Genomic DNA, 56,322 nt, shown 5'->3' with positions numbered 1-56,322 from the left:
ACGTGGCGCAGGCCTGCGTGCTGAGCCTGCTGGCCTTCACCGGTGCATCGCAGTTCGCCCTGATCGGCGCCGTCGCGGGCGGCGGCGACCTGCTGGCGGCCAGCGCCGGCGCCCTGCTGCTCGGCGGACGCAACACCCTGTACGGCCTGCGCATGGCCGACATGCTGAAGGTGTCGGGCCCCAAGCGGCTGGTGGTCGCCCAGGGCGTGATCGACGAGACCACCGCCGTGGCCATGGCCCAGCCCGACCCTGAGAGCGCCCGGCAGGGCTTCACCACGACCTTCGTGACCCTCTACTTCATGTGGAACCTGACGACGCTGGCCGGGGCGGTGGGCACCGAGTTCCTGGGTGACCCTGCCGCCTTCGGCCTGGACGCCGTGGGCCCCGCGGCCTTCCTGGCGATCCTGTGGCCGCGCCTGGCCGAGAGTCCTGAGCTGCGCTGGCTGGCGCTGGGGGCGGTGGCGATCGCCCTGGCGACCACCCCGCTGCTGCCCGCCGGTGTTCCCGTCCTGTTGTCCGCCGTGGCCGTTCTGGTGGTGATGATGCGATGACTTTGTGGTGGGCGATCATTGTGGTCTGCGTGGGGTGCTACGCGCTGAAGGTGGCGGGCCTGGCGGCGCCGCGCCGGGTGCTCGACCATCCCCGCGTGCGGCGTTTCGCCGAGTTGGTTCCGGTGGCGTTGCTGGCGGCGCTGATCGCGGTGCAGACCTTCACCCAGGACGGCGGGCTGCACTTCGACGTGGCGCGCACCTCGGGGCTGGGCGCCGCGGTGGTGGCGCTGCTGCTGCGCGCACCCTTCCTCGTGATCCTGGCCTCGGCCGCCGTGGTCACCGCGCTTGTGAGGCTGCTTCTCGGGTAGCGCGTCCGGCATGTCCGACAGTGCGGGGATAGTCGGTGGACGATATCGCTTGCTTCGGCCCATCGGGCGTGGCGGCATGGGCAAGGTCTGGCACGCTCACGACGAGGTGCTGGACCGCGACGTGGCGGTCAAGGAGGTGCTGCCTCCCGCCGACCTGACCGAGCAGGATCGCGAGGCCTTCACGCGGCGCACCTTCCGCGAGGCGCGCGCCGCGGGCCGGGTCTCGCATCCCGGCGTCGCCGCCGTCTACGACGTGCTGGAGGAGGGCGACCATCCGTGGATCGTCATGCAGCTGGTGCCCTCCGACACGCTCGGCTCGCTGGCGCCGCTGCCACCGCGCCGGGTGGCCGAGATCGGGTTGCAGGTGCTGGCGGCGCTGCGGGCGGCGCACGCCGCCGGGGTGCTGCACCGTGACGTGAAACCCGACAACGTGCTGCTCACCGAGGGCGGCCGGGCGGTGCTGACCGACTTCGGCATCGCCACCACGCCCGACGACGTCACCGTGACCCGCACGGGGGTCCTGGTGGGCACGCCCGCCTTCATCGCCCCCGAGCGGGCCATGGGCTCCGACGCGACGCCCGCCTCCGACCTGTGGTCGCTGGGCGTCACGCTCTACCAGGCGGTCGAGGGCTGCTCGCCCTTCCAGCGTGACAACCCCCTGGCCACGCTGGGCGCGGTGATACACGCAGAGCCCTCCCCGATGGCCAGGGCGGGGGCGCTGGCGCCGGTCATCACCGGGCTGCTGCGCAAGCACCCGGACGAGCGCATGACCATGGAGGAGACCGAGCAGCGGCTGGCGGCCATCGTCACCGGCGCGCCCGCGGGCCCCACCGGGCCCGTGCCCCCGCCGCCCGACCCGAGACCCGGTCCGAAGCGAAGGGTGATGGCGGTGGCGGCCGCCGCGCTCGCGGTCGCCCTGGTCGCGGGCGGCGCCGCCTGGTTCACCAACCGCGGCACCGCGGGCGAGCGGCCCACCGCCCCGCCCGCCGCCTCCAGCAGCGTCTCGCGGAGCGACGACGAGGTACGGCAGGGCACCCCGAGCCAGCCGTCGGACACCCCCTCGGGTGCCACGCCCGAGCGGATGGGCTCGTCGAACCCCTCGGGCACCCCGACCCGCGACTCGAAGCCCTCGAAGGCCCCAAGCAAGTCGCCCTCGAGCAAACCTTCCGGCAAGCCGTCGTCCTCGGACGAGCCCGAGGAGACCGGCGACGAGCCCGGCCGGGTCGAACCCAGCTCGGCCGAGGGCGACGACGAGGGCTAGGAACCGGGGCTAGGACTCCGCGCTGACGATGTCGAGCGCCCGCTGCAGGTCGTCGGGGTAGGTGGTGGAGAACTCCATCCACTCGCCCGTCGAGGGGTGCTCGAAGCCCAGCTGGACGGCGTGCAGCCATTGCCTGGTCAGGCCGAGCCTGGCGGACAACGTGGGGTCGGCGCCGTAGAGCAGGTCGCCCACGCAGGGGTGACGCAGCGCCGACATGTGCACCCGGATCTGGTGGGTGCGGCCGGTCTCCAGCTTGATGTCGAGCAGGGAGGCGGCGCGGAAGGCCTCGATGGTGTCGTAGTGGGTGACGCTCGGCTTGCCGCCCGCGACCACGGCGAAGCGGCCGTCGCCCGACGGGTGACGGTCGATCGGGGCGTCGACGGTGCCGCGGAACGGGTCGGGGTGCCCCTGGACCAGCGCGTGGTAGCGCTTGTCGACCGTGCGCTCCTTGAAGGCGCGCTTGAGCATGGAGTAGGCGTATTCGCTCTTGGCCACGACCATCGCGCCCGTGGTGTTGGCGTCGAGGCGGTGCACGATGCCCTGGCGCTCGGCGGCGCCGCTGGTGGCGATGGTGTGGCCGGCCCCGAGCAGGCCGCCGATGACGGTCGGTCCCGTCCAGCCGACGGTGGGGTGGGCGGCCACGCCGATCGGCTTGTTGACGACCAGGAGGTCGTCGTCCTCGTAGACGATCGTCATGCCCGGCACCGGCTCGGCGATCGGCATCGGCGTCGTGACGGGCGGCGGGAGGGTGACCTCCAGCCAGGAGCCGCCGTGGACGCGGTCGGACTTGGCCGGTTCCCTGCCGTCGACGGTGACGTCACCCGAGGCGATGAGCTCGGCGGCCTTGGTGCGGGAGAAGCCGAACAGCCGCGACAGGGCGGCGTCGAGGCGCTCGCCTTCGAGGCCGTCGGGGACGGGAAGACTGCGGGTCTCGCTCACTTGCCCGTCTCCCTGGTGCCGTCGATCTGGTAGCCGCGCCAGGCGAGGATCACCGCCAGGATGCCGCCGCACACGATGGAGGCGTCGGCGATGTTCCAGATGGGGAAGTTCTCGATGATGGGCCAGTGGCCGGGGAAGATCTCGATGAAGTCGACCACGTGACCCTGCAGCCCGCCGGGGTGGCGGAACAGGCGGTCGGTGAGGTTGCCCAGCGCCCCGCCCAGCAGCATGCCCAGGCAGATCGCCCAGGGGAGGCTGCGCAGCTTGCGCGCGGTGCGGATGATCGCCACGACCACGGAGGCGGCGATGATCGTGAAGATGATCGTCATCCCGGTGCCGATGCTGAACGCGGCGCCGGAGTTGAAGATCAGCCGGAACTGCAGCACCTCGGGGATGATCACCGTCGGCGGGCCGTACTCCGGCAGGGTCCGCAGGACGATGGTCTTGGTGATCAGGTCGGCGGCGTAGATGCCGAGGGCCAGGCATGCCAGCAGGACGACGAGCTTGCGGCGGGCCCCCGCGACGGGCGCGGGGGCCTCGGCCTCGGAGGCCGGTTCTACCGGCGCTCCTCCCTCTGCTTGCAGGTCACGCACAGCGTCGCCCTCGGGAACGCCTGAAGGCGTTCCTTGCCGATCGGCTTGTGGCACGATTCGCACACTCCATAGGTCCCTGCGTCGATCCTGGCGATCGCACGTTCGTTCTGCGCGACCAGGTCGCGTGCATTCAGGGTAAGGGCGATCTCGCGTTCCCGCTCATAGGTCTTGGCGCCCGCGTCCGCCTGGTCGTCGCCGGCGCCCTTGGTGACGTCGCCGGAGGCGATCTCCGACTCGTGGCGGTGGATGTCGGCGTTGAGCTCGGCCACTTCCTGCGCGAGCGCGGCGCGGACCTCGGCCAGTTCGGCCTCCGACCACATCGACGGTGTGGCGGTCTGCGTGACTGCCGTCATGGCTGCCTCCATGCTGATCAAGGTCCTTAATGGTGCGGGAAGCTTAGGCCGCCGATAACAGATCGGCAAACGACCCGCCGCTGGGATTACCAGGTCCGTACTATCCCGCCCGCGCCGTTCAACTCCTCCCCTGAACCTTCCATTCCCCGCTCTTTGTGATGACTTGCGACTCGGCTCTCACAGCAGCCCCAAAACCGGGAAGCTCCGGGTTCCACTCTGCGTTATGGTGGTGCTCTGCAAGGCGCTGAAGGAGCCCTGTGAGCCATCTCACAGGGGCATCGCTCCCGAGCCGCCGGAAGAACGGCCCCCGGCCCAGTAGAACCGGCAGCAGACAAACGAAGAGGGCTCCCGTCAGGGGGTCAAGAAGGGTGGTACCGCGGGGCTCCGGCCTCGTCCCTTCGGCTGTGCTCACACCGGCTGAAGGAGGCCCCGCCAGAGATGTCCCACTATTTCCGCTCCCTTCCTGCGCAGGTCGACCTGCCCGCGCTCGAGCGTGAGGTCCTGGACCGCTGGCGCGACGGCAAGATCTTCGAACGCTCCATCGAGCAGAACGAAGGCGGCCCCACCTGGGTCTTCTACGACGGCCCTCCCACCGCCAACGGCATCCCCGGCGTCCACCACACCGAGGCCCGCGTCTTCAAGGACCTGTTCCCCCGCTACAAGACGATGCAGGGCTTCAACGTGCCCCGCAAGCCCGGCTGGGACTGCCACGGCCTGCCCGTCGAGGTCGCGGTCGAGAAGGAACTGGGCCTGTCGGGCAAGAAGGACATCGAGACGTACGGCATCGCCGCGTTCAACGAGCGCTGCCGCGAGTCCGTCCTGCGCCACGTCGACGAGTTCGAGACGCTCACCCACCGGCTCGGCCAGTGGATCGACCTGTCCCAGGCCTACAAGACCATGGACCCCTCCTACGTGGAGGCCGTCTGGTGGTCGCTGAAGGTCATCTGGGACAAGGGGCTGCTGTTCCGCGACTTCCGCATCACGCCCTACTGCCCCCGCTGCGGCACCGGCCTGTCCGACCACGAGCTGGGCCAGCCCGGCGGCTACGAGGACGTCACCAGCCCCTCGGTGTTCGTGCGCATGCCCGTCACGGCGGGTCCGCTCGAAGGCGCCTCGCTGCTCATCTGGACCACCACGCCCTGGACCCTCGTCTCCAACACCGCGGTCGCCGTGCACCCCGACGTCACCTACGTGGCGGCGCGGGTGAACGGCGAGACCCTGGTCGTGGCCGAGCCGCTGCTGGCCAAGGTCCTGGGCGAGGAGGGCGTCGAGGTCGTCGGCCGCTACACCGGCCGCGACCTGGAGCGCACGCCGTACAAACGGCCCTTCGACCTGGTCGACATCCCCGACGCCCACTACGTGGTGCTCGGCGACTACGTCACCGTCGAGGACGGCACCGGCCTGGTCCACCAGGCGCCGGCCTTCGGCGCCGACGACATGACCGTCTGCAAGGCGTACGGCATGCCGATCGTCAACCCGGTCGGGCCCGACGGCAAGTTCGTCGACGACGTCCCCATGGTGGGCGGCGTCTTCTTCAAGGACGCCGACGAGGCGCTCACCGCCGACCTGCGGGCGCGCGGCCTGCTGTTCCGCGGCGGCCACTTCGAGCACGCCTACCCCCACTGCTGGCGATGCCACACCCCGCTGCTCTACTACGCGCTCCCCTCCTGGTACATCCGCACCACCGCGGTCAAGGACCAGCTGCTCGCGCAGAACGAGAAGACGGCGTGGTACCCCGACAACGTCAAGTGGGGCCGCTTCGGCGAATGGCTGCGCAACAACGTCGACTGGTCGCTGTCGCGCACCCGCTACTGGGGCACGCCGCTGCCGCTGTGGGTCTGCTCGGCCGACGACTCCCACGTCACGTGCGTGGGGTCGCTGGAGGAGCTCGGGCAATACGCGGGTCAGGATTTGTCCACTTTGGATCCACATCGTCCCTTTGTGGATGACGTGACCTTCCCTTGCCCGTCCTGCGAGGGCACCGCGACGCGCGTGCCCGACGTCATCGACGCCTGGTACGACTCCGGATCCATGCCGTTCGCCCAGTGGGGATCGCGCGGCAAGCCCGAGGGCATGTACCCCGCGCAGTTCATCTGCGAGGGCCTCGACCAGACCCGCGGCTGGTTCTACTCCCTCATGGCCGTCGGCACCCTGGTGTTCGGCGAGTCCTCCTACGAGAACGTGCTCTGCCAGGGCCTGCTCGTCGGCGAGGACGGCCGCAAGATGAGCAAGCACCTGGGCAACGTGCTGGCCCCCATCCCCGTGATGGAGCAGCACGGCGCCGACGCGCTGCGCTGGTTCATGGCGTGCTCCGGCTCGCCCTGGGCGCAGCGGCGCATCGGCCACTCGGTGCTGGAGGAGATCGTCCGCAAGGTCCTGCTGACCTACTGGAACACCGTCTCCTTCTTCACGCTCTACGCCAACGCCGAGTCGTGGTCGCCGTCCATGGCGCTCGAGGCGCCCGCTCCCGCGGACCGCCCGCTGCTCGACCGCTGGGCGCTGGCCGAGCTGCACAAGACCGTGCGCGACGTGACCGAGGCGCTCGACGGCTTCGACACCACCCGCGTGGGACGGCTGCTCAGCGACTTCCTCGACGACCTGTCGAACTGGTACGTCCGGCGTTCGCGCCGCCGCTTCTGGTCGGGCGACGTGTCGGGCTTCGCCACGCTCCACGAGTGCCTGGAGACCGTCACGCGGCTCATGGCGCCCATCACGCCGTTCCTCACCGACTACGTGTGGGACGTGCTGCGCGGCGTCGACGCCGCCCCGTCGGTGCACCTGACCGACTGGCCCGCGGTGAACCAGGCGCTGCTCGACCCGGCGCTGTCGGAGCAGATGGCGCTGGTGCGCCGCCTGGTGGAGCTCGGCCGCTCGGCCCGCGCCTCCTCCGGCGTCAAGACCCGCCAGCCGCTCGGCCGCGCCCTGGTGTCGGCTCCCGGCTGGTCGGCGATGCCGCAGTCGCTGCGCGAGCTCATCTCCGACGAGCTCAACGTCCAGGAGCTGCACGACCTGTCCGGCTACGACGCCGACCTGGTCTCCTTCACCGTGAAGCCGAACTTCCGCGCCCTGGGCAAGCGGTTCGGCTCGCAGACCAAGCTCGTCGCCTCGGCCGTCACCGCGGCCGATCCCGCCGCGCTGGCGGGCGCCCTGCGCTCGGGCTCGCCGGTCACGATCGAGGTCGAGGAGCTCGGCACCGTCACGCTGGAGGCCGACGACGTCATCGTCACCGAGCAGCCGAAGGCGGGCTGGGCGGTCGAGACGGGCGCCATCGGCACGGGCACCGGCGAGACCGTCGCGCTCGACCTGGCCATCACCGACGAGCTGCGCCGGGCCGGGCTGCTGCGCGAGGTCATCCGGCTGGTGCAGGACGCCCGCAAGTCGACCGGGCTGTCCATCACCGACCGGATCGAGCTGTGGTGGAGCTCCTCGTCCGAGGATCTGGCGGCCGCGCTGCGGTCGTCGGGTCAGACGGTCGCCGACGAGGTGCTGGCGTCGTCGCTGACGGAGGGGGCGGCTCCGGCCGAGCTGCCGGCGCACGGCGAGCCCGACCTGGGGCTCACCTTCCAGCTGCGCCGCGCGTAGCCGTACGACGAAAAGGTGGCCGGTCCCGTGGAGGGACCGGCCACCTTTCGTGTGTGGTGCGTACGGCGGGCCGCCGTCGCGTGGTGTGTCAGCCGACGCTCTCGCGCTCGTGCTGGCACACGGAGCAGGAGGTCAGCCCGGCCGCCTCGGCCGCGGCGGCGGTCATGCTCTCGACGCCGCTGTCGCCGGCGCCCTTGACGAGCGGGCAGGTGGCGCTGTGGAAGCGGCGCGTGCCGACGATGACCTTCACGGTGCCGGAACGGTCACCCTCGTCCTCGGCCCTGACGACCGGCACGGGGCCGGTGTCGTCGTCGCCACGGGGCGCTTCCGCCTCGCCGGACGCGGTCTCGCCCGCCTCGGCGCGGGAGGCCGGGGCGTCGCCCGCCGGGGGCGGTGCGGGGCTCTCCTCGGCCGCGTTCACCGGCTCGACGTCGCTCGCCACGCCAGTGGACGCGCCGGTGGACGCGTCACCGGCGGGCCGGTCGTCCTCCGTACGCTTCGGGCCTTCAGGAGCCCCGGAGGCGGCCTCTCCGCTCGCGGGGTTCTCAGGCTCCGCGGTGTGGCTCGCGGCGCTCTCAGAAGACGCCTCAGCCCGCTCCGCGGCGTAAGGGTTGACGCGGGTGCCCGCGCTCTCGGACTCCTCACGCGTGAACCAACCGCCCGACGCCTCGGGCTTCGGTGAGCCGGGCGTCTGCGCGGGTGACGATGCCGAGCCGGTCAGGTCACCGGGCCGCGGCACTCGCAGCTCGCGGGTGGGACCGGCCATGCGCGGGTCGTCGCTCCCGGAAGCGGGCGCGGCATCGGCAGCCGAAGACGCGGGCGACGCGGCACCGGACGGCGTGACGCTGGAGGGCGTGGCGCCCGGGGGCGTGCCACCGGACGACGAGGCAGGCGCGGCACCGGACGGCGCAGCGCCAGTCGCGGGCGTGCCAGAAAAAGCAGCGCCGGTCGAAGCCAACCCGGTCGAAGGCGCATCGAACGAGGTCGTGCCAGGCGAGCCCGTGCCAGACGACGCGGAACCGGTCGAGGCGGACCCGGTCGAGGCGGACCCAGACGAAGCAGACCCGGTCGAGGCGGACCCGGACGAAGCGGCCCCTGGCGACGTCGCGCCGGAGGGCGTGACACCTGGGCGTGGGGTGCCGGGGTGAGCACTGGGTGGGGCGCCGCCGGAGGCGGGGAGCCCGATGCTCGGGGAGGCCGACGTCGTGCCGGTCTCCGTGGGGTCGACGGGCGGCAGTTGCCGGCCGCCGAGAGCCGCGTCGGGAAGGCAGCTGGTGCAGGGCGAGAAGCCCTCCTCCCGTGCCTCCTCGTAGGTCAGCTCCTCGTTATCCCGTCCGATGAGCTGCCTGCAGCCGGCCACGTGGTAGCGCTTGCGTCCGGGGATGACCAGGACGAGCGCGTCTGGGGAGATCCCGCCTGCCGCGGGGCGGCTGAGCGGGCGTCCCGGGGGAACCGGGTGCGGGCGAGGCAGCGTGGGGGGCGCCCCCATCGGCTGGGCCTGGAGGACAGGCGTCCGAGGGGGGACGGCCTGCGGCTGTCCGACGTGAGCGTGGGGGGCGGTGACGGCGGAAGGCTGGGCCGCCTTCTGGCCGGGCTCCACGGGAGCTCCGGCCTTGCGTCCGCCCGGGAACAGCTCATGACGCCGCAGGTACGCTCCGATCACGAGGAAGAGCGCGGAAAGCACGCACACCACGATCGACCACATGATCAGGAACGGCTTGGTCAGGACGAAGCCCGCGATCAGCAAAACGATGGCCGCGAGCACCAGTCCAGCACTGATGAGGATCACAGGGGGGCCTGTCTGGAGCTGTTACCTGCGGTCGTTGTGCGGGCCGTCGGCGCCGGGGAAGCCGCCCTGGTGCTGCGGCGCCTCACCGCCGAAGGGAGCCTGACCGCCGGGCAGGGGCTGGGGACCACCCTGGGGGATGGCGTGAGCCATCGCGGGGGCGCCACCGGACGGGCCGCCGGAGATCGCACCGAAGCCGCCGCTGCCGCCGACCTCGCCGCCTGCGCTGAGCTCCTGCAACTGGTTCTCGAGGTAGAGCTTGAGTCGGCTGCGGTATTCGCGCTCGAAGCTGCGCAGCTCCTCGACCTTGCGCTCGAGCTCGTCGCGGGTCTGGACGAGGGAGCCCATGGCCTGGCGGTGACGCTCCTGGGCGTCGCGCTCGAGCGTCTCGGCGCGGGCACGGGCGTCGCCGATGACCTGCTCGGCCTGGCGGCGCGCCTTGGTCAGGATGTCGTCGGCCTCGCGGCGGGCGCGGGTGACGGTCTCGTCGGCCTCGCGGCGGGCGTCGGCGATCGCCTGGTCGGCGGTCTGCTGAGCCAGCGCGAGAACGCGGGCCGCGGTGTCCATGTTGTCCTCGGCGGGCGGCATGCCCATGCCGACGGGCTGCGGCTGCTGCTGCGGCTGGTGCGGCTGGTGCATCGGCTCCGGCTTCGGCGGCTCCGGCTGCTGCATCGGCATCGGCGGCGCCATCATCGGCTGCTGCTCCGGCGCGTGCTGCACCGGGGCGGAGGCCATGGGCATCTGCATGCCCCCGGGCACCTTCCCACGCAGGCACTCGGCCAGCTTGGCGCGAAGCTCCTCGTTCTCCTGGATCAGGCGGTCAAGCTCAGCCTCGACTTCGTCGAGAAAGGCATCCACCTCTTCCTCGTCGTAGCCCGGCCGCAGCCGGGTCGTACTGAACTGCTTGTTCCGCACATCAGCGGGCGTCAGCGGCATCTTTTTGGTCTCCTTGGCGCGCTTTGAAGGTCTGTCCCTTCCCAGCGGGACAGGCCGTGCGAATCACTTCAGCGCGGACACGAGTCGGATCTTGACCGGGACGTCACAGCCTGCCCAGTGACCCAACGAGTTGGATCAATATCAGGACCACGATGAACAGCACTGTGAAGCTTAGGTCAAAGGCCACCGTACCCAACCTGAGGGGAGGAATGAAACGGCGGAGGAACTTGAGAGGCGGGTCAGTCGCGGTGTAGGTGGCTTCTGCGAGGACCAGAACGACCCCCGAAGGCCGCCACGAACGGGCGAACGCCTGCACGGTCTCGAAGATCATCCGCCCGATGAGCAGCACCAGATAGAGGGAAAGGACTACGACCAAGATCTGACTCACGATCGCCACGGGTCGGCCGCGCCTCCTCCATCGAGCTGCCCTCTGGTCGAGGGTGATGACATACAGAGACTCTAACTCTGGTTGAAGAATCCGCGTTCCGCGATTCGGGCCTTGTCCTCGGCGGTCACCTCGACATTGGCAGGGGACAACAGGAACACCTTGTTGGTAACACGTTCAATCGTGCCATGTAGGCCAAAGACCAGACCTGCTGCGAAATCAACCAGCCGCTTTGCGTCGGAGTCGACCATTTCGGTCAGGTTCATGATGACCGGGGTGCCCTCGCGGAAGTGCTCACCGATGGTCCGGGCCTCGTTGTAGGTGCGCGGGTGGAGGGTGGTGATGCGCGCCAGATCGGTCGTACGGCGCTCCAGGACGGTCGTGGCGGGCCTGGGAGCGGGGACCCCAGCCTGGGAGTCCTCCTCCGGCTCCTGCGTGACCACCGCCCGATCCTCGCCGGTTCGGGACGGCTCGTCCTCATAGCCGTACTCGTAGGTTTCGTACCTCTCGTAGCGGTCGTCTTCGACGAGACCGAGGTAGACCGCCATCTTGCGCATCGCGCCGGCCATCGTTCCGTCGTCCTCCTGCTGTCGGTCCAGAGGCGGTGTTAGGGGCCCTGGTCCGCTCGGGACCACTCCCCAGCCTTACCCCCCTTGGAGCCCACCGCTTGTGCGGGCCACCCGGCCCGCGTGAAGGGACATTACCTGACGAAGGGCCTGCGACGGCCGAGCAACGCCGTACCAACCCGCACGTGTGTCGCACCATGTGCCACAGCTTGGGACAAATCCCCGCTCATCCCGGCCGAGACCGTGGTGGCGGCGGGATGGGCTTTCCTGACGGCCCGCGCCACCTCGGCGAGCCGGGCGAAGGCCGGGCCCGGATCCTCGTCCAGCGGCGCCACGGCCATGATGCCGTCGAGCCTCAGCCCTTCGGCCTCCTCGACGAGCGCCGCCAGATCGAGCACGCCGTCCGGCCGTACTCCTCCGCGCGCCCCCGGGCCGTCGGCCGGGCCCTCGGAGGGGTCGAGGTCCACCTGGATCAGGCAGCCGATCTCCCTGCCGGCCCGCACCGCTTCGCGACCCAGCGCGGAGACCAGGCGCGGGCGGTCGACCGAGTGCACCACGTCGGCGTATCCGGCGACCGAGCGCACCTTGTTGGTCTGCAACTGACCGATGAAATGCCAGGTCAGCGGCAGCTCGGCGCATTCACGCGCCTTGGCGGCCGCCTCCTGGTCGCGGTTCTCCCCCACATCGCCCACCCCGAGGCCGGACAGGATCCGGACATCGGCGGCGGGATAGGTCTTCGTCACCGCGATCAGGGTGATCTCGGAACGGGCGCGGCCCGCCTCGCGGCAGGCCTGCTCGATCCGTTCCTCCACCGCCGCCAGGTTGGCGGCGATCTCGTCGCGGCGGCTCAGATCACTTGAGGAAGTCGGGGACGTCAAGCTCTTCTTCCTGCTCCTCGAACACCACCGGCCGCCGCTTGCCCGGCTCGTTCAGCCGCGAGGTGATGGGCGTGGGCGCGTTGGCGGGCTCGGGCGCCGGCTTCGGGATGGAGACCGGAGCGGCGGGCGTCTCGGCGGCCGGCTCGGCGGCCGGCGCGGACGACTGGGGAGCGGGCTGCGGAGCGGGCTGGGGCGCGGGGGCCGGGGTCACGCTCTCGACCGGGCGCACCGGCTCGGAACGCACCGGCTCGGGACGCGGGGCCTGGTACTCCTGGCGAGCGGGAGCGGGCTCGGGCCGCGAGGCCTGGTAGTCGGCGCGCGACTCGGGACGCTGCGTCGGGTAGTCGGGGCGCGGCTGGTACTCGGTGCGGGCCGGCTCGCTGCGGTAGTCGGGACGCTCCGAGCGCACGGGCTCGGGGCGCGTCGGCTCCGGACGCGGCGGCTCGGCCTTCACGGTCGGGCGCACCGGCGCGGCGGCGGCAGGACGGGCCTGCGGCTTGGGCGCCTCCTTGGGCAGCGGCTTGACCTCGTCGAAGCCGGCGGCGATGACGGTGACGCGCACCTCGTCGCCCAGGGCGTCGTCGATGACCGTGCCGAAGATGATGTTGGCGTCGGGCGCGGCCGCGTTGGATACCAACTGCGCCGCCTCGTTGATCTCGAACAGGCCCAGGTCGGAGCCGCCCGCGATCGACAGCAGCACGCCGTGGGCGCCGTCGATGGAGGCCTCCAGCAGCGGGCTGGAGACGGCCATCTCGGCGGCCGCCACGGATCGGTCGTCACCGCGCGCATGCCCTATTCCCATCAGCGCCGACCCCGCGCCCGACATGACCGACTTGACGTCGGCGAAGTCGAGGTTGATCAGGCCGGGCGTGGTGATCAGGTCGGTGATGCCCTGGACACCGGACAGCAGCACCTGGTCGGCCGCCTTGAAGGCGTCGAGGACGCTGACCTGCCGGTCGGAGATCGACAGCAGCCGGTCGTTCGGGATCACGATCAAGGTGTCGACTTCGTCGCGCAGCGTCTCTATGCCGGCCTCGGCCTGCATGGCCCTGCGACGGCCCTCGAAGCTGAAGGGCCTGGTGACCACACCGATCGTCAGCGCGCCCAGCGAGCGCGCGATGTTGGCCACGACGGGCGCGCCGCCCGTGCCGGTGCCGCCACCCTCGCCCGCCGTGACGAAGACCATGTCGGCCCCCTTGAGGACCTCCTCGATCTCCTCACGGTGGTCTTCGGCCGCCTTGCGGCCCACTTCCGGGTTGGCCCCGGCGCCCAGGCCGCGGGTCAGTTCGCGACCCACGTCCAGCTTGACATCGGCGTCACTCATCAGCAGCGCCTGGGCGTCGGTATTGATGGCGATGAACTCGACGCCCTTGAGTCCCTCCTCGATCATCCGGTTAACGGCGTTCACTCCGCCGCCGCCAATGCCGACGACCTTGATGACCGCGAGGTAGTTCTGCGGTGCTGCCACGACGAGGGGCCTTTCCGCTCGTTGACTTGCTATTTCGGGTGCGGAATGATTTCCGCGGGTCAAACTCTCAACCTCAAGTTGAGATTCAGATTTATGTCAACCTGAGGGTCGATACGGACAGTAGGGGGGACCTCCGGGCGGGTCAACTAACCCCGCCGCAAGCGCCCTCGGCGTGTCGCGCACGGTCCGCCTGTCCTATTTCACCGTCACGACATCCGGCGAGCTCACGTCGTAGATCCTGGCCTTCTTGGCCAGGAGCGTGCTGAGCACCCGGACCTTGGCCTCTGCCTGGTCGGGAGCGCCCCAGACCACCTGACGCCCGTCGGCGAGCAGGAGCGAGACGCCGTCGGCGGAGGTCGCCCTGATCTGGTCGACCTGCCGCGCCAGATCCGGCGGGAGCGAGTTGACCACCAGCAGGGCGGCGCGTGTCGCCGGATCCGCCGGCCCCGGCCGGTCGAGCTTGAGCACCGGAAGCCGCGGCGGGGCGACGTCTCGGATCTCCGTCACCACGCCCTCGCGGTCGATCAGCGCGGCCTTGCCGTTGACCGGGACGACCGCCACGGGCTCCCGCTCGACCACCTCGATCGTCAGCGTGCTGGGCCAGGACCGGCTCACCTCGACGGCGGCGAGCTTGCGGATCTCCATGACCCTGCCCTCCACCCCCGCCAGGTCGACCGTGGCCAGCGGCTGCAGCCCGGGCACGGCGGCGCGGCGCCTGATCTCGTCGGTGGCGACTGTGAGATTCCCCACGATCGCCACCGAGCGCACACCCAGCACCGGCGAGCCGAAGACCAGCCATGCCGCGCTGCCCACCACGCATGCGGTCAGCAGCACGATCAGCAGCGTGCGCGCTCTCACCCGGCGACCCCCTCCACGCGGCGGGCCACCCGGTCAGGCGCCCAGTTCCCGCACGATCAGCGGGCCCAGCTCCGTGACGTCACCCGCGCCCATGGTCAGCACGATGTCACCCGGCCGGGCCAGATCGGCCACGACACGCGGCACCGCCGTCTTGTCGGGCACGTAGGTGACGCGCTCGTGCGGGATGCGCGAGGCGACCATGGCGCCGGACACGCCGGGCTCGGGGTCTTCGCGCGCGCCGTACACGTCGAGCACGACCGCCTGGTCGGCCAGGCCGAGCGCGGCGCCGAACTCGTCGGCGAAGAAGCGGGTGCGGGAGTACAGGTGCGGCTGGAAGATCGCGATGACGCGGCCGTCGCCGGAGTAGGAGGCGACCACGTCGCGCGCGGCCCGCAGGTCGGTGGCGAGCTCGGTCGGGTGGTGGGCGTAGCTGTCGAAGACGGCCACGCCGCCCGCCTCGCCCTTGGCCTCCATGCGGCGCTTGGCCCCGGTGAAGGCCGCCAGGCCCGCCTTGACGTCGTCGAAGGGCCGGCCCAGGGCCTCGGCCACGGCGATGACCGCGGTGGCGTTGAGCGCGTTGTGGGCGCCGGGTACGGCGAGGCGGACCTCGCCCCTGCCCTTGACCGTGAAGACCACGCCGAAGCCGTCGGGGCGCACCTCGCCCACCTGGTAGTCGGCGCCCTCCGCGACGCCGTACGTCACCACGCGCGCCGCGGTGCGCGAAGCCAGCGCCATCGCGCCCGGGTCGTCGGCGCACAGCACCAGGACCTCGCCGACGCGCTGGGCGAAGCGGTCGAAGCTCGCCCGGTAGGCGCGCTCGTCGCCGTAGTTGTCGAGGTGGTCGGGCTCCACGTTGGTCACCACGGCGATCTCCGGGGCCAGCATCAGGAAGGAGCCGTCGCTCTCGTCGGCCTCGGCCACGAAGACCCCGCCGCTCCCCTCGTCGGCGCCCAGGCCGGTGGTGACCAGCTGGCCGCCCACGCAGTAGGACGGGTCGGCGCCGCACTTCTGCAGCGCCACGGTGAGCATCGAGGTCGTGGTGGTCTTGCCGTGCGTGCCCGCGACCGCCACGCCGGTGCGCCCGGCCATGACCGAGGCGAGCGCGGCGGCGCGCGGGATGACCCGCAGCCCCTGCTTGAGCGCCTCGCCCAGCTCGGGGTTGGAGTCGCGGATGGCGGTGGAGACGACGACGGTGTCGATGTCCTTGATGTGGGAGGCGGCGTGGCCGATGTGCACGACCGCGCCGAGCTCACGCAGCTCGGTGACCATGTCGGAGCCGCGCGCGTCGCTGCCGGAGACCTTCACGCCCCGCTTGAGCAGGATGCGGGCGATGCCGGACATGCCGGCGCCGCCGATGCCGATGAAGTGCACCCGCCCGAGCTCCTCGGCCGCCACGGGATCCACCAGTTTCACCAGACTCATAGAGAGAGCACCTTCCTGGCCAGGACGACGTCGGCGTCCTTGCGTCCCAGGGCCGAGGCGGCCTCCGACATGGCGGCGACCCTGTTGGGGTCGCGAAGGATGGGCAGCACGTTCTGGATGATCCAATCAGGTGTCAGGTCGGAATCGTCGATCATGAGGCCCCCGCCGCCCCGCTCGATCGTCGCCGCGTTGATGCGCTGCTCGCCGTTGCCGATGGGCAGCGGCACGTAGGCGGCGGGCAGCCCCACCGCGGTCAGCTCGGCGCAGGTCAGCGCCCCGGCACGGCACAGGGCCAGGTCGGCGGCGGCGTAGGCCAGCTCCATGCGGTCGACGTAGGGCAGCACGACGTACTGCGGGTCGCCGGGCGGCGGCTCCTCGTCGAGGGTGTTCTTGGGGCCGAGCATGTGGAGCACCTGCACGCCCGCCCTGCGCAGCGTGGGCGCGGCGGCCAGCGCGGCGTGGTTGAGCGAGCGGGCGCCCTGGGAGCCGCCGAAGACCAGCAGGGTCGGCCGGTCGGTCTGCAGGCCGAACCAGGAGCGGGCTTTGTCGCCCATGGAGAAACGCTCCAAAGAGGCGATCTCGCGGCGCAGCGGGGTGCCGATGTAGTCGGCCTTGGGCAGCGAGCACTCGGGGTGGCCGCTGAAGATGTGCGCGGCGTAGCGCGCTCCCAGCCGGTTGGCCAGCCCGGGCCTGGGGTTGGCCTCGTGCACGATGATCGGGATGCCGCGCCGCTTGGCGGCGAGGTAGGCGGGGGCGGCCACGTAGCCGCCGAACCCGACCAGCACGTCGGCCTGCACCTTGTCGAGCACCGCGGCGGCGGCGTTGATCGCGCCCGACAGGCGGCCCGGCATGCTGAGCAGCGCCGGGGTCAGCGTGCGCGGCAGCGGCACCGCGGGGATGAGCTGCAGGTCGTAGCCGCGTGCGGGAACCAGCCTGGTCTCCAGGCCTCGCTCGGTGCCGAGGCATGTGATCGAGCTCGACGGGTCGAGCCTGCGCATGGCCTCGGCCAGGGCGAGCGCGGGCTCGATATGGCCGGCCGTACCGCCGCCCGCGAGCACCACCCTCATGTGGTCAGCCCCTTCGTTGAAGTCCCAGCCAGCTTAGAGCCCGGACCACCGGCCCAGGGCCACGAGCGGCCAGCGCCTCGCGCGCCCCCGGCTCGCGTTTGGCGAACGACAACAACATGCCAAGCGCGGCGAGGGTGGGCAACAGGGCGGAACCACCGTAGGACACCAAAGGCAACGGGATGCCGGTGATGGGCAGGATACCGATGACGGCGCCCATGTTCACGATGGCTTGTCCCGCTACCCACGCCACCACCGCGGCCGATGACAGCCGGATGAACGGATCGGTGGTGCGCGAGGCCACCCGCAGGCCCGCGTAGCCCAGCAGGCCGAAGAGGGCGACCACGGCCAGGGTGCCCATGAGGCCGAGTTCCTCGCCCAGGATCGAGAAGATGAAGTCGCTCTCGCCGTGGGGCAGCCAGTTCCACTTCTGGCGGCTGGCGCCCAGGCCCAGGCCGAACCAGCCGCCCGAGCCCATCGCGATCTGGCCCTGGACGGCCTGGTAGCCGTCGCCCTGCGGGTCGTCCCACGGCGCCAGGAAGGAGGTGATGCGGTCGAGGCGGTACGGCTCCACCCAGATCATGACCAGCGCGGCGAAGACCACCACCGACAGGATGCCGCCGAACAGCTTGATCGGCGCGCCCACCACCCACAGCAGCGCCAGGAAGATCATCATCAGCACCAGGGTGGTGCCCAGGTCGCGCCCGAGCATGACCAGCACGGCCAGCAGCGCCACGCCGGGCAGGAGCGGCAGCAGCAGCTGCCGCCACTCGATGCGCCCCATCCTGGCCCGTCGCGCGAGGATGTCGGCGCCCCAGAGCGCCAGGCCCAGCTTGGCCGGCTCCGAGGGCTGGATGGTCAGCGAGCCGATGTAGATCCACCGCTGCGCGCCCAGCTCGGAGGAGCCGATGAACAGCACCATGACCAGGGCCAGGATCGACAGCGCCATGAGCGGGTAGCCCGCCCACTTGAAGAACTTGTGCGGCAGCCGCGAGCACACCCACATCAGCAGCAGGCCGAGCGCGGCCGAGAACGACTGCTTGATGAACCACGAGAACGGGCTGCCGGTCAGCTGCAGCGCCTCGATGCTGGAGGCCGACAGGACCATCATCAGGCCCAGCGCCAGCAGCAGCGAGCTGCAGCCGATGATCAGGTAGTAGCTGGTCAGCGGCCGGTCGAGCAGGTCGCGCAGCACGCCGAACTGCTCGCGTCCCCAGCTGACCGGGCCCTCCTGCGCCCGCCGCGCGCGCTCGCCGGCGCCGCTGGTGGTGGTCACGCGCCGGCCTTCAGCGCCCGTACGGCACGCGCGAAGGCCTCCCCACGGGCGGGGTAGTTGGCGAACATGTCAAGGGAGGCTCCGGCGGGAGCCAGCAGCACGGTGTCCCCAGGGGAGGCGAGCCGGGCGGCTTCGGCGACGACACGGTCCATCACACCAGTGTCGCGCTCGGCGATGTCGACCACCGGGACATTCGGCGCGTGTCGCGCCAGCGCCTCGGCGATCCTGCCCCGGTCGACCCCGATCAGCACGACGCCGCGCAGCCGCGGGGCCGCCTGCCGTACGAGCTCGTCGACGTCGGCGCCCTTGAGCTGGCCGCCCGCCACCCACACGATCGAGCGGTAGGCGCTCAGCGCGGCCGCGGCGGCGTGCGGGTTGGTGGCCTTGGAGTCGTCGACGTAGTCGACCTCGCCGACGCGCTCCACGTGCGCCAGGCGGTGCGGGTCGGGGCGGAAGTCGAGCAGTCCCTGGCGTACGGCCTCGGCCGGCACGCCGAGCGAGCGGGCCAGGGCCGCGGCGGCCAGGGCGTTGGCCACGTTGTGCGGCGCGAAGGGCCTGACGTCGGCCAGCGTGGCGAGCTCCACCGCCTCGCGCGGGTCGTCGACGAACGCCCGGTCGACCAGCAGCTCCTCGACCAGGCCGACCTCGCCGGGCCGCGGCACCTCCAGCGTGAAGCCCACCCTGCGGGGGTACGGCTCGGCGAGCGCCGCCACGCGCGGGTCGTCGGCGTTGTAGATCACGACCTGGGCACGGTCGAAGATGCGCTGCTTGGCCTTGGCGTACTCCTCCATCGACCCGTGCCAGTCGAGGTGGTCGGGCGCGAGGTTGAGTATCGCCGCGGCGTGCGGGGACAGGCTGTCGCTGTAGTGCAGCTGGAAGCTCGACAGCTCCACGGCCAGCACGTCGTACGGCTCGCCGACGGCCTCCACCACGGGCACGCCGACGTTGCCCACGGCGGCGGCCTTGTGGCCGGCGGCCAGCAGCATCGAGGTGAGCATGCGCACCGCGGTCGTCTTGCCGTTGGTGCCGGTCAGCGCCAGCCACGGCGCGGCCTGGCCCTCGCGCAGCCGCCAGGCCAGCTCGACCTCGCCGACGACCTCGACGCCGCGCTCCAGCGCTGCGGCGATCAGCGGGTGGTGGGGCGCCCAGCCGGTGGTGATCAGCCTGGAGGCGTCGCCGGGCAGCTCCTGGCTGCCCAGGCGCACCTCGACGCCGAGCCGTTCGAGCGCCTCGGCGGCCAGGCGCTGCGCGTCGGTGTCGAGGCCCTCCACTACCACGACGCGCTCGCCCCGCTCGGCCAGCGCGCGGGCGGCGGCCGTGCCGGAGACCCCGAGCCCCGCCACGCACGTCACGGTCATTTGGGCATCCACTCCACGTAGAACAGGCCCATGCCGACGGCGGCCCACAGGGCGGCGATGAGCCAGAACCGGACCACGATGGTGGTCTCGGCCCAGCCCTTGAGCTCGAAGTGGTGCTGGAGCGGCGCCATGCGGAAGACCCGTTTGCCCGTCATCTTGAAGAAGCCCACCTGGATGATCACCGACATCGTGATCATGACGCAGAGGCCGGCGAGGATGATCAGCAGCAGCTGGGTGCGGGTGCAGATGGCCAGACCGGCCACCACGCCGCCCAGAGCCAGCGAGCCGGTGTCGCCCATGAAGATCTTGGCGGGCGGGGCGTTCCACCACAGGAAGCCGATGAGCGCGCCCAGCACCGAGGCGGCCACCACCGCCAGGTCGAGCGGGTCGCGCACCATGTAGCAGTTGGGGCCGAGCTGGTCGATGCAGTTGTTGCGCAGCTGCCAGTTGCCGATCAGCACGTAGGCGGCCAGCACGGTGGCGGTCGCGCCCGAGGCCAGACCGTCGAGACCGTCGGTCAGGTTCACCGCGTTGGAGAAGCCGACGATCATGATCAGGACCCAGATGGTGAAGCCGATGAGCCCGATCGAGGGGCCGAAGTCGCGCAGGAACGACAGGCGGGTCTCGGCGGGGGTGATGCCGTAGGGGTCGGGGAAGTTGGTCACCAGGACCGCGAAGACCGCGCCGACGATCAGCTGCCCGAGCGCCTTGGCGCCGCTGCGCAGGCCCAGGCTGCGCTGCTTGTAGATCTTGATGAAGTCGTCGAGGAAGCCGACCAGGCCCAGGCCGGTCATCAGGAACAGCACCAGGCCGCCGCTGATGGTCGGCGGGTCCCACATCGCCAGGTGGGAGGCTCCGTAGGCCAGCAGCGCGGCCAGCACGAAGACGATGCCGCCCATGGTGGGCGTGCCCTTCTTGCCCAGGTGGGCCTGGACGCCGTCTTCGCGGACCTGCTGGCCGTAGTTCTTCCGGCTCAGCAGCCGGATCGCCAGGGGGGTGCCGAGCATCGACAGGATGAGGCCGACGGCTCCGGCGATGATGATGTTGGTCACTGGGCGGCACCCCCGAGCAGGAGCGCGGCCGTGCGTTCGAGCCCCATCGCCCTGGGGCCCTTCACCAGGACCACGTCACCGGGCCTGAGCCAGGCGGTCAGCTGGGTGGCGGCGGCCTGGGCGTCGGGGACGTGGACGACCTCGACCCTGGGGGCGTAATCGGGCAGGGCGGCAGGCGCCGGAGCTGGCGCCTCTGCTGCGGTCGACACGGTGGGCGCGGTGGGCGCGGTGGGCGCGGCGGGCGCGGGAGCCTCGGCCGCGGTCGCCGCGGTGGACGCGGTGGACACGGTGGACGCGGTGGACGCGGTGGACGCGGCCGCCGACAGGGCGCCCTGCAGCACCGGCTCGGCGTCGGGTCCCGCCACCACCAGGCCGGTCAGCCCGCTGCCCCCGGCCAGCCGGCCGAGCTCCTCGTTCAGCGCGGGAGAGTCGTCGCCCAGCTCGCGCAGCGCGGCGATGACCGCGAAGCGGCGTCGGCCGCGCCCGAGCGACTCCAGGGCGGAGAAGGCCGCGCGCATGGAGTCGGGGTTGGCGTTGTAGGCGTCGTTGACGACCGTGACGCCGTCGGGCCGCTCGGTGACCTCCATGCGCCACCTGCTGCGCGGCTCTGCGGCCGACAGCTCGCGGGCGATGGTGGCCACGGGCAGCCCCAGCTCCCAGCCGACCGCGGCGGCGGCGAGCACGTTGGAGACCGAGTGCCTGCCGTACAGGCTCAGAGAGACCGGTGCCGACCCGGAGGGCGTCACCAGGGTGAAGGAGGCCCGGCCCGACGGGTCGAGGACCACGTCGACGGCGCGCACGTGGGCGTCGGGCGACTCCCCGAACCAGGTGACCCGGGCGGAGGTGCGCGACGCCATCTCGCGCACCAGCGGATCGTCGTGGTTCAGCACCGCGACGCCGCCCGACGGGAGCGCCTCGACGAGCTCGCCCTTGGCCTTGGCGATGGCCTCCTTGCCGCCGAAGACGCCCAGGTGGGCGGTGCCGACGTTGAGCACCACGCCGATGGACGGCGGGGCGATGCGGGCCAGGAAGGCGATGTGACCGGTGTTGCGGGCGCTCAGCTCCAGCACCAGGTAGCGGGTGTCGGCGTCGGCGCGCAGCACCGTGAGCGGGTGGCCGATCTCGTTGTTGTAGCTGCCGACCGGCGCGATGGTCGGCCCGGCGAGCTCGGTCAGCCGGCCGATGAGGTCCTTGGTGGTGGTCTTGCCCGCCGACCCGGTCACCCCGACGACGGTGGCGGCGGGCAGCGAGGCGGCGACCACCGAGGCCAGGTCGGCCAGCGCGGTCACGGGATCGGGCACGATGATCGACGGAGCCTCGACGGGCCGGGCGGCCAGGACGGCCACCGCGCCGGAGCGGACGGCCTCGGCCGCGAAGTCGTGGCCGTCGACCCGCTCGCCGCGGATGGCCACGAACAACGATCCCGGCTCGACGGCACGGGAGTCGGTGACGACCGGGCCGCGCACGACGGCCCGGGGGTCCGCTGTCCCCGACAGAGCGCCGGAGGTGATCTCGGCGATCCGCGCCAGCGGCATCGGGATCATGGAACTACCTTCCTGAGTGCTTCGGCGACGACCTCGCGGTCGTCGAACGGGATCACCTCGCCGGCGATGTACTGGCCCTGTTCGTGCCCCTTGCCCGCCACGACGACGACGTCGCCCTGCCGGGCTCCGGCGATCGCCAGGCCGATGGCCGCGCGCCGGTCCGGCTCCACGACCACGTGGGCTCGCTCGGCGCTCGGCACGCGCAGTGCTCCGTCCATCATGGCGACAAGGATGGCCAGCGGGTCCTCCGAGCGGGGGTTGTCGCTGGTGAAAATGGCCACATCGGCCAGGCGGGCGGCGGCCTCGCCCATCAGCGGGCGCTTGCCGCTGTCGCGGTCTCCCCCGCAGCCGAGCACCACGGTCAGGCGGGCGGTGGTGACCTCGCGCAGCGCGCTCAGCACCGACTCGACCGCGCCCGGCTTGTGGGAGTAGTCGACGATCGCCTGGAACGGGTGGCCTGGCTCGGTGATGCGCTCCATGCGGCCCGGCACCCCCCGCATGCCGCCGACGCCGGTGACGGCCGCCTGCAGCGGCACCCCGGCCTCGACCAGGGCCACGATCGCGCCCAGCGCGTTGGCGACGTTGAACGGGCCGGGCAGGGCCACCTCGACGTCGGCCTCGATGCCGCCGGGGCCGAGCACGCGGAAGGCCGAGCCGTCCGCGCCCAGCCGGACGCCGACCGCCCGCCAGTCGGCCTCCTCCGAGCCCGACGGCGAGAACGTGGTCATCGGCACCTTGGCGACCCGCAGCAGCTCGCGGCCGTGGGCGTCGTCGAGGTTGGTCACGCCGACGCGGCTGAACTCCGGCTGGAAGAGCCTGGCCTTGGTGAGGAAGTAGTCGTCGAGGTCCTTGTGGAAGTCGAGGTGGTCCTGCGACAGGTTGGTGAACAGCGCCACGTCGTAGAACAGGCCGTCGACCCTGCCGAGCGCCAGCGCGTGGCTGGAGACCTCCATCGTGGCCGCGCTCACCCCGCGCTCGCGCATCAGGGCGAACAGGCCGTGCAGCTCGGAGGCCTCGGGCGTGGTCAGGCGCGGCGCGAACTCCAGGTCGCCGGCGTGGATCTCGACGCCGCCGATCAGGCCGGTGGTGTGGCCGGCCGCGCGCAGTCCCGCCTCCAGCATGAAGGTGGAGGTGCTCTTGCCGCTGGTGCCGGTGACGCCGATGGCGGCGATCTCGTGGGCCGGCTGGCCGTACACCCAGGAGGCGATCTGGCCGAGCATGGCGCGCGGGTCGGGCACGATCAGGACGGGCAGGCCGGTGCGCGCGGCGTCGTCGTGGCCCGCCGGGTCGGTCAGGACGGCGGCGGCGCCGTGGGACATCGCCTCGGCGGAGAAGGCGGCGCCGTGTGCCACGTTGCCGGGGAGCGCCACGTAGAGGTCGCCGCGTCGCACCTTGCGCGAGTCGATCGAGACCCCGGTGATGGCGGCGTGCGGCGAGCGGGAGGTGTCGGCGTCGAGCATGGTCGCCAGCCCGCTCAGCGGGCGCGGCGGGTTGTCGGCGGGGCGCATGGGCCGGTCGGCGACGGGCGCGGCGGCACCGGCCGAGCCCGAAGCGGCCGAACCTGAAGCGGCCGAACCAGAAGCGGCCGAGCTCGCGGACGGTGCCGTGGCGGCTCGGGAGGTGGGACCGGACACGACGTCGTCGGCGTGGTGAGCGGGCACGCCCGAGCCCGCCTCGGCCGCCGCTCTGGCGGCTTGGGCGTCTCTGGCGGACCCGGCGCGGTCGGTGTTGGACGGGGAGAGCACGGCGAGAGCGTACCTTCCCCGCTCATCCTGCGGCGCGTGTCGCGCCGGAGGGTGGAATCTTCTTGCTCTTGATCGCGAAGGTCATGACGTCCTTGAAGACCGGCGCGGCGATCTGCCCGCCGAAGTGGCCCACCGTGGGGTTCTGCAGCACCGACAGGACCACCAGCTGCGGAGCGTCGGCCGGGCTGAAGCCGACGAACGAGGCGGTGTAGCCCTTGTAGTCGCCGATGGCGGCGTCGTAGCGGTTGGCGGTGCCGGTCTTGCCCGCCACCCGGTAGCCCGGGATGGCCGCGGCCTGGCCGGTGCCCTCCGCTCCGACGGCTCCTTCGAGCATGCCGGTGAGCTGCTTGGCCGTCGCGTCGCTGACCACCCTGGTCTGCTGACCGGGAGCGGCAGGGACGAACGCGCCCGACTCGTCGGTCTGCCCGGCGATCAGTTGCGGCTCGATGCGCACGCCGCCGTTGGCGATGGTCTGGTAGACGCTGGCCATCTGCAGCGCCGTGACCGACACGCCCTGGCCGTAGGCGATCGTGCAGCTCTGGCTGCCCGACCATTTCTGGTGGTCGGGCAGGATGCCCGCCTCCTCGCCGGGGATGCCGCCGCCGGGCCTGCTGCCGAAGCCGAAGGCCTTCAGCATGGCGTGCAGGCGCTCGTTGCCGATCTTTCTGGCGGCCTGGACGACGGCGGTGTTGCTCGACTGCGACATCGCCTTCTGGAAGGTCATCTTCTCGGTGGGGTGCGGGTGGGAGTCGCGCAGCACCTTGTCGAAGCACTTGATCTTGTCGGCGACCGTCAGGGTCGTGTCGGGCCGCATGACGCCGCTCTCCAGCGCCGCGGCGGCCGTGATGACCTTGTTGGTGCTGCCCGGCTCGAAGACCTCGGCGGCGGCGCGGTTGACGTAGAGCGAGCTCGGCGCCCTGCCCCAGTTGCTCAGGTCGACCTCGGGCGCGTTGGCCATGGCCAGCACGTGGGCGTCCTTGACCGACATCACGATGACCGTGCCGCTGTCGGCCTTGGTGGCGGCGACCTGCTCGGCGATGGCCTTCTGCGCGGCCCACTGGATGTCGCGGTCGATGGTCAGGCGGATGTCGCGCCCGTCGACCGAGGGCTTGCGCTGGCTGCTGGTCATCGGGATGCGCTGGCCGTCGCGGCCGATCTCCACCCGCTGGGTGCCGTCCTGTCCGGCGAGCAGGGTGTTCTTGGCCGCCTCCAGGCCCGACAGGCCAGCCCCGTCGGAGCCGACGAAGCCGATGACGCTTCCGGCCAGCTCCTTGGCGGGGTACATGCGCTTGTAGTGCTTCTTGGCCGAGACGGTCGGCAGGTCGAGCTTGAGCACCGCGTCGGCCACCAGCGGCTCGATGTCCTTGGCGATGCGCTGGTAGCGCGTGGTGGTCTTGGCCAGCTTGGCCATGATGTCGGCCTCGGGCACGCCGAGGGCGGCGGCGAGCTTCTTCGCCACCTCGGGCCGCTTGGCCGGGACGATCTTGGAGGGGTCGAGGGAGATCTCGCGCGCCTCCACGGTCAGCGCCAGCGGGTTGCCGTTGACGTCAGCGATCGTGCCGCGCTTGGCGGGGATGTCCTCGGTGCGCACCCGGTTGGCGGCGCCGGCGGCCTCGTAGACCTTGGAGTCGAGGCCCTGCATCTGGATCAGGCGGCCCGCGAAGATCGACAGGATGAAGGCCATGGCGATGACGCCGATCTTGATGCGCCGGCGCGGGTTGCCCAGGCGCAGCACCATCGGCGGGCGCGGCGGCTGCGGGGGCCTCGGGGGCGGCGGCTTGCGTCCGGGCGGGCCGGGACGCCTGACGCCCTCGCGCTGCTGGCTGGCGCCGCGGGGGCGCGGCACGCCGAGGCCGGGCGCACTGCTCTCGCCGTCACGCCCGGCGGGGCCTCGCCTGGCCGAGCGGTTGCGCCCTTCGTCGGCGGAGCGGCTGCGGCTCCCGCGCGACGGAGGGGCCTCGTCGGTCTCGTCGTCGTCGAACCGGCCCCGACGAGCGCCGTCGCCGTCGTCGTCACGGCCCTGCCTGCCACGCCGTACGGAGTCGGTCTCCTCGTCACGCCCCTGCCTACCACGTCGCACAGGATCGGTCTCGTCATCGCGGCCCTGCCTGCCACGCCGTACAGGATCGGTCTCGTCATCGCGGCCCTGCCTGCCTCGCCGTACGGAGTCGGTCTCGTCGGCGGGGCGGCGGTCGGCGGGGTTGCGGCGGTCGCGGCTGCGCGGCGGCTCGAAGCGCGGCAGGTCGATCGGGTCCGGCGGCGTGGGCCGGCGGCGCGGTGGTTCCTCGGGACCCGGGCGGCCCGCCCCCTCGGAGCGGGCGGCTCCCCCGGTCGCACCGGGGCGCCCTGACCGGCCCGGGCCGCCCGGGCCACGTCGAACGGCGCCTGACCCTCCCGGAGAGCCGGCGCCGCCTGAACTGCGGCCGGGGCCCTGGCCCCGGCCGCCGGAGTCTCTCACCGACCGTTACCCAGCCAGTTGATGCCCTCGTCGGGTGTCATGCCCTGTCCCTCGGCGCGCTTGGCGACCTCGCCGGGCAGCTGCTGCTCGTAGACCTCGCGCTCCAGCGACGCCTTCTGCAGCTTGGCGGTGGCGATCTCCTCCTGAAGCTGCGTGGCGGTGATGGAGTCGCGGGCCAGGACGGTGTTGAGCAGGAGCAGGCTGACGAGCCCGCCGAGCATGAGTCCGACGACGAGCAGCACGAACGGCGTGCGCTGCTTGCGGGTGATGCCGGGGCGGCGCGCCTGCGAGGGCACGCGGCGCGGCTGCGCTGCGACGCGCGGCCGGGGAACCGCACTGCTCGCGGGCCGCGCCGCGCGGCTCCTGGGCATGGTGCCACCGCTGCCCCGCTGGGGTCTGATCTCCTGCTCAGTCCTCGTCAAGTCGGATCCTCTCTGCCGCCCGCATCCGGGCCGAGGCGGCCCGCGGATTGCGGGCCACCTCTTCGTCCGTGGGGAGCTCCGCTCCCCTCGTCAGGAGGCGGAACCGAGGCTGGTGCGCCGGGAGCGGCACCGGCAGCCCGGGCGGGCTGGTGTCCTTGGTTCGCGCCGTGAGGGCCTGCTTGGCCAGCCGGTCCTCGAGGGAGTGGTAGGAGAGCACGACGACCCTCCCGCCGAGCGCCAGCGCGTCGAGGGAGGCGGGGAGCGCCGCTTCTAGAGCGCTCAGCTCCGCGTTGACCTCGATGCGCAACGCTTGGAAAGTCCGCTTCGCGGGGTTGCCCCCCGTCCGTCGAGTGGCCGCGGGAATCGCCGAACGAACGATCTCCGCCAGCCGCAAAGTCGACGTTATGGCCTCCTTGGCCCTTTCTTGCACGATTAGGCCCGCGACACGCTGTGCGAACCGTTCCTCCCCGTAATCGCGAAGGATGCGCACGAGCTCGGGAGCGGAGTACGTGTTGACGATCACCTCGGCGGTGAGCTCCTGCGTGGAGTCCATCCGCATGTCGAGCGGAGCGTCATAGGAATAGGCGAACCCGCGCCCCGCCTCGTCGAGCTGCGGCGAGGAGACGCCCAGGTCGAAGAGCACACCGTTGATCGTCTTACGGCCGGCGTCGGCCAGCACGGCCGGCAGCTCGTCGGACGTCGCGTGCACGAGCGTGGCGCGGTCGGCGTACGGCGCGAGCCTGCGCGTGGAGTGCTCGATCGCGAAAGGGTCGCGGTCGATGCCGATCAGGTGGAGACCGGGGTGCGCGGCGAGCAGCGCCTCGGAGTGGCCGCCCAGGCCCAGGTTGGCGTCGACGACGACGGCGCCTGGCGCCTCGAGCGCGGGAGCCAGCAGCTCCAGCACGCGCTCCAGCAGCACGGGAACGTGCACGCTCTCGCTCATCGTCGAACCCCCCTCTCGCGGCTGGCCACATTCGTCGGCGAACAGCCCGGAACCCCCACCTTGTGTACTTTCGCCGACCCGGTGCCGTCCGGCCAGGTCCCCATCCGCATCCTCTGCTGGCGCCGACCCACCTGACACCGGGGAAGGTGCATCAGCTGGAAGGCGCACGGTTGCGGCTGGAGACCTCGCCGAACGACATCACCGACGGCCGGCCGCCTGGGGCGGCCTCATCTGCTAGAGAATCCCTGGCAGCACCTCCTCGGACAGATCAGCGAACGCCTGTTCCTGCTCGTTGAGGTAGGTGTCCCAGGCCGCCGAGTCCCAGATCTCGAGCCGGGTGTTGGCACCGATGACCACGCAGTCACGTTCCAGGCCGGCGTACTGGCGCAGGCTCTGCGGGATCGTGATGCGTCCCTGCTTGTCGGGTGTCTCGTCGGAAGCGCTGGCGAACAGGACACGGCTGTAGTCGCGTACCGCCTTGGCCGTCACGGGCGCAGTGCGGAGAGCCTCGGTAATGCGCTGGAACTCCTCTACGGGAAAGACGTAGAGGCATCGCTCCTGGCCCTTGGTGATCACAAGACCCTCCGCCAGCTCCTCGCGGTACTTAGCCGGCAGGAACAGCCGTCCCTTGTCGTCAAGGCGCGGTTGGTGGGTGCCGAGGAACATCGCCTCCCACCTCCCACGCCTTGTGAAGTGTCAGTACTGGCGCACTGGCCCTCCACTGCGCACCACCATACTCCACTTCTCTCCACCGTCAACTGATTCCAATCCAGTTCAGAGCCACTTGACACAACGTTTCCGCAGGTCAAAGCGGTGGAGCGGAGTGGAGGGCGTGGAGGGGCCCGACAGGGTGCTGGGCGTGTCGCGCATGGCGGAAAGTCAACGCCCGCCGCCGTTCCCGGACTGCGGGGCGACACGGGTGGGGGAAAAGTGGGGCGCCACGTCACGGGATTGGCACGTCTATGCGACAAGAACCGAACCCATCACCACGACACTGAGTGTTCTGTCCGAATGTTCGGCAAAAGTCGCTTGCGAACCCGCCGCGTCGTAGGGTCGGTACACACAATGGAAATGGAATGGTATGGCTCCCGCAAATAGCACCCCCGCGCGGGAAAGCCTTCACATCTCTCATGGAGGCCTGGTGGCAGTAACCCATGACGTCCCGCCTCAGCTCGATGAGCTGGTGTCCACCGCTCACCGCATTCGGCAGGCGATCGAATCGGTGATCGAGGGCAAGAGCGACGCCGTCCGCCTCACCGTGACCGTCATGCTCGCCGAGGGCCACCTCCTCATCGAGGACGTGCCGGGCGTGGGCAAGACGATGCTGGCCAAGGCCTTGGCGCGCTCCATCGACTCGTCGGTGCGGCGCGTGCAGTTCACCCCCGACCTGCTGCCCAGCGACATCACCGGGGTCAGCGCGTACAACCAGCAGACGCGGGAGTTCGAGTTCAAGCCGGGCCCGATCTTCGCCAACATCGTGGTGGGCGACGAGATCAACCGGGCCTCGCCGAAGACCCAGTCGGCGCTGCTGGAGTGCATGGAGGAGCACCAGGTCACCGTCGACGGCGTGACCTACGAGCTCGAGACCCCGTTCATGGTCATCGCCACGCAGAACCCCATCGAGATGGAGGGCACCTACCCCCTTCCCGAGGCCCAGCGCGACCGCTTCACCGCGCGCGTGGCCATGGGCTACCCCGAGCCCGCCGCCGAGCTGGAGATGCTCGACGTGCACGGCGGCACCTCGCCGATCGACAAGCTGCAGCCGGTCGCCACCACCGCGGAGGTGAAGGCGCTGATCGAGGCGGTGCGCGGCGTCTACGTCTCGCAGGCGGTCAAGAAGTACGCCATCGACCTGGTCGTGGCCACCCGCCACTCCCCCGACCTGCGCCTGGGCGCCTCGCCGCGCTCGACACTGCAGCTGATCAGGGCCGCGCGCGCCCACGCGGCGCTGTCCAACCGCGACTACGTCATCCCCGACGACCTGCAGGAGCTGGCGGTGCCGGTGCTGGCCCACCGGCTGCTGCCCAGCGTCGAGGCGCACGGCCAGCGCCGTACCCCCGACCAGGTCGTCTCCGAGCTGATCCGGCGCGTGCCGGTTCCGGAGACCCGGGGCCGATGAGAGCCGGCACGGCGAGGACCCCGACACGGAGGGCCGGGTCATGAGAGCAGGACTGAGCGCTCTCACCTCACGCGGCCGCTCCTTCCTCGCGGCGGGGGTGGCCGCCCTGCTCATGGCGGTGCTGCTGGGCGAGCACGATCTGCTGCGCATCGGCGTGCTGATCGCCGCCCTGCCGCTGCTGGCGGCGATGGTGGTGGCGCGGACCAGGTACCGCCTGTCCTGCGCGCGGCGGTTGTCGCCCGCGCGGGTCGAGGCGGGCGGCGAGACCACGGTGACGCTGCGCCTGGAGAACGTCACCAGGCTGCCCACCGGGCTGCTGCTGATCGAGGACACCGTCCCGTACGCCCTGGGCGTGCGTCCGCGGTTCGTGCTCGACCGGGTGGAGGCGCGCGGCATCCGCGAGATCGACTACCGGGTCCGCTCCGACCTGCGGGGCCGCTTCTCCATCGGCCCGCTGGTCGTACGGATCACCGACCCCTTCGGGCTGGTGGAGCTGACCCGTGCCTTCACCATCACCGACACGCTCACGGTCACGCCCCAGGTGCTCTCGCTGCCCCACGTGCGGCTGTCGGGCGAGTGGACGGGCGGCGGCGACAGCCGTACCCGGTCGGTGGCGGCGGCCGGCGACGACGACGTGGCGCCTCGCGAATACCGGCAGGGCGACGACCTGCGGCGGGTGCACTGGCGCTCGACCGCGCGGCACGGCGAGCTGATGGTGCGCCGCGAGGAGCAGCAGTGGCAGAGCCGCGGCGCGCTCCTGCTCGACACCCGCCGCTACGCCCACCGCGGCGAGGGCCCGCGCTCCTCGTTCGAGGTGGCGGTCTCGGCGGCGGCCTCGATCGGCGTGCACCTGGCGCGCGAGGGCCTGGGCCTGCGGCTGGTCACCGACCAGGGCGCCGAGCACCTGACCGACAGCGGCGGGTCCCACTCGCTGCTCGACACGCTGGCCGTGGTCAAGGGCAGCCCCAACCGCTCGCTCGACATGGGCATCTCCGCGCTGCGGCAGGACGGCGGCGACGGGCTGATCGTGGCGGTGCTGGGCTCGCTGGACCCCGAGGAGGCCAGGGACCTGGCCAAGCTGCGCCACGGCGGCGTCACGGGCGTGGCCGTCCTGCTGGACGTCGAGTCGTGGGACGTGCGCTCGTACGGCTCGGCGGAGAACTACCAGACGGTGACGAACCTGATGGCGGGGTTCGGCTGGCGCATCGTCAGGCTGCCCGCGGGCGCCTCCATCGCCAATGTCTGGCCCGACGCGGCCAACAAGAACCGTTTCACGCTGACGGGAGGTGCGGCATGAGGCTCTCGCTGGCGTCGGCCGTGGCCACGTTCGCCGTGGCGATCGTGCTCTACCCGCTGCTTTCGGGCGGCGGCTGGTTCTGGGGCGCTCTCGGAGCCGTGGCGGTGGTGTTCGGCGCGAGCGTGCTGTCGGGCAAGCTCGCCCTGCCCGCCTGGGCGGCGCCGTTCGTCGGCGTGCTGGCGATGCTGCTCTACATCACCGCCGTCTTCACCGGCACCAAGGCCTGGGCGCTGCTCTTCCCGACCACCGACTCCATCCCGCACCTGGCCAAGCTGTACGCCGCGGGCTGGACCGACATCCAGCGGTTCGCCGCTCCCGTGCCCTCGAACACGGGCGTGTCGCTGCTGACCACCACGGGCGTGGGCGGCATCGCGATCATCGTCGACCTGCTGGCCACGCGCCTGCGCCGGGCGGCGCTGGCGGGGCTGCCGCTGCTGGCGCTGGTCACCGTGCCGGCGACGATCCTCAGCGACCCGATCGGCTGGCCGTCGTTCATCATCGCCGCGCTCGGCTTCACCGGCCTGCTCATCGCCGACGGACGCGAGCGTATCGGCCACTGGGGACGCGCGGTGCTGGTGCGCAGGACGCGGCACGCCACCTCGGGCCCGCGTGACACCGCCGACACCCGCGGGCTGCGGCTGTCGGGCAAGCGCATCGGGTTCGCCGCGATCGGCGTGGCGCTGGTGCTGCCGGCGCTGGTGCCGACGATGGAGCCCTTCCAGCCGTTCACCTTCGGCGTGGGCGGCTCGGGCCGGGGCGACGGCGGCAACTCCATCACCATCCCCGACCCGGTGGCCGGTCTGAAGGGCCAGTTGCAACTGCCGGAGAAGCGCACGGTGCTGACCTACTCCAACAGCGACAACCAGCCCAGGTACCTGCGGATCTACTCGCTCGACGTCTTCGACGGCGAGCAGTTCCGCATGACGCCGCCCAAGGGCGCGCCGGAGAACAGGACCGAGAACGGCCCGCTCCCCCGACCGCCGGGCCTGGGTGACAGCACCCCGGTGCAGGAGGTCAACACCAAGATCCAGATCAGCGAGGAGGTCGAGGACCTCCGGTTCCTGCCGACCCCCTACCCGGCCTCCCAGGTGCGGGCCGACGGCGACTGGCGTGCCGACGTCGGCAGCCTGATGGTCTTCACCACCGAGGAGGACGCCTCGGGCATGGAGTACGAGGTCTCCAGCATCGAGCCGAAGCCCACGCCGGAGCTGCTGGCCGCCTCCCAGCCGGCCGCGGCCGACCGGGTGGACCAGAAGCTGCTGGAGCTGCCGCCCGGCTTCCCGCAGGAGATCAGGGACCTGGCCGACTCGACCACCTCCAAGGCCAAGAACCAGTACGAAGCGGCCACCATGATCCAGGAGCTGTTCACCGACAAGACGAACGGCTTCACCTACAGCCTGCAGACGCAGGGGCAGAACAACAACGCCCTGGTCGACTTCCTGATCTACAGCAAGACCGGCTACTGCGAGCAGTACGCGGCCGCGATGGCGCTGCTGGCCCGCGCGGTGGGCATCCCCGCCAGGGTGGCCATCGGCTACACCGGCGGCAGCAAGGTCGAGAACGGCTTCCAGGTCACGACCGCCGACATGCACGCCTGGCCGGAGCTGTACTTCGAGGGCGCCGGCTGGCTGGCCTTCGAGCCCACCCCGACGGCCTCCGCGCCGCTGGGCCAGGGCACCGCCCGGGTTCCCGGTTACACGGTGCGCCCGACGGAGCAGAGCTCCAACCCGAGCGGTCCCGACAACACGGTCAACCCTGAGGTCGGCGAGGTGCCGACCCTGAACCCCAACGCCCTGCGCAACATCCGCGAGCTGGAGCAGGACCGGCTGGCGGGCAACGGCAGCCTCATGGTCGAGGAGGGCATGCCGCTCTGGGGCAAGATCGGGCTGGGCGCGGCGGCGTTGCTGCTGCTCCTGCTCGTCCCGGCCGCCATGCGCCTGGTCACCAGGAGCAGGCGGGTGCGGTCGCTGTCGTGGAAGGTCTCGGGCCCGTCGGACGAGGTGACGGCCAGGACCGCGCGGGTCAGCCCGCCGGTGGCGGCCGCGTGGGCCGAGCTCGACGACGTGCTGTGCGACTACGGCATGGCCAGGCAGCCCAGCGAGACGCCCAGGGCGCTGGCCAGGCGGCTGACCGAGCAGCTGGAGTTCGACGCCGACGCGGCCACGGCCATCGCGGCGATCTCCACGGCGGTCGAGCGGGTGCTGTTCGCCCGCGAGCCCGGCGTCATCGACCCGCTCAAGCCGCATCTCAAGACGGTACGGCGGGCGCTGGCCGACACGGTGACGCGCGGCAGGCGGCTGAGGGCGGCGCTGCTGCCTCCCTCGACCATGCAGCGCATCCGAGGCCTGGGCGAGAAGCTGCTCGACGGCTTCGACCGGCTGGAGAACATCCGGCTGCGGCGCGGCGGCTCCGAGGAGGAGACGTCGTCGCGGGAGCTGGTCAACAGGTGACCGGCGGGCGGGTGATCCTCGGTGGGACCGGGGGTCACCCGCTCGACTGCACCCAGGTCAGGACGGCCAGCACGCGGCGGTTGTCGTCGGCTCCCGGCTCCAGCCCGAGCTTGCCGAAGATGGCCGCGATGTGCGTCTCCACGGTCTTGACGCCCAGGTGCAGCCGCCTGCTGATGGCGACGTTGGAGCGGCCCTCGGCCATCAGCGTCAGGACCGACTGCTCGCGCTCGGTCAGGCTGTCGAGGCCGGAGACGGCGGTGCGGCGGGTGAACAGCCGCGAGACGATCTCGCTGTCGATGACCGACTCCCCCGCGATCACGCGCGACAGGGCGTCGCGCACGGTGGCGGCGTCGTCGACCCGATCCTTCAGCAGATAGCCCACGCCGGAGGGGCCGATCTCCAGCAGTTGCCTGGCGTAGGCGCTCTCGGCGTAGGTCGACAGCACCAGCAGGCCCAGGCCCGGATGGGCGGCCCTCAGGGCGGCGGCGCCGGCCAGCCCCTCGTCGGTGAAGGTGGGCGGCATCCTGATGTCGAGTATCACCGCGTCGGGAACGTCCGTCAGGAGCAGCTCGTGCAGCTCGGCCAGGTTTCCCGCCTGGCCGGCGACCTCCACGCCCACCGCCTGGAGCAGGAGGGCGACGCCGTGGCGGAAGAGGGCCGAGTCGTCGCAGAGCATGATCCGCATCAAGGGCTCCCGGCCGGGTCGGCGTGCGCGTGGGGCGGCGGAGCGGGCAGGTCCGCCCGCAGGAGCGTACCGCCGCCGGGCGGGCTCTGGAGCTCGAGCGAGCCGCCGAGGGCCGCGACCCTGTCCTGGAGCCCGGCCAGCCCGCCGCGCGGGGTCAGGACGGCGCCGCCCCTGCCGTCGTCGGCCACGGTGACGGTGATCGCCTCGCCCCGGGGGGCGAGCACGACCGTGATCCGGCGCGCCCGAGCGTGCTTGATGGCGTTCGTCAGGGCCTCGCAGATCACGAAGTAGGCGGTGGTCTCGACGGCCGGGCCGACGGAGACGTCCGGGATGTCGATCTCGGTCTCGGCCGGGAGCGCCTCCGCCAGGCCCTGGACGGCGGCGGCCAGGCCGATCTGCTCCAGGACCGCCGGGTGGATGCCCCTGGCCAGGTCGCGCAGCTCCGACAGGGCGGCGCGCAGGCCCGACCTGGCCTCGTCGACGAGCTCGCGCACCGCCGGGTCGTCGCTGGTGGCCTGCAGGCGGCCCAGGGTCGCGGCCAGGGTGAGCAGCCGCTGCTGCGCCCCGTCGTGCAGGTCGCGCTCGACTCTGCGGCGTTCGGCGACGCCGGCCTCGACGATCCTGGCGCGGGACTCGGCCACCTGGCGGACCTGCTCCTGCAGGTCCGCGTGGAGGCGGGCGTGGTCGAGGGCGAGCGCGGCGGCCTCCAGGGCGGCCCGCACCACGTCGTCGCGCCGCCGCAGCTCCGGGGCGGTGAGCAGGTGGGCCAGGGGGCGGCCGTCGAGGTCGGTGACGGGCAGGACGAGGCGGTCGCCCGGCCGCGGCGGGTGCTCGCCGAGGCGCAGTTCCAGGTCCGGGTCGGCGAGGGCGTCGCGCAGCGCCTGCCGTACCGACTCCAGGGTTGCGGGCCTGGCCAGGTTCGTGACCAGATCGGCCACCGCGGCCCGGTCCAGCCTCCGGCGTACGGCGGCCGCCAGGAAGGCCAGCGGGAGCAGCAGCGGGGCGGCGATGCCGGAGATCGACACCACGTCGGGGACGTGGGCGCGCGCCATCTGGTCGCCGGCGCCGGTGATCCACGGCGCGATCATCCAGGCGGCGCTGGACAACAGCGCGAAGGCGTACACCGCCGAGGCCAGGAAGACCGGCACGAGCTCGCGGCGCTCCAGCCCGCGCGCCCTGAGCGCCCGGTGCACGACGAGGGCGAGCGCGGCCAGGGTGACGCCGATGACCGACAGCCAGTACAGGCCGTAGCCGGGGCGCTGCTCGACGCCGGTGTGGAAGACGGTCACCCATGCGAAGGGCGCCGCGGGCCATCCCGGAGGATCGGGATCCCAGGTGAGATTGTCGGCGGCGTTGGCGATCATGACGAGCGCCCAGGCCGCGGCGACGAAGCGCGGGTAGCCGATCCGCTCGCGCGGATAGCTCAGCAGGATCGTCATCAGGATGAGCGCCGGGATGGGCCTGACCAGGCCGGCGACGAACGGGTACCAGCCCCAGACGCGGTTGGTCAGGTCGGCCGTCAGCTCGGCCCAGGCGGCGGCCACGAACAGCACGCCGATCAGGCGCGACTCGGCCAGGAACAGGGCGCCCGTGGCGGCCAGCGCCACCTGGCCGCACAGCAGCAGGGTGGGCTCGAGCGCGACGTGGGAGTAGTCGGGCCACACCGCCCAGAGGCCGTACGCCAGCGTGGCCATGATGATCGCCGTGGTGCGCATGGCTTCAGTCTCGGCAGCGTGAAGCACGCTGAGAAGGGGGTTAACCCTGAGCGCACGACGACGGCTCCCGGCGGGCAGCACGACGGCAGCACGCAGGAAGCCGTGGAGCGGTAACCGATTCGAGCGGACCGCCCCCCTCGCGGGAGGCGGTCATCGATGTTCTAGCGGTCGTCGTGGCGACGACGCCAGCGTTCCTCCATGCGTTCCATGAAGGATCCGCGGTTACCACGACGCGAGCCCTTCGCCGGAGGCACCCCTGCCCCCGACGCGGCCGCGTCACCTATTCCACTCATACGCTTCCAGCTCGACAGGCCCCACAGACACGCGGCGAGCATGACCACGAAACCGCCGACGCCGAGCGGGATCATGTTCATGACCACGCCGACCATCAGCAGGACGATGCCGAGAACAAAGCCGATGGTGGCCTTGATCAGACGTCGCTTGTAATGGTTGCGTGGGTCACTGATCCTTACGGTGTTGGCCCACTTCGGGTCCTCGGCGTAGAGGGCCTGCTCGATCTGGTCGAGCAAGCGCTGCTCGTGCTCAGAGAGCGGCACGGCGCCTCCCAAGGACGGCCCCATAACGGGGAAGACGGCAACGGACGACACGGGGTGTCCGAACCTCGCGGTCGGTTATCCCCAGAATACGAGGCTGTAGACGTAGGCGAAAGAAAACGGCCAACGCAGACCAAACCGGAGGTGACAAAGAGATCATTCCCGCACCCCCGGACCTAGTCCCCACATGGCCCATCATGCATCCATTTCATCAAGTCGTCCTCGCACCAGTGAAGCCGGGACCACCGCATCGGGTCCGAACCGCCGGATCGCCTTGTCCATAGCCCTTTCCGCCTCTCTCCAACCGCTCTCGCGCTCACCCAGGCTGAGCTGGTGCGTCGCACCGTCGGCGGGGGTCAGCTGCTCCATGCGGACGCCGACGAGGCGCAGACGGACCCGCTCGAGACCCGACGCCCCGAACAGGGCGCAGGCGGTCGAGTAGATCTCCTGGGCCACATCTGTGGGTTCCCTGAGAGTTTTGGACCGGTTGATCGTGGAGAAGTCGGCTCGGCGAAGCTTCACGCTTACCGTCCTTCCCACATAGCCGCTCTTACGCATCCTGGAGGCCACGCGTTCGGACAATCTCAGGAGCTCGCGCTTGATCATCTCGGGGTCGTCGATGTCGACGGAGAAGGTCTCCTCGTTGCCGATGCTCTTGTCGGGGACATGCGCGGTCACCGGGCGCTCGTCGCGCCCCCAGGCCAGCGCCGCCAGGTGACCCCCCGCCGCGGGCCCCAGTTCGCGCTGGAGCGTCGGAACGGGCACTCTGGCCAAATCCCCCACAGTCCGGATTCCAAGCCGCGTGAGGGCCGTTTCCGTGCGTTCTCCGACTCCCCACAGAGCACTCACCGGCAGCGGATGCAGGAAGGCGACCACATCGGCCTCCGGCACCACCAGCAGACCGTCGGGCTTGCACTGCTTGGAGGCCAGCTTGGCGACGAACTTGCTGCTCGCCACACCCACCGAGCAGGTGATGCCGTAGCGCTCGCGCACCTGGGCACGGATCAGCCTGGCGATCGCCGCGGGCGAGCCCAGCCGCTTGCGCGCCCCGCCCACGTCGAGGAAGGCCTCGTCGGAGGCGATCGGCTCCACCAGCGGGGTGACGGAGTGGAAGATCTCCATCACGCCCTTGGAGACCTCGCCGTACTTGCCGTGGCTGGGCGGGATGATCGCGGCCTGGGGGCAGACGCGCCTGGCCCGGCTCATGGGCATGGCGGAGTGCACGCCGTAGGCCCTGGCCTCGTAGGTGGCGCTGAGCACCACGCCGCGCCCGGACGGCGAGCCGACGATCACCGGCAGCCCGCGCAGTTCCGGGCGCTCCAGCAGCTCGACGCTGGCGAAGAAGGCGTCCATGTCGACGTGGAGGATCGGGCAGCCGCTGTCGTCGGCACCGCCGCCACTGCCGCCCCGCGGAGCCGGGCCGACTCCGGTGATCTGCTTTCTCGCCACGCTTCGATTCTATGTTCGACTGGCGACCACGTGGAGCTGCGTCGCGATGTCGCGCAGCACGGGATGGTCGGCGGCCGCCTTCTCCAGGGCGATGAGCGCCTCCGCGGCGCCCGCCTCGCCGTCGGTGAGCCGGCTCGGGACCAGGTCGGCGAAGATCCGCACGCCGTGGGTCTGGGCGGGCTCGAAGCCCGCCTCCCTGAGCAGGGCGGCCAGCTCCCCGGCGGTGAAACGGCGCGGCGTGGGGTCCTTGGCCCCCCAGCGGCCCTGGTCGAGGACCTGCCTGGCCTCGTCGAAGTGGCCGGCGACCGCGCGGTGGATCGCCGTGGCCACCGGGTTGGCCGCCAGCACGCTGACCGCGCCGCCCCCGCGCAGCAGGCCGTGGACGGTGGCCAGCGCCCCCGCCGGATCGTCGACGTACTCCAGCACGCTGTGGCACAACACCAGGTCGGCGCTGCCGACCTGCAGCAGGTCGCCCAGGTCGGAGGCGTCGCCCTGCAGCGCCCGCACCGCCACGCCGGCCTCGGCGGCCCGGCGCTCCAGCGCGAACAGCGAGTCGGGGCTCGGGTCGACGACCGTCACCGTGTGTCCGAGCTCGGCCAGGGGTACGGCGAAGCCGCCCGTGCCGCCGCCTGCGTCGACGATGTCGAGCCGGTCCCTGCCCGCCAGCACCGCGCGCAGGGCGTCCCACACCACCGCGGTGCGCACCCCCGGAGCTCTCGTGACCCCTTGCAAGCCCGCCTCCTCGTTAGGTCTTGGGCCAGCCTATGCCAGGTGGCAGCCGGGCGGGGGAAGGGTAGGAAGGAGTCCGGGGAATGATCCGGGGGGACGCATGGGCGGGGGACACGGGCACGGGCAGATGAGCGCCACGGCGCAGCACCGCTCGCGCATGCTGGTCGTGCTGTGCGTCACCGCGGTGGTCCTGGTCGCCCAGGTGATCGGCGGCCTGCTGGCCAACAGCCTGGCGCTGATCTCCGACGCCCTGCACTCCGCCACCGACGTCACCGGCGTGTTCATGGCCCTGGTCGCCGCCCGTTTCGCCGCCAGGCCCGCCACCGACCGGCGCACCTTCGGCTACTACCGGATCGAGATCCTGGCCGCGGTCGCCAACGCGGTGCTGCTGTTCGGCGTGGCGATCTGGGTGTTCTCCCAGGCGTGGGAGCGGTTCTTCGCCCCGCCGGAGGTCCAGTCGGGGCTGGTGATCGTCGTCGCGCTGGTGGGCCTGGCGGTCAACGCGCTCTCCATGGTCCTGCTCTATCGCGGCCAGAAGGAGTCGCTCAACGTGCGGGGCGCCTACCTGGAGGTCATGGGCGACCTGCTCGGCTCGGTGGCGGTGCTGGTCGCGGCGATCGTCATCAAGCTGACCGGCTGGTACGTCATCGACCCCGTCGCCTCGGTGGTGGTCGCGGTGATGATCCTCCCCCGGGCCTGGAAGCTCCTCACGGAGGCCGTCGACGTGCTGCTGGAGGCCACCCCCAAGGGCATGGACCTGTCGGACGTGCGCACGCACCTGCTCGGCCGCGACGGCGTCGTGGACGTGCACGACCTGCACGCCTGGACCCTCACCTCGGGGCTGCCGGTGCTCACCGCGCACATCGTGGTCGACGACTCGCGGCTGGGCGACGGGCGGCTGCTGGACGAGCTGCACGACTGCCTGCGCGGGCACTTCGACGTCGAGCACTCCACGTTGCAGCTGGAGCCGCGCGGGCACCTGGACCACGAGGGGGCCAAGCACGCCTGAGCACGCCTGAGCACGCCTGAGCACGGCGTCCGGATCATGGTTCGGAAGGCGCGGATCAGCGCTGGAGGCGTCTGGGCGCGCGCAGGCGCCAGGCGTCGGCCAGCAGCTCCCCCAGCTCCTCGCGCCCCACTTCGGCCAGGCGCACCAGCACCGCCGCGTAGCCGTCGAAGTGCGCCGTGGTGAAGAACACCCCGGGATCGGCCGCGACCAGCTCGTGCTTGTGCTCCTCCGCGGCCAGCGGCAGCACCATCACCCCGGGCATCTCGTGCATCCGGGCGAACCACTTCTTCACGACGTAGAACGCCGGCGTGCCGTACATCGGCCGCTCGGAGGTCTCGGGCAGCGCCAGGGCCAGGGCCCGCGCGTCATCCTCTGTGGCCATCCCTCCACGGTAGCCCCCGCCAAGGGGTCAGGGGCTGACGCCGAGCGCGTCGAACAGGGCGGCGGCCCGCTCGCGGTGCTCCGCCGCCGCGGCCTCGGCGCCGCACGCCAGGCGGGCGGCGGCCAGGCCGTGGTGGGCACGCGCCTCCTCCAGGCGCAGCTCGCCCTCGGCGGCCAGGCGCAGCGCCTTCTCGTGCGCGGTGACGGCCGACAGCGGGTCGCCCTGCTCGGCCAGGAGCAGGCCGAGCTGGTTGGAGAGCGCCGCCGACACGCTCATGGCGGCGAGCCCCTCGATGATGGCGAACGCCTCGTCGAGCTCCGCGCGCGCCTCGGGCAGGCGTCCAAGCCGCCGCAGCGTGTCGCCGGTGGAGCCGACGACGGTGGCCAGCATGACGGGGTCGCCGAGCGCGGTGAGCAGGCGGCGGCTGTCGGCCAGGCTGTCGAGCGCCTGCTCGTGGAGCCCCTGGCCGCACAGCGACTCGGCCCGGTGGTGCAGGGCGGCGGCCTCGCCGAGCTGGAAGCCGATCTCGCGGAAGATCGTCAGGGCGCGCTCCAGCGACTCGTCGGCCGGGCCGTACTGTCCGAGCACGATCAACGTGCCGGCCAGGTCGGAGTGGGCCAGGCCCTGCTTGAGGACGTTGCCGACCTCCTCGTGGGCGGCGATCGCCTGGCGCTGGCAGCGCACCGCCTCGGGGTAGTCGCCGAGGTAGTGGTGGAGGTAGCCGGCCAGACCGAGGCACTGCGCCTGGATCCACCGGTCGCCCGCCGCGTCGGCCAGGTCGAGCGCCCGCTGCAGCGAGGCCAGGACCTGGCGGTAGCGGCCGGTGTGCGCCTGCGCGGCCAGGGCGGCGGCGAACAGCGACAGCGCCTCGAACCGCGGCCTGCCCAGGTGGCGGGCTGCCGCGGCGGCCACGTCGCTCAGGGCCGCGCTCTCGGCGAACCGGCCGCGCACCATGAGGTAGGGGTTGAGGTCGGTGGCGATCTGCCACACGTGCTCGTCGTGCCGCCGGTCGGAGGCGGCGTGCCCGGCCGCCTGGACGGCCGCGCGGACGGCGGCGATGACGTTGCCGCACTCGCCGTCGAGCCAGGCCATCGCGGCCTGCCGGTCGGCGTGGCCCGGCTGGTCTCCCACCGGCTTGGGCGGGGGCGGGAGCAGGCGCCTGCGGTTGGGGTTGATCAGGTCGTGGGCGGCGTCGGCCAGGTGGCGGTAGTGGTCGAGCAGGCGGGTCAGGGCGGCCTGGCGCTCGGGGTAGGGCTCCTCGCGCATGGCCACCTCGTGGGCGTGTTCGCGCACGAGGTCGTGGAAGGTCAGGCGGCCGGTCCTGTGCTCTTCGAGGAGGCTGGCGGTGGCGAGCCGGTCGAGCAGCGGGCCCGCCGCGTCGTGGCCGAGGCCGCACAGGGCGGCGGCGGAGCCCGTGGTGATGTCCTGGCCGGGCATGAGGCCGAGCAGGCGGAACAGGCGGCGCGCGGGCTGCGGGAGCCGGGCGTAGGTCAGCTCCAGCGCGCCGCCGACGGCCATGTCGCCGTCGATCCGCAACGTGTCGAGCCGCCCTGCGGCCAGCGCGGCCACATAGCCCGCCAGCGCGCCGCCCTCCTTGCCCGGGGCCGCGCCAAGACCCGGGTCACGGCCGGGGTCACGGCCGGGGCCATGGCCAAGGTCACGGCCAAGGTCACGGCCGGGGTCATGGCCCGGGTGCTGGTGGTCGGCCAGGGTGGCGGCGGCGACGCGCAGGGCCAGCGGCAGCGCGCCGCAGAGCCTGACCAGTTCGAGCGCCGCCTCGGGCTCGGCGGCCAGGCTCTCGGACCCGGCCACCGCCCCCACCAGGTCCAGCGCCTCGTCGACCGGAAGCACGTCGAGCGGGAGGCGCCGCACGCCGTGGCTGGCGACCAGGCCCGTGAGCCGGTCGCGGCTGGTGACGATCACCACGCTGCCGGGCGCCGCCGCCAGCAGGGGCCTGACCTGCTCGGCCGATAAGGCGTTGTCGAGCAGGACGAGCATCCGGCGCCCGGACATCTGCGAGCGGTAGAGCCCGGCGGCGGCGTCCTCGTCGGCCGGGACCTGGTCGGCCGCCAGCCCCAGGGAGCCGAGCAGCCGGGTGAGCGCCTCCAGAGCGCTCATGGCCGGGGCCCGGGAGTAGCCGTGCAGGTTGACGTAGAGCTGCCCGTCGGGGAACTCGTCGGCCATCAGGTGACCGAAACGTACGGCCAGCGCCGTCTTGCCGACGCCCGCGCTTCCCGACACCACGACGATCGGGGCGGTGGTGGCGGAGTCGGGCGACAGGCACCGTTTCAGCTGGTCGAGATCGCCCACCCGGCCCGCGAACCCGGCCACGTCGGAGGGCAGCTCGGCGGGGATGACACGCGGCCCGGAGGTCGCGCCCGGCCCGGGTTCGAGCTCGGGCGAGTCGTTGAGGATCGCCTCCTCCAGGCGGCGCAGCTCGGGGCCGGGGTCGAGGCCGAGCTCCTCGCTGAGCAGCGTGCGGCCCTCGCGGTAGGTCTCCAGGGCCTCGGCCTTGCGCCCGCTCCGGTACAGGGCCAGCATCAGCAGACCGCGCAGGCGCTCGCGCAGGGGGTGTTCGGCGAGCCAGGCCCGCAGCTCGGCGGCGGCCTCGCGGTGATGGCCGAGGGCGAGCTCCTGCTCCGCCCACTCCTCGGCGGCGGCGGGACGCAGGTCGTTCCAGCGTTCGGCGGTGACGCTCGTGCCGAGGTCGAGCCCGGCCAGCGCGGGTCCGCGCCAGGTGGCCAGGGCCTGGGAGTAGAGCACGGCGGCCGCGGCGTGGCGTCCGCCCGCCGCCGCCTGGCGCGCGGCGGTGACGCCCTCCTCGAACGAGCGGGCGTCGAGGCTGCCGGTGGCGACGCGGTAGCCCTGCCCGACGGTCTCGATGATCGTCTCCTTGGCGCCCGCCTCGCGCAGGGCCTTGCGGAGCGTGCCGACGGCGATCATGACCTGGTTGCGCACCGAGGAGGGCTGCGGGTGGCCCCACAGGGTGGCCAGCCGGTCGACGGAGACGGGGCGGCCGTGGTCGAGCAGGAGCGTCGCCAGGACCGCCTGGGCCCGTGGCCCGCCCAGCTTGACCACACGCCCGTGGACCACGGCTTCGAGCGGACCGAGGATCCTGAACTCGACCTCGTCAACCGCCATGGCGGTCACCGTACCATCGGGCGCCGACAGCGCCGAAGATCCGCGGGAGCGGACCCCGGAGGGTCTGCTGGCGCCGTCGCCGTGGCGCCCCCGGCGTCCGGGGTAAGGCGCGACCGCCGTCCGGGCTCAGAGCGCGAGCGTGGGCTTGAGGGCCTTGAAGCGCGCGAGCAGCCCGTTGATGAAGGTCGGCGAGTCGTCGGTGGACAGCTCGCTGGCCAGGTGCACCCACTCGCTGATGACCACGCCCTCGGGCACGTCGGGCATCCACAGCAGCTCGTAGGTGCCGCCGCGCAGCAGGTTGCGGTCGACCGCGGGCATGCGCTCGAGGGTCCAGCCCTCGGCGTAGGTGGTGATCAGCTCGTCGATGCGGTCACGGTGGCGGACCACGCCTTCGACGATGGCCGAGGTGTATTCGTTGACCGGCGGCTCGGCGCGCGCCACCCGCTCGGCGAGGATGGCCAGCGGGTCGGATTCCCGCAGCTCCGCCTCGAAGAGGATGTCGAGCGCGCGCCGTCGCGCCTTACCGCGTGCGGACATCAGGCGCGGCCGAGGTACTCGCCGCTGCGGGTGTCGACCTTGACCTTCTCGCCGGTCGTGATGAAGAGCGGCACCTTGATCTCGGCGCCGGTCTCGAGGGTGGCCGGCTTGGTGCCGCCGGTGGAGCGGTCGCCCTGCAGGCCCGGCTCGGTGTTGGCGATGATCAGCTCGACCGCGGCGGGCAGGTCGACGTAGAGCGCCGCGCCCTCGTTGAAGGCCACCGTGGCGTTGGTGTTCTCGAGCATGTAGCTGGCGGCGCCGCCGACGGTCTTGGAGGGCACGTTGACCATGTCGAAGGTCTCGGTGTCCATGAAGACGAAGTCGTCGCCGTCCTTGTAGGAGAACTGCATCTCGCGCTTGTCGACGTTGGCCACCTCGACCTTCACGCCGGCGTTGAAGGTCTTGTCGACGACCTTGCCCGAGAGCACGTTCTTGAGCTTGGTGCGCACGAAGGCGCCACCCTTGCCGGGCTTGACGTGCTGGAACTCCACGACGGACCAGAGCTCACCACCGTCGAGCTTCAGCACCAGGCCGTTCTTCAGGTCGTTGGTCGTCGCCACTCGTCATTCTCCCGGGTGCGGCCGCTCAAAGGACGAGCAGCTCCTTGGTCGTCTTGGTGAGGAGTTCCGGTCCCGCGTCGCGGGCCACCAGGGTGTCCTCGATGCGGATCCCGCCCCGGCCGGGAAGGTAGACCCCCGGCTCCACGGTCACAGGAACTCGATCCTCTAGTTTACCGGTACGAGCGGGGCCCAGGAACGGGTCCTCGTGGATCTCCAGGCCGACGCCGTGTCCCAGGCCGTGCCGGAAGTCCTCGCCGTGCCCGGCGGCCTCGATGATCGAGCGCGAGACGGCGTCCAGATCTCCCGCGATCGCCCCGGGCTTGACCGCCTCGACGCCGGCCTGCTGCGCCGCGGCGACCAGGTCGTACAGCTCGCGCTGCCAGTCGGCGACGTGGCCGAGCGCCACGGTCCTGGTCATGTCGGCGTGGTAGCCGCGGTAGCGGGCGCCGAAGTCGATGGTGACGAGGTCGCCGGGGTGCAGCTGCCGGTCGGTCGGCGAGTGGTGGGGCACCGCGCCGTTCTCCCCCGCCGCCACGATGGTGTCGAAGGCGGGCTTGTCGGCGCCCAGTTCGATCATCCGGGCTTCGAGGATGCGGGCGAGGTCCTTCTCCGACACGCCGGGGCGGATGCTGCCGGAGATGTCGCTGAAGGCGCGGTCGGAGATGGCGCATGCCGTACGGAGCAGCTCGATCTCGTGCTCGTCCTTGACCATCCTGAGCTGCTCGACGAGCGGGTCGAGGGGGACGACGCCGTTGAGGCGGCGGAAGGCGGCCACGGTCATGTGGGTGGCCTCGACGCCGACGCCCTGCGCGGCCAGGCGGCCGACCACGTCGCGGTCCTCGACGACCTCGATGTCGAGGCCGCGGGTCATCTCGATGTATCGCGAGTCGGTGGCCAGGGTGGCCGAGCCGTCGGCCCAGACCAGGACGGCCGCGTTCGAGCTGTCCAGTCCGGTCAGGTAGCGCACGTTCACCGGGCGGGTGACCAGCAGAGCGGGCACCCCGGGCAGGATCGCCGCCAGTTGTGCCCGGCGCTCTCCGTAATTGACGGTCATTTCGTCAATGTACGCGTATTGACCTTCGCCTCGCGTCCCGACTACCGTCCCCAGCAAGTTAGGAAGGTTTCCTAACTTTGGAGGTCTTATGAGATTCGCCGCCGCCGCAGCCGCGCTAGCAGTCGTGATCACAGGGAGTCCCGCGATGGCCTCACCCGGTGCGCAGGGTTTCATCCGGGTCGACCAGGTCGGCTTCGCCCCCGGCGAAGCCAAGCACGCCTACCTGATGACCGAGGCCGGCGCCCCGGCCACCCGCTTCACGGTCGTCGACCGCCGGGGCCGCCAGGTCCTCAAGGGTACGGCGGGGCGTGACCTCGGCACCTGGAACGCCGCCTACCCCCACGTCTACGACCTGGACCTGAGCCGCCTGCGCGTCCCCGGCAACTACCGCATCAAGGCGGGCTCCCTGGTCTCCGCCGAGTTCACGATCGCCCCCGCAGCACTCCTGGCGGTGCCCGCCGCCAAGATCGTGACCTTCTTCGGCGGCCAGCGCGACGGTGCCGACGCCCTGCGCAAGCCCAGCCACCTCAACGACCGCAGCGCCTCGGTCTACGACTGGCCCGTCTTCACCGGGCCCGACACCGACCAGATCAAGGGCGAGCTGACGAAGATCGGCGGCCCGGTCGACGTCGAGGGCGGCTGGTTCGACGCCGGCGACTACCTCAAGTTCACCCACATCCTGTCCTACGTCGACACGATGCTCTGGGCGGCCAAGAGGGACGGAGCCGTCGACCCGCGCCTGCGCGCCGAGGCCACCCACGGGCTGAAGTACCTCGACAAGATGTGGGACGAGCAGACCAAGACGCTCTACATCCAGGTCGGCATCGGCGCCGGCAACGCCGAGGGCACCTTCGCCGGCGACCACGACATCTGGCGCCTGCCCGAGGCCGACGACCACGACACGGCCGAGGGGCGCCAGTTCATCCGCAACCGCCCCGTCTTCCGCGCCGCCGCCCCAGGCGAGCCGATCAGCCCCAACCTGGCCGGCCGTACCGCCGCCGCCTTCGCCCTGGCCGCGCAGGTGGAGCCGGACCCGCGCAAGGCCGCGCAGTGGCTCGAGAAGGCGGCCTCCGTCTACGCCATGGCCAAGACGGACGGCGTCGGCCAGCTCGTGACCAGCCTGCCGCACGCGTTCTACCCCGAGAGCGTGTGGCGCGACGACATGGAGCTCGGCGGCGCCCAGCTGGCCCTGGCCGCGCTAAGGCTGCGCGACCCGCGGGCCACCGAATGGGTACGGCAGGCCGCGCACTGGGCGGCGCAGTACCTGGAGCACGAGGCGGGCGACACGCTCAACCTCTACGACGTCAGCGCCCTGGCCCACGCCGACCTTGTCAAGGCGCTGCGCAAGTCCCGCGCCACCGGGCTGGCCGTCGACGAGGCCGGGCTGATCGCCGGCCTGAAGGACCAGCTGGAGATCGGCCTGGGCCGCGCCGCGGCCGACCCCTTCCGCGCAGGGGCGCGCTACGACCAGTTCGACTCCGTGCCGCGCACGTTCGGGCTGGCGGCGACCTCGCGGCTGTACAAGCGGGTCACCGGCGACCGCTCCTACGACGCCTTCGGCACCCAGCAGCGCAACTGGGCGCTCGGAGGCAACCCGTGGGGCGTGTCGTTCGTCGCCGGGGTCGGCGAGAACGCGATCAGGTGCCCGCACTACCAGATCTCCAACATCACCGGGAAGCCGGTCGTCGGGGCCGTGGTGAACGGGCCCAACAACGTCTCGCTGTTCGAGGGCGGGCTCGGCGGGCGCTTCGACGAGATGCCCGCCTGCCCGGCGGACGAGGTGGACCGGTACGAGAAGTTCACCGGGCACGACAGCCGGTTCGTGGACGACGTGCGGTCGTGGCAGGCCTCCGAGCCGGCCGACGACTTCGCGGCGATCGCGTTCTACGCGCTGACGCTGATGGCGGGCGACTGACCCTCGGCGCCTGGCTCGCGCCTCCGGTACGGCAAGCGGCCCACACCGCACCGGAGGCGCGAGCCGCTGGGCCACGGCCTCCCTGGGTCACGGCCTTCCTTGGCCCAGTGCTCAGGGCTCAGGGCTCAGGGCCAGAGGCCGAACTTGGTCAGGAACTCGCTCAGCGACCCGTCCCCCCGCACGTCGCCGCGATCGCGGGCCTCGCCCAGCTCCCTGGCCACCTTCCGCAGATCCTTGATGCCGCGATCGATGCGCCCCTCGCGGATCCGCCTGGCGGCGTCGTCGATCTCGCGGTGGGCACGCTGCGCGACGCCGGGCTCGATGGCGCGGGCGTCCTCCTCGTCCTCGACGGCCTCGTGGAAGCGCGACAGCCACGTGTCCCACCCTCCCGGCGGGGGCACGTCGGTGCGCAGCTCGTAGGTGTCGCCCACCGGCTGCGGCCCGAGCGTCTGGACCGGCCCGATGGTCGAGGGCGGCACCTGACTCTCGGACGGGGTCGGCGTCTCGGACGGGGTCGGCTCGGGGGTCGGCTCCCCGGTCACCGTGGACGGCGTCGCCTGCACGACCGGGTCCGGCGTCTCGGAGCCGCGCGGCCAGAAGGCGAAGGCCGCCACCGCCGCCACGATGATCGCCAGGGCGATGCCCAGCTGCACGAGCATGCGCCTGTCGGGACGGTCGAGATCCTCGTGGCGCTGCTCGAACAGGGCGGTCTCGTCGCCCAGCGGCTGCTCCATCACCGCGGTGCCGTACATCGGCTGGGACGCCGACGCGGCCACCGGCTCGCGGGGGGCGCCGAGCGGGCTGGTGAGCGCCTGCCGTACGGCGGAGATGGTGGGACGGGCGGCGGGCTCCTTGGCCAGGCACGATTGCACCAGCGTGCCGAGCTCCTCCGGGACGCCCGACAGCCGCTCCGGCTTGGCGGTGCGGTGCTGCGCCTCCAGGTCGTCGCCCTCGAACGGCGGCTGGCCGGTGAGCAGCTCGTAGGCGACGCAGCCCAGGGCGTAGACGTCGGCGGGCTTGCCGGTCTCCCCGTCGAGCTGCTCGGGAGCGCGGTAGGGGGTCACCGGCACCTCGGGAACGGGCAGGCCGTCGCCGAGCAGCCCGAACCCGGTCACCTTGAGCACCCCGCTGCCGGCGCGCCGGATGTCGGCGGGGCTGAGGTTGCCGTGGACGATGCCGGACCGGTGCGCCGCCTCCAGACCCGACGCGACCTGCGCCAGCACGGTGCGCACCTCGTCGGAGGGGCTGGGTCCCGCCGGGCCCTTGCCGGGCAGGTACTCCATGACGACGAAGCGGTCGCCCACGTCGAGCACGGTCACCACGTTGGGGTGCAGCACGGTGGCGAGCGCCTGCGCCCGGCGGGCGAAGCGGCCCCGCGTGACGGCGTCGCCGCCCTCCTCCAGGAGCTTGACCGCGACGGCCCAGTCCGCCTGCAGGTCGTGGCCGCGCCAGACCTCGCTGGTGCCGGTGCGGTCGATCACCTCATCCAGCCGGTAACGCCCGCTCAGCACCTGTTCCGGCATCTGTCCATCGCTCACCCAAGACACAATAAAGGGGACGGAGAGCACCCCTGCCCCATCGGTCACAACGGTCGCGCACTTGAAGGAAGAAGAGCCGATGAATGGACGGCCTCGCCCGCACTCCGGGAATTAACGTTTCCGCATGCCCGGCAAAGCGTGGAGGAACACTCTTTCGACGACCTTCCGCTGGTCGACGACCCGATCCAAGATCGTGTCGTTCCGCCAGATTCGGAAGGGAAAGCAATGCTGAAGAACATTGTCAAGACCGCCGTCGCCGGAATCGGCTTCGCCGCCGCCACCCTGGCCATCGCCCAGCCCGCCTCCGCCAGCTCGTTCTCCTGGAACGTGGGCGACGGCCTGATCACCTACGTCGACTCGGGCAACCGGCTCTGCGTCGAGGCCTACGACAGCGAGGGCGCCCGCTGGGTCGAGGTGCGCATCAACGGCCGGACCTACCGTGACAACAACAACTACTACGGCGACCCGGGCAGCCTCTGCTGGACCCTCAGCCTGACCGAGAACGCCACCTACACGGCGACCGCCCGGTCCTACTGGGGCGAGCGCGGCACCACCATCTCGCGCGGCTCGCGCTCCTTCACCGCCTAGCACGCGGGGACGGCCACCGCGTGACCGCCACGCGGTGGCCGTAACTCCGGGCGGCGTGCGGCAGATCTCCATGCGGAGGTGCACGTGAGCGACGAGATCCACTACCCGCCGGACCTGTCCGATCTGGAAGGCCCGGAGGAACTGCGCGTCGAATACATCAAGGGCCTGGTCGAGACGGCCGCCGAGGACGCCCGCCATGTGACGCTCAACGTGTCACTCGCCCTCGCCGTGGTCGCCGTCTTCCTCACCCAGCTCCCGCACGAGCTGGTCTTCGGACAGGTCCTGGCGGTGCGGCTGACGCTCTTCCTCGGGTTGCTCGCGCTCGGCGCCTCGGCGATCGCCTTTTTCGGCTACGTGCGTGCGGTGCACTACGCGCGCATGGCGATCGTGCGCAGCCTCGCCTCGGCCGACGCCAAGCACGCCCGCCAGCTCTGGGCGGGCAGATACGGGGTGTGGGAGCGGAAGAAGCGGTGGTATCAGGCGGGTCAGATGCTGATGTACGTGGGTCTGGCGCTGGAGGCACTGAGCATGGCCGTGATCTTCATTCGCGGCTGGCCGCTCACCTGATCCGTGGACGAGAATCCCTCCACACGCGTCCGCCGCCGCGTCGCCGACGAAGAAGAGTGCATGTTCGAGCCACACCTCGCCCGAGCCGTCACGCGAGTCACCGAGACGAGCTGCTGCGGGCTCGAGTGGGCCTCCGAGGGGGGCCAGTACCTCGTCCTGCGAACGACGGACGGCGTCTGCGAAGAGACCGCCCGGGGCCGATACACCGACGCCCGAGCCGTGTGGCAGGACATACTGCGCGGCCACCGCTGCGACACCCGGCGTCCCGCGGAGTTGCCTGCCCACGCGTGACCGGCACGAACGATCCGCGACCAGGGACGCACGCGGCGGGACGCTCTGAGAGATGCCCCAGCTCCGCTTCCCCACGGACCGGGGCACCTCGATCTCCACGCTACCCACGACGACGGGCGTGGGGCGCCGGGGCAGGTGAGAACTCCCTTACGGGGCGGAAAGGGCGGAGAGCCGAAGCTCCCCGCCCTCGCGAACCCACGTCTGACGTCAGGCCAGCGCCGGTTCCCTGTCCCGGTCGGCGGGCGGCTGTGCGGGCTCGTCGTCCAGGTCCTGCGGAGGAGCGTCGTACACGGTGTCGTCCAGCTTGCCCTCCGAGCGGCCCACGATGACCGGCACGACCAGCTGTCCCGTCACGTTGGTGGCGGTGCGGATCATGTCGAGGATCGGGTCGATCGCCAGCAGCAGCCCGACCCCCTCCAGGGGCAGCCCGAGCGTGGTCAGCGTGAGGCTGAGCATCACGATCGCGCCGGTGAGGCCCGCGGTGGCCGCGGAGCCGATCACCGACACGAGGGCGATGAGCAGGTAGTCGCCGACTCCGAGCTGGATGCCGAAGATCTGCGCGATGAAGATCGCGGCGAGCGCCGGGTAGACCGAGGCGCAGCCGTCCATCTTGGTGGTCGCGCCGAACGGCACGGAGAAGCTGGCGTAGTCGCGGTCGACGCCGAGGCGCTCGACGGCGACCCGCTGGGTCAGGGGCAGGGTGCCGACGCTGGAGCGGGAGACGAAGGCGAGCTCGAAGGCGGGCCAGATCTTCTTGTAGAACTGCAGCGGGTTGACCTTGCCGAAGACGCGCAGCAGCACCGGGTAGATCACGACGAGCACGATCGCGCAGCCGATGTAGACGCCGGCGGTGAGCTTGGCGAAGGGGGCGAGCAGGTCCCAGCCGTAGTTGGCGATCGACTTGCCGATGAGCGCCGCCGTACCGATGGGGGCCAGGCGGATGACCCACCACAGGGCCTTCTGGACCAGTTCGAGCACCGAGCGGGTGAGGTTGAGGAACGGCTCCGCCTTCTCGCCCACGGCGATGGCGGCGGCTCCGAAGACGACGGCCAGGAAGACGATCTGGAGCACGTTCGGCTCGGTGAAGGCGGTGAAGATGTTGGTGGGCACGATGCCGACGAGGAAGTCGAACCAGGTGCCGCGGCCTTCGAGGTCGACCGCTTCTGCCTTGCCGAGGTCGAGGGTGACGCCCTGGCCGGGGTTGATGATCAGGCCGAGGGCGATGGCGAAGGCCACCGCGATCAGGGCGGTGATGAGGAACCACAGCAGGGTCTTGCCGGCGAGCCGGGCGGCGCCGCCGACGTTGCGCAGGTTGGCGATGCTGACGACGATCGCGGTGAAGACGAGCGGCGGCACGGCCAGCTTGAGCAGCTGGACGAAGATCGCGCCGACCTGGGTGAGGGTGGCGGCCAGCCAGGACACGTCCCAGGTTCTGGCCACCAGGCCCAGGGCGACGCCCGCCACCAGGCCGAGGAGAAGTTGCAGGGAGAAGCTGAGTCTCTTCACTTGTGGAGCTCCGAAAGAAGGGGGATGAGGAAGGACGCGAAGAAGAGACTCAGCGACAGAGCGTCGCGCCGGTGGCCCGGCACAGGTCGATGTGCAGCCGCTCCACCAGCCACACGTGCGTCACAGAAAACCTCACGGGTTTTTACAACAGACGCCCGATACGCACTATTTCGTGAACTACGTCACAGTGAGAGCTCGCGCACCCTCTCGATGAGCTTGATGCGCTCCTCGTGGGTCCTGCCCAGGGGCGCCACGTTGAGCGTGGTGATACCGGACTCGCGCATCGCCTGGATGCGGTCGCGCACGAAGCCCTCGTCGCCGATGAGCGACATGCCCTCGATGAGCTCCTGCGGCACCAGCGCGGCGGCCTCGTCCTTCTTGCCCGACAGGTACAGCTCCTGGATCTGCTCGGCCTCCTTCTCGAAGCCGTAGCGGCGGGCCAGGTCGTTGTAGAAGTTCTTGCCCTTGGCGCCCATGCCGCCGATGTAGAGCGCGGCCATCGGGCGGCCGAGCTCGAGGTAGGGGCGCACCTCCTCGGGCTTGCCGATCGCCAGGAAGGCCTGGCCGACGGTGTCGAGCTCCCCGAGCTCGGGCGAGCGCTTGGCCTTGCCCGCGGCCAGCGAGGAGCCCCAGACGTCGGCGGCCTTCTCCGGCAGGTAGAAGATCGGCTGCCAGGAGTCGGCGATCTCGGCGGCCAGCTCGACGTTCTTCGGGCCGATGGCGGCGATGAGGACGGGGATGTTCTGGCGCACCGGGTGGTTGATCAGCTTGAGCGGCTTGCCGAGGCCGGTCCCGCGCTCGACGGGCAGCGGCAGCGTGTAGTGCTTGCCCTCGTAGGTGACACGCTCGCGGGCCCACACCTTGCGGCAGATCTCGATGACCTCGCGGGTACGGCCCAGCGGAGCGGTGTACGGCACGCCGTGGAATCCCTCGATCACCTGCGGCCCGGAGGCGCCCAGGCCCAGGGTGAAACGCCCGTCGGAGACGTAGTCGAGTCCGGCCGCGGTCATGGCCAGGAGGGTCGGGGTGCGGGAGTAGATGGGCAGGATGCCGGAGGCGATCTGCAGGCGTTCGGTGCGGGCGGCGATGTATCCGAGCTGGCTGACGGCGTCGAAGCTGTAGGCCTCGGCCACGAAGACGATGTCGAGCCCGGCCTTCTCGAAGTCGGCCAGTTCGGCGACGGTCTCCTTGAAGCCGCCCGAATAGTTCAGTGCCATCCCGATTCGCATGCCGCACCCCTCACCAACCGAATCTTGTTCTGTCGCTACGCATAATAGCCTGGCGGGATGCTGAAGCGGGCTGTCATCGTCGCCTCCTTGCTGCTGGCCGCCGTGCTGGCGCTGCACAGCCTGCTGCCTCCCCTGGAGGGGTTCACGACCCTCCTGGAGAGCGTGCTGCCCTGGCTCGGCTGGGGGGTTCCCGTCCTGCTCCTGCTGGCCCTGGCCGCGCGTTCGGGGCTGGCCCTGGCGGCGGTGCTGGTGCCCGGCGCGGTGTGGGCGGTGATGTACGGCGGCACCGCCCTGGCCAACCCTCCGGGCGGCGACAGCGACCTGCGGGTGGGCACGGTCAACGTGGGCGTGGTGAACAACAGCTCGGGCGTGGCGGTCAAGACCGTCGCCGGAGACCTCGACGTGCTGGCCGCCCAGGAGCTGACCCCTGGCGGACCGGCGGCCAAGCAGCTCAACACGATGTTCGACAACAGCTACACCGTCTCGACGATCGGCCTGTGGAGCCGCTATCCCATCGTGGAGCGCAAGTCCATCGATCCGGGGCTGGGCTGGAAACGTGCGCTGCGTGCCGTACTGAAGACGCCGAAGGGCGACGTGACCGTCTACGTCATGCACCTGGGCTCGGCGCGGCCGGGGCAGACGACGGCGCGCGACAAGTCGCTGGCGGCCGCGCGCGAGCTGATCGACGACGACCCGAGCGAGCGCATCCTGCTGCTGGGCGACCTGAACACCGCCACCACCGACCGGGCCCTCGACGGCCTGACCCCTCCCCTGCTCAACGCGCAGGCGGAGGCGGGCGACGGGTTCGGCTTCACCTGGCCCTCATCGTTCCCGGTGGTGCGGCCCGACCATGTCCTCTACCGGGGCATGACCGCCACCTGGGCCGATGTGGCCCCGGCGAGCGGCAGCGACCACCGCGCGGCGCTAGCCGCGTTCCGGTTGTAGGTAGCGCAGGTCCTCGGGCGTGTCGATGTCGCGGGGGTCCCCCGGCACCTCCACGTCGGCGACCAGTTCGGGGTAGGCGCGCAGGAACTCCCTGGCCCCCACGTCGCCGACGGCGTACTCCATCACCTGCTCGAAGTGCTCGCGGGCGATGAGCACCGGGTTGCGGCGCCGTCCCTCGTAGGTGGCCACCGCCACGCCGGCGCCGCTGCCGATCAGCAGGCGCACCGCCTCGGGCGCCACGAAGGGCTGGTCGACCAGGGCGACGACCACCTTCTCCGCCTGCGGCGGCAGCGCCCGCAGGCCGACGCAGAGCGAGGAGCCCATGCCGGAGCGCCAGTCGGGGTTCTGCACCACCACCGCCCGCCGCACCTGGAGGGTCGCCGCGCCGAGCACGACGACCACCGGATGGCAGCCGCCCTCCTCCAGCACCCGGACACCGCGGTCGACCAGGCGTTCCCCATCGTGCTCCAGGGCCGCCTTCGGCGTGCCCAGTCGAGTGCCGCCGCCGGCGGCGAGCAGCAGTCCCGCCACCCGAGAGTCCATCATGCCTCCATCGTCGCAGGCTGATCACGATTCGCCGTGGATGCGCCCCTCGGTGTCGGTCAGCGGCCGTCCGGTGCCTCCCCAGCGCAGCTGGATCAGCTCGGCGGCGATCGACACGGCCGTCTCCTCCGGGGTGCGCGCTCCCAGGTCGAGTCCGATGGGCGAGCGCAGGCGCTCCAGCTGCTCCTCCTGCACGCCCGCCTCGCGCAGGCGGTCGAGGCGGTCGTCGTGGGTGCGGCGCGAGCCCATGGCGCCGATGTAGCCGGCGTCGGTCTTCAGCGCCACCTCCAGGAGCGGCACGTCGAACTTGGGGTCGTGGGTGAGCACGCAGATCACCGTGCGCTCGTCGACCGTCTGCGTGGCCAGGTAGTCGTGCGGCCACCTGACGACGACCTCGTCGGCGTCGGGGAAACGTTTGGGCGTGGCGAAGACCGGCCGGGCGTCGCACACGGTCACGTGATAGCCGAGGAACTTGCCGATCCTGGCCACCGCGGCGGCGAAGTCGATCGCCCCGAAGACCAGCATGCGCGGGGGCGGGGCGAACGACTGCACGAACACCGACAGCTCGTCGAGGCGGCGCTCGCCGTGGCCGCCGTAGTGGCGCACGCCGGTCAGGCCCTGGGCCAGCATGCCCTTGGCGTCGTCGTCGACGGCGTCGTCGAGCCGGTCGACGCCCAGGGTGCCGGACGAACGTTCCGGCCAGATCACCCTGCGGGCGCCGATGACGCCCGGCCCGTCGATGACCGTGGCGACGGCGACGGGCTCGTGGCGCTGAACGGAGCGGTAGATCTCCCCCATTTCCGGATATGTCTCGATAGAGATGGGTTCGATGAGGATGTCGATGATGCCGCCGCAGGTCAGGCCCACGGCGAAGGCGTCGTCGTCGCTCACGCCGTACCGTTGCAGGACCGGCGCCTCGACCTCGGAGGCCAGCTCGAACACCGCGCCTTCGACGCAGCCGCCCGAGACACTGCCCACCACCTCGTCGCCGCGCACCGCCATGGCCGCGCCCGGCGGTCGCGGCGCGCTGCTGAAGGTGCTCACCACCGTGGCCAGGCCGAACCTCAGTCCCGAGCGCCACCAGCGCATGATCTCGGGCAACACGTCACGCATGGACCGGACCTCCCGTCCCTCGCCGCTCCCCCGAGAGCCTTTCCGCCAGATCCTCGTAGGCGGCCAGGCTGTGCCCGGCCACCAGGTCGTCCAGGTACGGCAGAGCCGCACGCATGCCCCCGGTCAGCGGCTGGAAACCCGCGTGCCCCTTGTGCGGGTTGACCCAGATCAGCCGGTGCGCCTGGCGCGACAGGCGGGCCACCTGCTCGCCCAGCAGGGCCGGGTCGCCGCGCTCCCAGCCGTCCGAGGCGATCACGGTGATCGCCCCGCGCGCGCTGTGCCGCTTCAGGAAGTAGCGCAGCTCCTCGCCCAGGCGGGTCCCGCCGCTCCAGTCGGGGATGCTCCTCGACACCTCGCGCAGGGCCGTACCAGGATCGCGGTGGCGCAGCTCCGCGGTGATCGGGGTCAGCCTGGTGCCCACCGAGAACACCCTGGTCGCCCCCGGCTCGCTCCTGACCAGCGCGTGCGCGAAACGCAGCAGCGTCTCGGCGTAGGCGGCCATCGAGCCGCTCACGTCGACGAGCAGGACCACCTTGCGCGGCCTGCTGCCGTGGCGGTGGTGCAGCAGCTCGGCGACGTCGCCGCGCTTGAGCGCCCGGCGGACGGTGCGGGCGCGGTCGAGGGGGCCGCTGCGTGCCGTACGGAACCTGCGCGAGCT

Annotated in this window: 50 protein-coding genes (2 of these 50 running past the window's edge); 13 read left to right on the top strand and 37 right to left on the bottom strand. The window is 71.6% G+C overall.

The window, feature by feature from the left end; all coding sequences use genetic code 11:
• The 3 genes in view from ACIBH1_RS09080 to ACIBH1_RS09070 are tightly spaced (at most 49 nt apart) and all read left to right on the top strand, a layout consistent with a single transcriptional unit that may run on beyond the window.
• A protein-coding gene (locus ACIBH1_RS09080; protein WP_397313073.1) for an AzlC family ABC transporter permease crosses the window boundary here: on the top strand, positions 1-551 show its 3' portion. Its footprint begins 103 nt before the window's first position; 551 of the gene's 654 nt are visible here — the last part of the coding sequence; its start codon lies beyond the left edge, outside the window; the stop codon is at positions 549-551.
• Complete coding sequence (locus ACIBH1_RS09075) at positions 548-859, top strand: AzlD domain-containing protein (protein WP_397313072.1); 312 nt, start codon at positions 548-550, stop codon at positions 857-859. Before ACIBH1_RS09080 ends, ACIBH1_RS09075 begins: the two co-directional genes overlap by 4 nt.
• A 49-nt stretch (positions 860-908) precedes the next feature.
• The gene (locus ACIBH1_RS09070; protein ID WP_397313071.1) at positions 909-2,120 is read left to right on the top strand and encodes a serine/threonine-protein kinase; all 1,212 of its coding nucleotides are present in this window, start codon (positions 909-911) and stop codon (positions 2,118-2,120) included.
• Between the two features lie 9 nt (positions 2,121-2,129).
• On the opposite strand, the gene ACIBH1_RS09065 is transcribed toward ACIBH1_RS09070, so the two are convergent.
• Genes ACIBH1_RS09065 through ACIBH1_RS09055 form a run of 3 tightly spaced genes read right to left on the bottom strand, consistent with a single transcriptional unit; the run spans position 2,130 to position 4,005 of the window.
• Positions 2,130-3,059, bottom strand: a complete 930-nt coding sequence (locus ACIBH1_RS09065) for an RluA family pseudouridine synthase (protein WP_397313070.1) — start codon at positions 3,057-3,059, stop codon at positions 2,130-2,132.
• Positions 3,056-3,652 (bottom strand): signal peptidase II, encoded by a 597-nt coding sequence (gene lspA / locus ACIBH1_RS09060; protein WP_397313069.1) that lies wholly within the window; start codon positions 3,650-3,652, stop codon positions 3,056-3,058. Before lspA ends, ACIBH1_RS09065 begins: the two co-directional genes overlap by 4 nt.
• Entirely contained in the window at positions 3,616-4,005 is a 390-nt protein-coding gene (locus tag ACIBH1_RS09055; RefSeq protein ID WP_397313068.1) for a TraR/DksA family transcriptional regulator, read from the bottom strand. The genes lspA and ACIBH1_RS09055 overlap by 37 nt, the downstream gene beginning before the upstream one ends.
• A gap of 438 nt (positions 4,006-4,443) precedes the next feature.
• On the opposite strand from ACIBH1_RS09055, the gene ileS reads away from it, so the two are divergent.
• Complete coding sequence (gene ileS / locus ACIBH1_RS09050) at positions 4,444-7,587, top strand: isoleucine--tRNA ligase (RefSeq protein ID WP_397313067.1); 3,144 nt, start codon at positions 4,444-4,446, stop codon at positions 7,585-7,587.
• Positions 7,588-7,675: 88 nt separating this feature from the next.
• Here the strand turns inward: ileS and ACIBH1_RS09045 are convergent, their stop codons facing one another.
• Positions 7,676-8,353, bottom strand: a complete 678-nt coding sequence (locus tag ACIBH1_RS09045) for a hypothetical protein (protein WP_397313066.1) — start codon at positions 8,351-8,353, stop codon at positions 7,676-7,678.
• On the opposite strand from ACIBH1_RS09045, the gene ACIBH1_RS09040 reads away from it, so the two are divergent.
• Positions 8,352-8,735: a hypothetical protein gene (locus ACIBH1_RS09040; protein WP_397313065.1), complete on the top strand. Its 384-nt coding sequence runs from the start codon at positions 8,352-8,354 to the stop codon at positions 8,733-8,735. The genes ACIBH1_RS09045 and ACIBH1_RS09040 overlap by 2 nt on opposite strands.
• A gap of 662 nt (positions 8,736-9,397) precedes the next feature.
• Here ACIBH1_RS09040 and ACIBH1_RS09035 read toward each other — a convergent pair.
• The 17 genes from ACIBH1_RS09035 to mraZ all read right to left on the bottom strand — a co-directional run bounded on the left by ACIBH1_RS09035 (position 9,398) and on the right by mraZ (position 28,414).
• Complete coding sequence (locus ACIBH1_RS09035; RefSeq protein WP_397313064.1) at positions 9,398-10,309, bottom strand: DivIVA domain-containing protein; 912 nt, start codon at positions 10,307-10,309, stop codon at positions 9,398-9,400.
• A 103-nt stretch (positions 10,310-10,412) separates the two neighbouring features.
• Positions 10,413-10,706, bottom strand: coding sequence for a YggT family protein (locus ACIBH1_RS09030; RefSeq protein ID WP_181608460.1), 294 nt, complete (start codon positions 10,704-10,706; stop codon positions 10,413-10,415).
• Positions 10,707-10,768: 62 nt separating this feature from the next.
• Entirely contained in the window at positions 10,769-11,263 is a 495-nt protein-coding gene (locus tag ACIBH1_RS09025) for a cell division protein SepF (protein WP_181608459.1), read from the bottom strand.
• 131 nt (positions 11,264-11,394) lie between these two features.
• Positions 11,395-12,138 (bottom strand): YggS family pyridoxal phosphate-dependent enzyme, encoded by a 744-nt coding sequence (locus ACIBH1_RS09020; RefSeq protein ID WP_397313063.1) that lies wholly within the window; start codon positions 12,136-12,138, stop codon positions 11,395-11,397.
• Entirely contained in the window at positions 12,113-13,606 is a 1,494-nt protein-coding gene (gene ftsZ / locus ACIBH1_RS09015; protein ID WP_397313062.1) for a cell division protein FtsZ, read from the bottom strand. The genes ACIBH1_RS09020 and ftsZ overlap by 26 nt, the downstream gene beginning before the upstream one ends.
• 195 nt (positions 13,607-13,801) lie before the next feature.
• Entirely contained in the window at positions 13,802-14,464 is a 663-nt protein-coding gene (locus tag ACIBH1_RS09010; protein ID WP_397313060.1) for a cell division protein FtsQ/DivIB, read from the bottom strand.
• A 33-nt stretch (positions 14,465-14,497) separates the two neighbouring features.
• Positions 14,498-15,886 carry a UDP-N-acetylmuramate--L-alanine ligase gene (gene murC / locus ACIBH1_RS09005; protein WP_397313059.1) on the bottom strand — a complete coding sequence of 463 codons (1,389 nt, stop codon included), beginning with the start codon at positions 15,884-15,886 and terminating at the stop codon, positions 14,498-14,500.
• A complete protein-coding gene (gene murG / locus ACIBH1_RS09000) occupies positions 15,883-16,953 on the bottom strand; it encodes an undecaprenyldiphospho-muramoylpentapeptide beta-N-acetylglucosaminyltransferase (RefSeq protein WP_397313058.1) in 1,071 nt (356 codons plus the stop codon). Before murG ends, murC begins: the two co-directional genes overlap by 4 nt.
• Positions 16,954-16,957: 4 nt before the next feature.
• Positions 16,958-18,226, bottom strand: a complete 1,269-nt coding sequence (gene ftsW, locus ACIBH1_RS08995; RefSeq protein ID WP_397313057.1) for a putative lipid II flippase FtsW — start codon at positions 18,224-18,226, stop codon at positions 16,958-16,960.
• Positions 18,223-19,584, bottom strand: a complete 1,362-nt coding sequence (gene murD / locus ACIBH1_RS08990) for a UDP-N-acetylmuramoyl-L-alanine--D-glutamate ligase (protein ID WP_397313056.1) — start codon at positions 19,582-19,584, stop codon at positions 18,223-18,225. Before murD ends, ftsW begins: the two co-directional genes overlap by 4 nt.
• Positions 19,581-20,636 carry a phospho-N-acetylmuramoyl-pentapeptide-transferase gene (gene mraY, locus ACIBH1_RS08985; protein WP_397313055.1) on the bottom strand — a complete coding sequence of 352 codons (1,056 nt, stop codon included), beginning with the start codon at positions 20,634-20,636 and terminating at the stop codon, positions 19,581-19,583. Before mraY ends, murD begins: the two co-directional genes overlap by 4 nt.
• On the bottom strand, positions 20,633-22,180 hold the full coding sequence (gene murF / locus ACIBH1_RS08980; protein WP_397313054.1) for a UDP-N-acetylmuramoyl-tripeptide--D-alanyl-D-alanine ligase: 1,548 nt from the start codon (positions 22,178-22,180) through the stop codon (positions 20,633-20,635). Before murF ends, mraY begins: the two co-directional genes overlap by 4 nt.
• Positions 22,177-23,688: a UDP-N-acetylmuramoyl-L-alanyl-D-glutamate--2,6-diaminopimelate ligase gene (locus ACIBH1_RS08975; protein ID WP_397313108.1), complete on the bottom strand. Its 1,512-nt coding sequence runs from the start codon at positions 23,686-23,688 to the stop codon at positions 22,177-22,179. Before ACIBH1_RS08975 ends, murF begins: the two co-directional genes overlap by 4 nt.
• A 259-nt stretch (positions 23,689-23,947) precedes the next feature.
• A complete protein-coding gene (locus ACIBH1_RS08970; RefSeq protein WP_397313053.1) occupies positions 23,948-26,383 on the bottom strand; it encodes a penicillin-binding transpeptidase domain-containing protein in 2,436 nt (811 codons plus the stop codon).
• Positions 26,380-26,805, bottom strand: coding sequence for a hypothetical protein (locus ACIBH1_RS08965; protein WP_397313052.1), 426 nt, complete (start codon positions 26,803-26,805; stop codon positions 26,380-26,382). Before ACIBH1_RS08965 ends, ACIBH1_RS08970 begins: the two co-directional genes overlap by 4 nt.
• Positions 26,792-27,748, bottom strand: a complete 957-nt coding sequence (gene rsmH / locus ACIBH1_RS08960) for a 16S rRNA (cytosine(1402)-N(4))-methyltransferase RsmH (RefSeq protein ID WP_397313051.1) — start codon at positions 27,746-27,748, stop codon at positions 26,792-26,794. The genes ACIBH1_RS08965 and rsmH overlap by 14 nt, the downstream gene beginning before the upstream one ends.
• Before the next feature lie 234 nt (positions 27,749-27,982).
• A complete protein-coding gene (gene mraZ / locus ACIBH1_RS08955; RefSeq protein ID WP_181608448.1) occupies positions 27,983-28,414 on the bottom strand; it encodes a division/cell wall cluster transcriptional repressor MraZ in 432 nt (143 codons plus the stop codon).
• Positions 28,415-28,829: 415 nt separating this feature from the next.
• Here mraZ and ACIBH1_RS08950 point away from each other — a divergent pair, with 415 nt between their 5' ends.
• Genes ACIBH1_RS08950 through ACIBH1_RS08940 form a run of 3 tightly spaced genes read left to right on the top strand, consistent with a single transcriptional unit; the run spans position 28,830 to position 33,614 of the window.
• Positions 28,830-29,867, top strand: coding sequence for an AAA family ATPase (locus ACIBH1_RS08950; protein ID WP_397313050.1), 1,038 nt, complete (start codon positions 28,830-28,832; stop codon positions 29,865-29,867).
• A gap of 40 nt (positions 29,868-29,907) precedes the next feature.
• Entirely contained in the window at positions 29,908-31,164 is a 1,257-nt protein-coding gene (locus ACIBH1_RS08945) for a DUF58 domain-containing protein (RefSeq protein ID WP_397313049.1), read from the top strand.
• Positions 31,161-33,614 (top strand): transglutaminaseTgpA domain-containing protein, encoded by a 2,454-nt coding sequence (locus ACIBH1_RS08940; protein ID WP_397313048.1) that lies wholly within the window; start codon positions 31,161-31,163, stop codon positions 33,612-33,614. The genes ACIBH1_RS08945 and ACIBH1_RS08940 overlap by 4 nt, the downstream gene beginning before the upstream one ends.
• A gap of 34 nt (positions 33,615-33,648) precedes the next feature.
• Here ACIBH1_RS08940 and ACIBH1_RS08935 read toward each other — a convergent pair whose 3' ends face one another.
• From ACIBH1_RS08935 to ACIBH1_RS08915, 5 genes are all read right to left on the bottom strand, one after another.
• Complete coding sequence (locus ACIBH1_RS08935; protein ID WP_397313046.1) at positions 33,649-34,299, bottom strand: response regulator transcription factor; 651 nt, start codon at positions 34,297-34,299, stop codon at positions 33,649-33,651.
• On the bottom strand, positions 34,299-36,014 hold the full coding sequence (locus ACIBH1_RS08930) for a sensor histidine kinase (RefSeq protein WP_397313045.1): 1,716 nt from the start codon (positions 36,012-36,014) through the stop codon (positions 34,299-34,301). Before ACIBH1_RS08930 ends, ACIBH1_RS08935 begins: the two co-directional genes overlap by 1 nt.
• 161 nt (positions 36,015-36,175) lie before the next feature.
• Positions 36,176-36,571: a DUF3040 domain-containing protein gene (locus ACIBH1_RS08925; protein ID WP_181608442.1), complete on the bottom strand. Its 396-nt coding sequence runs from the start codon at positions 36,569-36,571 to the stop codon at positions 36,176-36,178.
• 192 nt (positions 36,572-36,763) lie between these two features.
• The gene (dinB, locus tag ACIBH1_RS08920; protein ID WP_397313042.1) at positions 36,764-38,017 is read right to left on the bottom strand and encodes a DNA polymerase IV; all 1,254 of its coding nucleotides are present in this window, start codon (positions 38,015-38,017) and stop codon (positions 36,764-36,766) included.
• A 9-nt stretch (positions 38,018-38,026) separates the two neighbouring features.
• Positions 38,027-38,749, bottom strand: a complete 723-nt coding sequence (locus tag ACIBH1_RS08915; protein WP_397313041.1) for a methyltransferase domain-containing protein — start codon at positions 38,747-38,749, stop codon at positions 38,027-38,029.
• Positions 38,750-38,846: 97 nt separating this feature from the next.
• On the opposite strand from ACIBH1_RS08915, the gene ACIBH1_RS08910 reads away from it, so the two are divergent.
• A complete protein-coding gene (locus tag ACIBH1_RS08910; protein ID WP_397313040.1) occupies positions 38,847-39,755 on the top strand; it encodes a cation diffusion facilitator family transporter in 909 nt (302 codons plus the stop codon).
• Between the two features lie 55 nt (positions 39,756-39,810).
• Here ACIBH1_RS08910 and ACIBH1_RS08905 read toward each other — a convergent pair whose 3' ends face one another.
• The 5 genes from ACIBH1_RS08905 to ACIBH1_RS08885 all read right to left on the bottom strand — a co-directional run bounded on the left by ACIBH1_RS08905 (position 39,811) and on the right by ACIBH1_RS08885 (position 45,429).
• Complete coding sequence (locus ACIBH1_RS08905; protein ID WP_397313039.1) at positions 39,811-40,137, bottom strand: MmcQ/YjbR family DNA-binding protein; 327 nt, start codon at positions 40,135-40,137, stop codon at positions 39,811-39,813.
• A 27-nt stretch (positions 40,138-40,164) separates the two neighbouring features.
• The gene (locus ACIBH1_RS08900; RefSeq protein WP_397313037.1) at positions 40,165-43,278 is read right to left on the bottom strand and encodes an AfsR/SARP family transcriptional regulator; all 3,114 of its coding nucleotides are present in this window, start codon (positions 43,276-43,278) and stop codon (positions 40,165-40,167) included.
• Between the two features lie 126 nt (positions 43,279-43,404).
• The gene (nusB, locus tag ACIBH1_RS08895; RefSeq protein ID WP_181608437.1) at positions 43,405-43,815 is read right to left on the bottom strand and encodes a transcription antitermination factor NusB; all 411 of its coding nucleotides are present in this window, start codon (positions 43,813-43,815) and stop codon (positions 43,405-43,407) included.
• Complete coding sequence (gene efp, locus ACIBH1_RS08890) at positions 43,815-44,375, bottom strand: elongation factor P (RefSeq protein WP_397313036.1); 561 nt, start codon at positions 44,373-44,375, stop codon at positions 43,815-43,817. Before efp ends, nusB begins: the two co-directional genes overlap by 1 nt.
• 25 nt (positions 44,376-44,400) lie before the next feature.
• Complete coding sequence (locus ACIBH1_RS08885) at positions 44,401-45,429, bottom strand: M24 family metallopeptidase (protein ID WP_397313035.1); 1,029 nt, start codon at positions 45,427-45,429, stop codon at positions 44,401-44,403.
• Positions 45,430-45,574: 145 nt separating this feature from the next.
• Here ACIBH1_RS08885 and ACIBH1_RS08880 point away from each other — a divergent pair, with 145 nt between their 5' ends.
• On the top strand, positions 45,575-47,344 hold the full coding sequence (locus ACIBH1_RS08880) for a glycoside hydrolase family 9 protein (protein WP_397313033.1): 1,770 nt from the start codon (positions 45,575-45,577) through the stop codon (positions 47,342-47,344).
• Positions 47,345-47,469: 125 nt separating this feature from the next.
• Here the strand turns inward: ACIBH1_RS08880 and ACIBH1_RS08875 are convergent, their stop codons facing one another.
• Complete coding sequence (locus ACIBH1_RS08875) at positions 47,470-48,882, bottom strand: serine/threonine-protein kinase (RefSeq protein WP_397313032.1); 1,413 nt, start codon at positions 48,880-48,882, stop codon at positions 47,470-47,472.
• Positions 48,883-49,107: 225 nt separating this feature from the next.
• Here ACIBH1_RS08875 and ACIBH1_RS08870 point away from each other — a divergent pair, with 225 nt between their 5' ends.
• Entirely contained in the window at positions 49,108-49,470 is a 363-nt protein-coding gene (locus ACIBH1_RS08870; RefSeq protein WP_397313030.1) for a hypothetical protein, read from the top strand.
• A gap of 84 nt (positions 49,471-49,554) precedes the next feature.
• A complete protein-coding gene (locus tag ACIBH1_RS08865) occupies positions 49,555-50,037 on the top strand; it encodes a hypothetical protein (protein ID WP_397313029.1) in 483 nt (160 codons plus the stop codon).
• 498 nt (positions 50,038-50,535) lie between these two features.
• Here ACIBH1_RS08865 and ACIBH1_RS08860 read toward each other — a convergent pair whose 3' ends face one another.
• Entirely contained in the window at positions 50,536-51,834 is a 1,299-nt protein-coding gene (locus tag ACIBH1_RS08860) for a dicarboxylate/amino acid:cation symporter (RefSeq protein ID WP_397313028.1), read from the bottom strand.
• 182 nt (positions 51,835-52,016) lie between these two features.
• Positions 52,017-53,063: an LLM class F420-dependent oxidoreductase gene (locus tag ACIBH1_RS08855; protein WP_397313027.1), complete on the bottom strand. Its 1,047-nt coding sequence runs from the start codon at positions 53,061-53,063 to the stop codon at positions 52,017-52,019.
• Positions 53,064-53,120: 57 nt separating this feature from the next.
• Between ACIBH1_RS08855 and ACIBH1_RS08850 the strand changes: the two genes are divergently transcribed.
• Positions 53,121-54,008 (top strand): endonuclease/exonuclease/phosphatase family protein, encoded by an 888-nt coding sequence (locus tag ACIBH1_RS08850; protein WP_397313025.1) that lies wholly within the window; start codon positions 53,121-53,123, stop codon positions 54,006-54,008.
• On the opposite strand, the gene ACIBH1_RS08845 is transcribed toward ACIBH1_RS08850, so the two are convergent.
• The 3 genes in view from ACIBH1_RS08845 to ACIBH1_RS08835 are tightly spaced (at most 21 nt apart) and all read right to left on the bottom strand, a layout consistent with a single transcriptional unit that may run on beyond the window.
• The gene (locus ACIBH1_RS08845; protein ID WP_397313024.1) at positions 53,988-54,554 is read right to left on the bottom strand and encodes an NTP transferase domain-containing protein; all 567 of its coding nucleotides are present in this window, start codon (positions 54,552-54,554) and stop codon (positions 53,988-53,990) included. The genes ACIBH1_RS08850 and ACIBH1_RS08845 overlap by 21 nt on opposite strands.
• 21 nt (positions 54,555-54,575) lie before the next feature.
• Positions 54,576-55,664, bottom strand: coding sequence for an XdhC family protein (locus tag ACIBH1_RS08840; protein WP_397313023.1), 1,089 nt, complete (start codon positions 55,662-55,664; stop codon positions 54,576-54,578).
• A protein-coding gene (locus ACIBH1_RS08835) for a VWA domain-containing protein (protein ID WP_397313021.1) crosses the window boundary here: on the bottom strand, positions 55,657-56,322 show its 3' portion. The gene runs 426 nt beyond the window's last position; 666 of the gene's 1,092 nt are visible here — the last part of the coding sequence; its start codon lies off the right edge, out of view; its stop codon occupies positions 55,657-55,659. Before ACIBH1_RS08835 ends, ACIBH1_RS08840 begins: the two co-directional genes overlap by 8 nt.

The organism is Nonomuraea sp. NPDC050663, from assembly GCF_044456985.1.
GTDB lineage: Bacteria > Actinomycetota > Actinomycetes > Streptosporangiales > Streptosporangiaceae > Nonomuraea.
Note: the sequence above shows the minus strand (reverse complement) of the source record. Positions and strands in the feature narration are given on the sequence as shown.

Bases quoted from the DNA above. Each gene is read 5' to 3' on its own strand.
- ACIBH1_RS08905 (WP_397313039.1), bottom strand. From the start codon at position 40,137: ATGGCCACAGAGGATGACGCGCGGGCCCTGGCCCTGGCGCTGCCCGAG.
- ACIBH1_RS08870 (WP_397313030.1), top strand. From the start codon at position 49,108: ATGCTGAAGAACATTGTCAAGACCGCCGTCGCCGGAATCGGCTTCGCC.
- ACIBH1_RS08940 (WP_397313048.1), top strand. From the start codon at position 31,161: ATGAGGCTCTCGCTGGCGTCGGCCGTGGCCACGTTCGCCGTGGCGATC.
- murF (WP_397313054.1), bottom strand. From the start codon at position 22,180: ATGATCCCGATGCCGCTGGCGCGGATCGCCGAGATCACCTCCGGCGCT.
- mraZ (WP_181608448.1), bottom strand. From the start codon at position 28,414: ATGTTCCTCGGCACCCACCAACCGCGCCTTGACGACAAGGGACGGCTG.
- ACIBH1_RS08880 (WP_397313033.1), top strand. From the start codon at position 45,575: ATGGCCTCACCCGGTGCGCAGGGTTTCATCCGGGTCGACCAGGTCGGC.
- ACIBH1_RS08855 (WP_397313027.1), bottom strand. From the start codon at position 53,063: ATGCGAATCGGGATGGCACTGAACTATTCGGGCGGCTTCAAGGAGACC.
- ACIBH1_RS08975 (WP_397313108.1), bottom strand. From the start codon at position 23,688: ATGCGCCCCGCCGACAACCCGCCGCGCCCGCTGAGCGGGCTGGCGACC.
- nusB (WP_181608437.1), bottom strand. From the start codon at position 43,815: ATGTCCGCACGCGGTAAGGCGCGACGGCGCGCGCTCGACATCCTCTTC.
- murD (WP_397313056.1), bottom strand. From the start codon at position 19,584: ATGACCGTGACGTGCGTGGCGGGGCTCGGGGTCTCCGGCACGGCCGCC.
- ACIBH1_RS09075 (WP_397313072.1), top strand. From the start codon at position 548: ATGACTTTGTGGTGGGCGATCATTGTGGTCTGCGTGGGGTGCTACGCG.
- ACIBH1_RS08945 (WP_397313049.1), top strand. From the start codon at position 29,908: ATGAGAGCAGGACTGAGCGCTCTCACCTCACGCGGCCGCTCCTTCCTC.
- ACIBH1_RS09055 (WP_397313068.1), bottom strand. From the start codon at position 4,005: ATGACGGCAGTCACGCAGACCGCCACACCGTCGATGTGGTCGGAGGCC.
- ACIBH1_RS08950 (WP_397313050.1), top strand. From the start codon at position 28,830: ATGGCTCCCGCAAATAGCACCCCCGCGCGGGAAAGCCTTCACATCTCT.
- ileS (WP_397313067.1), top strand. From the start codon at position 4,444: ATGTCCCACTATTTCCGCTCCCTTCCTGCGCAGGTCGACCTGCCCGCG.
- ACIBH1_RS08930 (WP_397313045.1), bottom strand. From the start codon at position 36,014: ATGCGCACCACGGCGATCATCATGGCCACGCTGGCGTACGGCCTCTGG.
- rsmH (WP_397313051.1), bottom strand. From the start codon at position 27,748: ATGAGCGAGAGCGTGCACGTTCCCGTGCTGCTGGAGCGCGTGCTGGAG.
- ACIBH1_RS08900 (WP_397313037.1), bottom strand. From the start codon at position 43,278: ATGGCGGTTGACGAGGTCGAGTTCAGGATCCTCGGTCCGCTCGAAGCC.
- ACIBH1_RS09035 (WP_397313064.1), bottom strand. From the start codon at position 10,309: ATGCCGCTGACGCCCGCTGATGTGCGGAACAAGCAGTTCAGTACGACC.
- ACIBH1_RS08935 (WP_397313046.1), bottom strand. From the start codon at position 34,299: ATGCGGATCATGCTCTGCGACGACTCGGCCCTCTTCCGCCACGGCGTC.
- murG (WP_397313058.1), bottom strand. From the start codon at position 16,953: ATGAGGGTGGTGCTCGCGGGCGGCGGTACGGCCGGCCATATCGAGCCC.
- ACIBH1_RS09025 (WP_181608459.1), bottom strand. From the start codon at position 11,263: ATGGCCGGCGCGATGCGCAAGATGGCGGTCTACCTCGGTCTCGTCGAA.
- ACIBH1_RS08850 (WP_397313025.1), top strand. From the start codon at position 53,121: ATGCTGAAGCGGGCTGTCATCGTCGCCTCCTTGCTGCTGGCCGCCGTG.
- ACIBH1_RS08885 (WP_397313035.1), bottom strand. From the start codon at position 45,429: ATGACCGTCAATTACGGAGAGCGCCGGGCACAACTGGCGGCGATCCTG.
- ACIBH1_RS08845 (WP_397313024.1), bottom strand. From the start codon at position 54,554: ATGATGGACTCTCGGGTGGCGGGACTGCTGCTCGCCGCCGGCGGCGGC.
- ACIBH1_RS08910 (WP_397313040.1), top strand. From the start codon at position 38,847: ATGGGCGGGGGACACGGGCACGGGCAGATGAGCGCCACGGCGCAGCAC.
- ACIBH1_RS09045 (WP_397313066.1), bottom strand. From the start codon at position 8,353: ATGGCCGGTCCCACCCGCGAGCTGCGAGTGCCGCGGCCCGGTGACCTG.
- murC (WP_397313059.1), bottom strand. From the start codon at position 15,886: ATGAGTCTGGTGAAACTGGTGGATCCCGTGGCGGCCGAGGAGCTCGGG.
- ACIBH1_RS09040 (WP_397313065.1), top strand. From the start codon at position 8,352: ATGCGCGGGTCGTCGCTCCCGGAAGCGGGCGCGGCATCGGCAGCCGAA.
- ACIBH1_RS08840 (WP_397313023.1), bottom strand. From the start codon at position 55,664: ATGCGTGACGTGTTGCCCGAGATCATGCGCTGGTGGCGCTCGGGACTG.